The sequence below is a fragment of the Kocuria sp. GQ42 genome (genome assembly GCF_059758435.1).
Genome location: NZ_JCAXEN010000003.1, coordinates 1 through 56,965, shown reverse-complemented (window position 1 = coordinate 56,965; position 56,965 = coordinate 1). Strand labels below are relative to the sequence as shown.

The 56,965-nt window shown below is 70.9% G+C and carries 47 protein-coding genes (1 of these 47 cut by a window edge); 31 read left to right on the top strand and 16 right to left on the bottom strand.

Annotated features, from left to right (window positions below; translation table 11 throughout):
• The 9 genes from AC6CH6_RS08160 to AC6CH6_RS08120 form a co-directional block, all read left to right on the top strand.
• Window positions 1-4,113, top strand: partial view of a DEAD/DEAH box helicase gene (locus AC6CH6_RS08160; RefSeq protein WP_498254756.1) — the 3' portion only. It extends 2,268 nt beyond the left edge of the window; only the last 4,113 of its 6,381 coding nucleotides appear in the window; its start codon lies beyond the left edge, outside the window; it ends in the stop codon at window positions 4,111-4,113.
• Window positions 4,113-6,353: a 3'-5' exonuclease gene (locus AC6CH6_RS08155; RefSeq protein ID WP_498254755.1), complete on the top strand. Its 2,241-nt coding sequence runs from the start codon at window positions 4,113-4,115 to the stop codon at window positions 6,351-6,353. The genes AC6CH6_RS08160 and AC6CH6_RS08155 overlap by 1 nt, the downstream gene beginning before the upstream one ends.
• Window positions 6,354-6,607: 254 nt before the next feature.
• A complete protein-coding gene (locus tag AC6CH6_RS08150; protein ID WP_498254754.1) occupies window positions 6,608-7,459 on the top strand; it encodes a hypothetical protein in 852 nt (283 codons plus the stop codon).
• 414 nt (window positions 7,460-7,873) lie between these two features.
• On the top strand, window positions 7,874-9,085 hold the full coding sequence (locus AC6CH6_RS08145; RefSeq protein WP_498254753.1) for a DUF6361 family protein: 1,212 nt from the start codon (window positions 7,874-7,876) through the stop codon (window positions 9,083-9,085).
• Window positions 9,082-10,950 (top strand): phospholipase D family protein, encoded by a 1,869-nt coding sequence (locus AC6CH6_RS08140; protein ID WP_498254752.1) that lies wholly within the window; start codon window positions 9,082-9,084, stop codon window positions 10,948-10,950. The genes AC6CH6_RS08145 and AC6CH6_RS08140 overlap by 4 nt, the downstream gene beginning before the upstream one ends.
• Window positions 10,947-14,162: a C-terminal helicase domain-containing protein gene (locus tag AC6CH6_RS08135; RefSeq protein WP_498254751.1), complete on the top strand. Its 3,216-nt coding sequence runs from the start codon at window positions 10,947-10,949 to the stop codon at window positions 14,160-14,162. Before AC6CH6_RS08140 ends, AC6CH6_RS08135 begins: the two co-directional genes overlap by 4 nt.
• A 131-nt stretch (window positions 14,163-14,293) precedes the next feature.
• Complete coding sequence (locus AC6CH6_RS08130) at window positions 14,294-14,929, top strand: hypothetical protein (protein ID WP_126346677.1); 636 nt, start codon at window positions 14,294-14,296, stop codon at window positions 14,927-14,929.
• Window positions 14,930-15,117: 188 nt separating this feature from the next.
• Entirely contained in the window at window positions 15,118-15,747 is a 630-nt protein-coding gene (locus tag AC6CH6_RS08125) for a hypothetical protein (RefSeq protein ID WP_498254750.1), read from the top strand.
• A gap of 107 nt (window positions 15,748-15,854) precedes the next feature.
• Window positions 15,855-16,340, top strand: coding sequence for a DUF6650 family protein (locus AC6CH6_RS08120; protein ID WP_498254749.1), 486 nt, complete (start codon window positions 15,855-15,857; stop codon window positions 16,338-16,340).
• Between the two features lie 184 nt (window positions 16,341-16,524).
• Here AC6CH6_RS08120 and AC6CH6_RS08115 read toward each other — a convergent pair whose 3' ends face one another.
• Window positions 16,525-16,704 (bottom strand): hypothetical protein, encoded by a 180-nt coding sequence (locus AC6CH6_RS08115; RefSeq protein ID WP_498254748.1) that lies wholly within the window; start codon window positions 16,702-16,704, stop codon window positions 16,525-16,527.
• A gap of 677 nt (window positions 16,705-17,381) precedes the next feature.
• Here AC6CH6_RS08115 and AC6CH6_RS08110 point away from each other — a divergent pair.
• The 6 genes from AC6CH6_RS08110 (at window position 17,382) to AC6CH6_RS08085 (ending at window position 24,552) form a co-directional block, all read left to right on the top strand.
• Window positions 17,382-18,368 (top strand): phosphate/phosphite/phosphonate ABC transporter substrate-binding protein, encoded by a 987-nt coding sequence (locus AC6CH6_RS08110; RefSeq protein ID WP_498254747.1) that lies wholly within the window; start codon window positions 17,382-17,384, stop codon window positions 18,366-18,368.
• A 40-nt stretch (window positions 18,369-18,408) separates the two neighbouring features.
• Complete coding sequence (phnC, locus tag AC6CH6_RS08105) at window positions 18,409-19,218, top strand: phosphonate ABC transporter ATP-binding protein (RefSeq protein WP_498254746.1); 810 nt, start codon at window positions 18,409-18,411, stop codon at window positions 19,216-19,218.
• Window positions 19,211-20,854 (top strand): phosphonate ABC transporter, permease protein PhnE, encoded by a 1,644-nt coding sequence (phnE, locus tag AC6CH6_RS08100; RefSeq protein WP_498254745.1) that lies wholly within the window; start codon window positions 19,211-19,213, stop codon window positions 20,852-20,854. The genes phnC and phnE overlap by 8 nt, the downstream gene beginning before the upstream one ends.
• A 29-nt stretch (window positions 20,855-20,883) precedes the next feature.
• Complete coding sequence (locus AC6CH6_RS08095) at window positions 20,884-22,143, top strand: cytochrome P450 (protein WP_498254744.1); 1,260 nt, start codon at window positions 20,884-20,886, stop codon at window positions 22,141-22,143.
• Window positions 22,140-23,051 (top strand): PaaX family transcriptional regulator, encoded by a 912-nt coding sequence (locus AC6CH6_RS08090; RefSeq protein WP_498254743.1) that lies wholly within the window; start codon window positions 22,140-22,142, stop codon window positions 23,049-23,051. The genes AC6CH6_RS08095 and AC6CH6_RS08090 overlap by 4 nt, the downstream gene beginning before the upstream one ends.
• A gap of 130 nt (window positions 23,052-23,181) precedes the next feature.
• On the top strand, window positions 23,182-24,552 hold the full coding sequence (locus tag AC6CH6_RS08085; protein WP_498254742.1) for an alpha/beta fold hydrolase: 1,371 nt from the start codon (window positions 23,182-23,184) through the stop codon (window positions 24,550-24,552).
• A gap of 90 nt (window positions 24,553-24,642) precedes the next feature.
• On the opposite strand, the gene AC6CH6_RS08080 is transcribed toward AC6CH6_RS08085, so the two are convergent.
• Together AC6CH6_RS08080 and AC6CH6_RS08075 are read right to left on the bottom strand one after the other, a co-directional pair.
• A complete protein-coding gene (locus tag AC6CH6_RS08080; RefSeq protein WP_498254741.1) occupies window positions 24,643-25,479 on the bottom strand; it encodes a hypothetical protein in 837 nt (278 codons plus the stop codon).
• A 251-nt stretch (window positions 25,480-25,730) separates the two neighbouring features.
• Window positions 25,731-27,080, bottom strand: coding sequence for an alkaline phosphatase PhoX (locus tag AC6CH6_RS08075; protein ID WP_498254740.1), 1,350 nt, complete (start codon window positions 27,078-27,080; stop codon window positions 25,731-25,733).
• Between the two features lie 268 nt (window positions 27,081-27,348).
• On the opposite strand from AC6CH6_RS08075, the gene AC6CH6_RS08070 reads away from it, so the two are divergent.
• Both AC6CH6_RS08070 and AC6CH6_RS08065 read left to right on the top strand, forming a co-directional pair.
• Window positions 27,349-28,020: a DNA alkylation repair protein gene (locus AC6CH6_RS08070; RefSeq protein ID WP_498254739.1), complete on the top strand. Its 672-nt coding sequence runs from the start codon at window positions 27,349-27,351 to the stop codon at window positions 28,018-28,020.
• A gap of 174 nt (window positions 28,021-28,194) precedes the next feature.
• Complete coding sequence (locus AC6CH6_RS08065; protein ID WP_498254738.1) at window positions 28,195-29,412, top strand: MFS transporter; 1,218 nt, start codon at window positions 28,195-28,197, stop codon at window positions 29,410-29,412.
• On the opposite strand, the gene AC6CH6_RS08060 is transcribed toward AC6CH6_RS08065, so the two are convergent.
• On the bottom strand, window positions 29,407-29,955 hold the full coding sequence (locus tag AC6CH6_RS08060; protein WP_498254737.1) for a hypothetical protein: 549 nt from the start codon (window positions 29,953-29,955) through the stop codon (window positions 29,407-29,409). The genes AC6CH6_RS08065 and AC6CH6_RS08060 overlap by 6 nt on opposite strands.
• 139 nt (window positions 29,956-30,094) lie before the next feature.
• On the bottom strand, window positions 30,095-31,000 hold the full coding sequence (locus AC6CH6_RS08055; protein ID WP_498254736.1) for a CPBP family intramembrane glutamic endopeptidase: 906 nt from the start codon (window positions 30,998-31,000) through the stop codon (window positions 30,095-30,097).
• 294 nt (window positions 31,001-31,294) lie between these two features.
• Here AC6CH6_RS08055 and AC6CH6_RS08050 point away from each other — a divergent pair, with 294 nt between their 5' ends.
• Window positions 31,295-31,864 (top strand): dihydrofolate reductase family protein, encoded by a 570-nt coding sequence (locus tag AC6CH6_RS08050; RefSeq protein WP_498254735.1) that lies wholly within the window; start codon window positions 31,295-31,297, stop codon window positions 31,862-31,864.
• A 13-nt stretch (window positions 31,865-31,877) separates the two neighbouring features.
• Here AC6CH6_RS08050 and AC6CH6_RS08045 read toward each other — a convergent pair whose 3' ends face one another.
• Window positions 31,878-34,514, bottom strand: a complete 2,637-nt coding sequence (locus tag AC6CH6_RS08045) for an AAA family ATPase (RefSeq protein ID WP_498254734.1) — start codon at window positions 34,512-34,514, stop codon at window positions 31,878-31,880.
• Entirely contained in the window at window positions 34,511-35,650 is a 1,140-nt protein-coding gene (locus tag AC6CH6_RS08040; protein WP_498254733.1) for a metallophosphoesterase family protein, read from the bottom strand. Before AC6CH6_RS08040 ends, AC6CH6_RS08045 begins: the two co-directional genes overlap by 4 nt.
• Window positions 35,651-35,757: 107 nt before the next feature.
• On the opposite strand from AC6CH6_RS08040, the gene AC6CH6_RS08035 reads away from it, so the two are divergent.
• The 3 genes from AC6CH6_RS08035 (at window position 35,758) to AC6CH6_RS08025 (ending at window position 37,674) form a co-directional block, all read left to right on the top strand.
• Window positions 35,758-36,411, top strand: coding sequence for a maleylpyruvate isomerase family mycothiol-dependent enzyme (locus tag AC6CH6_RS08035; RefSeq protein WP_498254732.1), 654 nt, complete (start codon window positions 35,758-35,760; stop codon window positions 36,409-36,411).
• Between the two features lie 81 nt (window positions 36,412-36,492).
• Window positions 36,493-37,131: an HD domain-containing protein gene (locus tag AC6CH6_RS08030; protein WP_109244153.1), complete on the top strand. Its 639-nt coding sequence runs from the start codon at window positions 36,493-36,495 to the stop codon at window positions 37,129-37,131.
• Window positions 37,132-37,263: 132 nt separating this feature from the next.
• Window positions 37,264-37,674: a VOC family protein gene (locus tag AC6CH6_RS08025; protein WP_498254731.1), complete on the top strand. Its 411-nt coding sequence runs from the start codon at window positions 37,264-37,266 to the stop codon at window positions 37,672-37,674.
• A gap of 180 nt (window positions 37,675-37,854) precedes the next feature.
• Here the strand turns inward: AC6CH6_RS08025 and AC6CH6_RS08020 are convergent, their stop codons facing one another.
• Window positions 37,855-38,886 (bottom strand): GAF domain-containing protein, encoded by a 1,032-nt coding sequence (locus AC6CH6_RS08020; RefSeq protein WP_498254730.1) that lies wholly within the window; start codon window positions 38,884-38,886, stop codon window positions 37,855-37,857.
• A gap of 261 nt (window positions 38,887-39,147) precedes the next feature.
• Here AC6CH6_RS08020 and AC6CH6_RS08015 point away from each other — a divergent pair, with 261 nt between their 5' ends.
• Window positions 39,148-40,956 carry an NAD(P)-binding domain-containing protein gene (locus AC6CH6_RS08015; protein WP_498254729.1) on the top strand — a complete coding sequence of 603 codons (1,809 nt, stop codon included), beginning with the start codon at window positions 39,148-39,150 and terminating at the stop codon, window positions 40,954-40,956.
• Between the two features lie 66 nt (window positions 40,957-41,022).
• On the opposite strand, the gene AC6CH6_RS08010 is transcribed toward AC6CH6_RS08015, so the two are convergent.
• Both AC6CH6_RS08010 and AC6CH6_RS08005 read right to left on the bottom strand, forming a co-directional pair.
• Window positions 41,023-41,853 carry a hypothetical protein gene (locus AC6CH6_RS08010; RefSeq protein WP_498254728.1) on the bottom strand — a complete coding sequence of 277 codons (831 nt, stop codon included), beginning with the start codon at window positions 41,851-41,853 and terminating at the stop codon, window positions 41,023-41,025.
• A 71-nt stretch (window positions 41,854-41,924) separates the two neighbouring features.
• Window positions 41,925-42,488, bottom strand: a complete 564-nt coding sequence (locus tag AC6CH6_RS08005) for a GIY-YIG nuclease family protein (protein WP_498254727.1) — start codon at window positions 42,486-42,488, stop codon at window positions 41,925-41,927.
• Between the two features lie 170 nt (window positions 42,489-42,658).
• On the opposite strand from AC6CH6_RS08005, the gene AC6CH6_RS08000 reads away from it, so the two are divergent.
• Window positions 42,659-43,021 (top strand): PadR family transcriptional regulator, encoded by a 363-nt coding sequence (locus AC6CH6_RS08000; protein WP_498254726.1) that lies wholly within the window; start codon window positions 42,659-42,661, stop codon window positions 43,019-43,021.
• Window positions 43,021-44,370 (top strand): permease prefix domain 1-containing protein, encoded by a 1,350-nt coding sequence (locus AC6CH6_RS07995; protein WP_498254961.1) that lies wholly within the window; start codon window positions 43,021-43,023, stop codon window positions 44,368-44,370. The genes AC6CH6_RS08000 and AC6CH6_RS07995 overlap by 1 nt, the downstream gene beginning before the upstream one ends.
• A 363-nt stretch (window positions 44,371-44,733) precedes the next feature.
• Here the strand turns inward: AC6CH6_RS07995 and AC6CH6_RS07990 are convergent, their stop codons facing one another.
• Entirely contained in the window at window positions 44,734-45,735 is a 1,002-nt protein-coding gene (locus AC6CH6_RS07990; protein ID WP_498254725.1) for a LacI family DNA-binding transcriptional regulator, read from the bottom strand.
• A gap of 185 nt (window positions 45,736-45,920) precedes the next feature.
• Between AC6CH6_RS07990 and AC6CH6_RS07985 the strand changes: the two genes are divergently transcribed.
• The 7 genes from AC6CH6_RS07985 to AC6CH6_RS07955 are packed head-to-tail and all read left to right on the top strand — an operon-like array spanning window position 45,921 to window position 52,268.
• On the top strand, window positions 45,921-46,889 hold the full coding sequence (locus tag AC6CH6_RS07985) for an asparaginase (RefSeq protein ID WP_498254724.1): 969 nt from the start codon (window positions 45,921-45,923) through the stop codon (window positions 46,887-46,889).
• A 28-nt stretch (window positions 46,890-46,917) separates the two neighbouring features.
• Window positions 46,918-47,805: a polysaccharide deacetylase family protein gene (locus tag AC6CH6_RS07980; RefSeq protein WP_017834877.1), complete on the top strand. Its 888-nt coding sequence runs from the start codon at window positions 46,918-46,920 to the stop codon at window positions 47,803-47,805.
• Between the two features lie 26 nt (window positions 47,806-47,831).
• Window positions 47,832-49,172, top strand: coding sequence for an MFS transporter (locus AC6CH6_RS07975; RefSeq protein WP_498254723.1), 1,341 nt, complete (start codon window positions 47,832-47,834; stop codon window positions 49,170-49,172).
• On the top strand, window positions 49,169-49,948 hold the full coding sequence (locus AC6CH6_RS07970; RefSeq protein ID WP_109221468.1) for an SDR family NAD(P)-dependent oxidoreductase: 780 nt from the start codon (window positions 49,169-49,171) through the stop codon (window positions 49,946-49,948). The genes AC6CH6_RS07975 and AC6CH6_RS07970 overlap by 4 nt, the downstream gene beginning before the upstream one ends.
• 20 nt (window positions 49,949-49,968) lie before the next feature.
• Window positions 49,969-50,721 carry an SDR family NAD(P)-dependent oxidoreductase gene (locus tag AC6CH6_RS07965; protein WP_498254722.1) on the top strand — a complete coding sequence of 251 codons (753 nt, stop codon included), beginning with the start codon at window positions 49,969-49,971 and terminating at the stop codon, window positions 50,719-50,721.
• A 23-nt stretch (window positions 50,722-50,744) separates the two neighbouring features.
• On the top strand, window positions 50,745-51,107 hold the full coding sequence (locus tag AC6CH6_RS07960; RefSeq protein ID WP_498254721.1) for a hypothetical protein: 363 nt from the start codon (window positions 50,745-50,747) through the stop codon (window positions 51,105-51,107).
• A gap of 60 nt (window positions 51,108-51,167) precedes the next feature.
• Window positions 51,168-52,268, top strand: a complete 1,101-nt coding sequence (locus tag AC6CH6_RS07955; RefSeq protein ID WP_498254720.1) for an oxidoreductase — start codon at window positions 51,168-51,170, stop codon at window positions 52,266-52,268.
• A gap of 66 nt (window positions 52,269-52,334) precedes the next feature.
• On the opposite strand, the gene AC6CH6_RS07950 is transcribed toward AC6CH6_RS07955, so the two are convergent.
• The 5 genes from AC6CH6_RS07950 to AC6CH6_RS07930 all read right to left on the bottom strand — a co-directional run bounded on the left by AC6CH6_RS07950 (window position 52,335) and on the right by AC6CH6_RS07930 (window position 56,720).
• The gene (locus AC6CH6_RS07950; RefSeq protein WP_498254719.1) at window positions 52,335-53,300 is read right to left on the bottom strand and encodes a 5-oxoprolinase subunit C family protein; all 966 of its coding nucleotides are present in this window, start codon (window positions 53,298-53,300) and stop codon (window positions 52,335-52,337) included.
• Entirely contained in the window at window positions 53,284-54,192 is a 909-nt protein-coding gene (locus AC6CH6_RS07945) for a carboxyltransferase domain-containing protein (protein ID WP_419967387.1), read from the bottom strand. The genes AC6CH6_RS07950 and AC6CH6_RS07945 overlap by 17 nt, the downstream gene beginning before the upstream one ends.
• A complete protein-coding gene (locus AC6CH6_RS07940) occupies window positions 54,189-55,613 on the bottom strand; it encodes an acetyl-CoA carboxylase biotin carboxylase subunit (RefSeq protein WP_498254718.1) in 1,425 nt (474 codons plus the stop codon). The genes AC6CH6_RS07945 and AC6CH6_RS07940 overlap by 4 nt, the downstream gene beginning before the upstream one ends.
• 3 nt (window positions 55,614-55,616) lie before the next feature.
• On the bottom strand, window positions 55,617-55,856 hold the full coding sequence (locus tag AC6CH6_RS07935; RefSeq protein WP_017834473.1) for an acetyl-CoA carboxylase: 240 nt from the start codon (window positions 55,854-55,856) through the stop codon (window positions 55,617-55,619).
• A 108-nt stretch (window positions 55,857-55,964) separates the two neighbouring features.
• Complete coding sequence (locus AC6CH6_RS07930; protein ID WP_181372611.1) at window positions 55,965-56,720, bottom strand: 5-oxoprolinase subunit PxpA; 756 nt, start codon at window positions 56,718-56,720, stop codon at window positions 55,965-55,967.
• Window positions 56,721-56,965 lie beyond the last annotated feature (245 nt).

Here is a 56,965-nt window from a genome sequence, read left to right as displayed (position 1 = left end):
AGACCGACGGTCGGCTCCCGGAACTTCGTGGCGGACAGGCTGCTCTTCGACGCCGCGCTGGAGTTCGGTCTGCAGGCCCGCGTCGGTCGCACTCTCGAGCTGACCGGAGCGGTGAGCGCCGAGGTCTACGCCGGGGACAGTCCGGAGACTCTGCTGGCCGCCGCGCGCCGGGCGTACAAGGAAACGGCCGTGCAACAGGTCCTCACCGCCCAGGAAGCCACGGACGACGCCCTACTGCAGTGGGCCCGGGGCACGCTGGAACGCATCCGCACGCAAGGCGGCATCTACCACTCGTGGCTGGACAAGTACATCCAGGAGGACGGCAACCGCTGGTCCCTGTGGGGCGGTCGTGACCGCCGGGTCGGCATGCCGGCGTTCCCCGCGGGGCGACCGGCGCCGTCCTTCCCCCGCGTGGGCCGGACACAGGGCAAGGACCATGCGTTCGACGCCGTGGCGACGGCCCGCTCCTGGTACGCGCGCTGGGCCGCCCGCACCCTGGACGTGCCGACGGCCGACGGCGCGTACCTCGCCAAAAAGCTGCTCGAGGAGCTCGCCAAGGTGTCGGTGGTGCAGTCCTCGACCACCAAAAACGAAGCCACCGTCTACTCCATCCCGCCCAAGCAGATCCTGGTGTGCAGCGCGGACGTGCCCCGCCACCTGGTGTGCACCCTCTGCCGCGTCCAGACACCCGGCACGGACACGGTGGTGGACCAGCTCAACGGTGCTCCTTGCCTGCAGAACACCTGCCCCGGCAGGCTGGAGTCCCGGGAGATCGAGGCGAACTACTACCGCAACCTCTACCGCTCCTCCGACTTGCGCCGCGTCGTCGCCCGCGAGCACACGTCCCTGCTCAAGGACGAGAAGCGGCTTGCCTACGAGGACCGGTTCAGGAACTCCGCCGACCATCCCGACGCCCCCAATGTCCTGGTCGCCACCCCCACGCTGGAGATGGGCATCGACATCGGCGACCTGTCCTGCGTGATGCTGGCCTCCCTACCGACCTCCGTGTCGTCCTACGTCCAGCGGGTGGGCCGCGCCGGCCGTCTCACGGGGAACGCGCTGATCCTCGCGTTCGTGCGCGGACGTGGGCAGCACCTGCCCAAGCTGAACGATCCCCTGTCGGTGATCAACGGGGACGTGCGGCCGCCGGCCACCTACCTCAACGCCGAGGAGATCCTCCGGCGGCAGTACCTGGCCCGCCTCGTCGACCTCATGGCCCTGGACTCGAAGGCACCGCACCCGGCCACGCCCAAGGACGTCTTCGCCGAGGGGGAGTCGAGCTTCCTGGCGCAGCTCGGCGCGCTCGCGGACGATGGCTCGGCCGAGCTGCTTCCGGAGTTCCTGGCGGCGTTCGATCCCTTGCTCCACGAGGAGGCCGTCGGCGGTCTGCGGGCCTGGACCGAGCCGGAGGAAAACGGCCTCAGCCCGCTGCGCCGGCGGCTGTACGACGCCCAGGTCGCCTGGACCCGAGACCGGGACGAGCTGCGCCAGCGCAAGCAGACGATCGAGGGTTCCCTCGACGAGCTGCGGGAGGTCGCGGGCAGGCCAACGGCCACGGAGGAGGACGTCCGGGCGCTGCGTTCCGCCGAGGCGGCCCTGCGCCTGGTGCGGGCCCAGCTCAGTGAGCAGGAGATCACGGACTACTGGATCTCTGCCATGGAGCGCTACGGGCTCCTGCCCAACTACACGCTCGTGGACGACTCCGTGAGCCTGGACGTCGGGGTCTCCTGGCGCGACCCGGACAACCTGGAGTTCCAGAGCGACCGCTACGAGTACCGGCGTGGAGCGTCCTCGGCGCTGACCGAGCTGGCTCCTGGATCGACCTTCTACGCCCAGGGCCTCGAGGTGCTCATCGACGCTTTGGACCTCGGCCCGGAGCAATCCCGTGTCCTGCGCTGGCAGATCTGTCCCGCGTGCGGATGGGTCAACGAGCGCGTGGGCGAAGGCGTGCGCGTCACCACCTGCGGCGGGTGCGGCACCCCGGACATCGCCGACACGAGCCAGGACCTCGACGTCGTGCCGATGGCGAAGGTCTCCGCAGAGGTGCGGCGGGACGAAGCCACGATCAACGACACCGTCGACCAGCGCCGCACGGCCGTCTACAGCATCGCCGCGCTCGCCGACGTGGTCGAGGAGAACGTGGCCGGCCGCTGGTTCGTGGAGCAGAACGGCTTCGGCGTGGAGAGCCTGCGCTCCGTGGAGTTGCGCTGGCTCAACATGGGTCGCGGTGACAAGAACGGGCTCGAGCGGCACGTCGCTGGCCGGCCGTTCCGGGCCCCGCTGTTCCGGGTCTGTGAGTACTGCGGCAAGCTCGACAACGCCACCCGGCGCAACTCCCGCTCCGAGCACCGGCCGTGGTGCCTCCACGCCACCGCCGCGGAGGAGAAGACACTCACGGTGGCGCTCGCCCGGCAGCTGACCACGCAGGGCGTGATGCTGTTCCTGCCCGACTACATCACCGCCGCGGACAACACCTCCCTGCCCAGTCTTACTTCGGCCCTGCTCATGGGCATCCGCACCGTGCTGGGCGGTGCACCGGATCACCTCGACATCGTCCCCGTGAGCGTCGGCACCAGCGACGGGCCGCGGGACGGGCTGCTGCTGCACGACACCGTCCCCGGCGGGACCGGCTACCTGGCCGGCTTCTCCTCCCAGGAGAAGGTGTGGGAACTACTCGAGACCGCATGGGCCACCGTGCGGGACTGCCCGTGCCGTCTCGAGAACCGCCTGGCCTGCCACCGCTGCCTGCTGCCGTTCGCCCGGCCGTGGGAGGTCGACAAGACCTCCCGTGCCACCGCCGAGCGCCAGCTGCTGCAGCTGCTGGCCGCCACGGACCGGGTCAGCAATCTCTCCGGGGCGCCCCGGCTGGAGGACTGGTCCGTCCAGCGCATCCGGCTCAAGACCCCGGAGACCGAGTCCCACCTGGAGGTCCGATTCCGCGAGGCCCTCGCCAAGCGGCTGACCACGATGGGCGTGTCCGTCCAGCGGACGCCGGGGATGTACGGGGACATGCTCACGTTCACTCTGCCCGGCAGCCCCCACACCTGGACGCTGGAGGCGCAGAAGCTCCTGCCCCAGGGCGGGACCCGGCCCGACTTCGTGCTCTCGACCGCGGACTTCAACGTACCCGACGTCGCCGTCTACACCGACGGCTACGCCTTCCACGCCACGGCGGCGCACAACCGCGTGGCCGACGACGCCGGCAAGCGTCGGCAGCTGCGGGAGCACGGGATCATCCCGTGGGCGGTGACCGACCGGGACCTCAACCGGTTCGAGGACGACACCGCCGAGGACCCCGAGCCGGAGTGGTTCAAAGCCAAGCTCACACCGGCTCTGATGTCGAAGTACAACCTCGTGCCGGACGTGGCCCGGGCAGCCCCCCGGAACGCTGTGGACCGGCTCCTCACCTGGATCCAGCACCCCGTGCGCCAGGACTGGCAGAAGCTGGCCGATGTCGTGGGCCTGTACCTGCTGTCGAAACCTGTGCAGCTCGACCCGGAACGGAGACTGACCTGGGCCCGGAACCTCCTGGTGGATCCGTCCGCTCAGGCGCCGGAGGGGGGCGCCGCTGCCTGGTCCTGGGCGCACGGAGCGGTGGCAGCGGTGTTCACCGGGTCGCCGACGAACCCGACCGGCATCACCGCCGATCTCGTCCTCGACGACACCGCCACCGGCCTGGCCCGGCCTTCGCAGCACGAGGACTGGCAGATGTGGCTGCACCTGTCCACCCTGCTGGCCTTCAAGACCTCCGGCCTCACCGTGACCACGGCGTCGAAGGTGGTCGAGCAGACACCGATGGCCCCGTCGTCCTCGCTCCCCGGGACAGCGCTCGCCCCGGAGTGGCAGGCGGTGCTGGAGGACGCCCAGGAGGACGAGCGGGAGCTGATCCAAGCGCTCGCTGCCGTGGAGGCGCTCGCCGCCCCCGAGCTCGGCCACGAGGTCTCCGGCGAACCGGTCGACATCGCCTGGCCCGACCTCAAGATCGGTGTCCTCCTCGCCGCCGACGCGGACGTCGTGGCCGCCCTGGAGGCCGAGGGTTGGACCCTCGTCGACCCCACCGTGGAGAGCGTGACCGCCGCCGTGGCCCCCCACCTTGTGAAGGACAACGCCTGATGCCCACCATCACAATGATGAAGAGCAAGCAGAAGATCGACGGCTCGCTCAAGAAGAAGGTCTTCGACATGCTGACGAAGATCACCGAGGACGACACCACCGCAGGTCTGCACGTGGAGCCTGTCCAGAACGCGGTCGACCCCCGCATCCGCACCGCGCGCGTGGACATCAACCACCGGGCCATCCTGTTCAAGGAGACCGTCGAGGACGACACCCACTACATCTACGTGGGCACCTGGCCGCACGACGACGCCTACGTGGAGGCGGCCCGCAAACGGCTGCAGGTGAACCCCATCAACGGCGTGCTGGAGGTGCTGAACGAGACACCGCTGCCCTCCGGGCCGCCCGCCCCCCAGCCAACCCCTCCAGCCGCTTCTTCCCCCGAGGACTCGCCGGCTCCGCCCTTCACGAACCCTCTGCTGAGGGACGGCCACACCGCGGACTCGCTCTACGAGGAGCTCGGCCTGGACTGCCGGGTGTCCGAGGCGGCGCTCGCGGCGACGTCGGACGCCGAGCTGGATGCCGCCGCCGCGGAAGCACCGGCGTGGCAGCAGGACGCCCTGCTGGGACTGCGCGCGGGGATGTCTGTCAGCGAGGTGAAGGAGGAGCTCCGCCTGGGAGAGGTCCCCCCGGAGGAACAGGATCTTCCCGAGAGTGAGCGGTTGAAGAAGTCCTTCGAAAAGCCCGCCACCAAGATGCAGTTCACCTACGTCGGCACGGACGCGGAGGTGCTCAAGGACGTCATCGAGAACAGCTCCTTCGACGCCTGGCGCACGTTCCTGCACCCGAGCCAGCAGCGGTATGTGAACGGGCACTGGAACGGACCGTTCCGGCTCTCCGGCGGAGCCGGCACGGGCAAGACCGTGGTGGTGCTGCATCGGGCACGAGCCCTCGCCCTGACGAACCCCTCGGCGCGCGTCGTCGTCACCACCTACACGAAGGGTCTCGCGGCATCGCTGGACGACCAGCTCCGGCTCCTGGACCCGGACCTGCCCCGTGCCGAGTGGCTGGGAGAACCGGGCGTGTGGGTCACGGGCATCGACGCGCTCGGCGCGCAGGTCGTGAAGTCCGCCTCGCCGACCGAGCTCGCCTCTGCGGGGCTGGCGGTCCTGGACTCCTCGGACGTGAGACTGGAGGGCCGTACGGACGGTCGCCAGCAGTGGAACGAGGCGCTCTCCGTCACGCAGCACGCGTTGGACGCGGACATCGCCAACCCCACGTTCCTGGGGGAGGAGTACGAGGCGATCGTGCTGGCCAACTCCATCATCACGAAGGCCGACTACCTCCGCGTGTCCCGGGCCGGCCGAGGCACAGCCCTCAACCGGGCCCGCCGCCTGGACGTCTGGAACGTGGTGGAGGCGTTCCGGGCGATCTGCCGCCGGCAGGCCACAGCCACCTATGCCGAGGTTGAGGCCCTCGCCGCCGCGGTCCTCGGTTCCCGGATCGGGCCCGGTGTGGCGGACCACGTGGTGGTCGACGAGGCCCAGGACTTCAACGCCGGTCACTGGTTGTTGTTGCGTGCCGCGGCGCCCGTTGGTCCGGACGACCTGTTCATCGCCGAGGACTCCCATCAGCGGATCTACGGGCAGCGGGTCCCACTGTCACGCTTCGGGGTCAAGATCGTGGGCCGATCCCGTCGGCTGACGCTCAACTACCGGACGACCGCGGAGAACCTGCACTACGCCGTGGGCATCCTCTCCGGCGATGCCTACCGCGACATCGAGGACGGCGAGGAGTCGACCACCGTCTACCGCTCCCTCCGGTCGGGTCCGGTCCCGACCGTCAAGCAGGGCAAGTCGTTCGCCGACGAGCTGGACGCCGCGGCGGAGACCATCGCTCGCTGGCAGGGCGCCACTGAGAACGCGACCATCGGCATCCTGGCCCGCTCGAAGCACGACGCCTCCCGCATCGTCGAGGGCCTCAACGAGCGCGGCATCCTGTCCCGGACGGGCACCAGCACCGCAGCCAAGAACGCCAAAGACCATGGAATGCCGCTGGTGATGACCATGCACGGGGCGAAGGGCATGGAGTTCAGCCACGTGATCCTCATGGGCGTCGGTGCCAAGTCGATCCCGCAGGCGGCCGCGCTGACCTCCCTGGCCGAGGCCGAGCGCCAGGACGTGCTGCAGCGGGAGCGGTCATTGCTCTATGTTGCGGCGAGTCGAGCTCGCGATGAGTTGTTGGTGACGTATAGCGGGAATCCGTCAGAGTTTCTCGTGACTGACGCAGGAGCGGTATGAAAGAGCACTCCCGACTTGGAGCACCTCATGGGAGTGGCGGACACGCGGTCCGACGTGAGCGGACGGGCCCGCTCGAAGACCAACAAGACCCGAGGGTTCCAAAGGCCTCAGCAGGAGTCTCGCAATTCATCGCCAAGGTTTTGGAGCAACTAAGCCTAACTTCTTGGTTGCCGGCCGCAATGCTGGTTGGGGCCGGTTCACTTTTAGTTCAGATATACCAGCAAATGCGACAGCCCTCGTTCGAGGGGCCTTACGTGGATGTTCCTGCCGCCTTGAACAGTTTAGCCACTCTGCCGTTGGGCGCCATAGTCATTATGGTATTTTCTCTCGTGCTGGTCACTATGATAACTCAGGCATTTTCATTTCAAGCTATTCGTCTCCTTGAGGGATACTGGAGTCCTAAACCTCCTTTCAGCTTTGCTTTGGCGGCCTGTGTTCGATGGCAGCTGCATCGCCGAAATAAACTCGAGGAAAGGTGTAAGAAACTCAACGAGAAGGCATTCAAGTCCGCCAAAATGCGACTCGTGCAGTCCCAGAAGCAAGATTTTATTAACACGTGGGAGGCAGATCTTTACGGACTGTCCATGGATCAGCGCGCATGCACAGATTCCTCGATAATCAACATCGCCCGGTCTATCCCTTGGCGCGAAGAGGCTGATCCGGGGCTAGTCGCCGTGTGGGAAAGGTGTGAAAATCGGCTAGAAAGCTTCCCGGGCAGCAATCGACGACTCTTGCCGACCCGGTTGGGGAATACGTTGCGAGCCTCCGAGGACAAACTTGGCCGCCAAGGACGCGCACTGGAGGGCTTCGTAATGCAAAATTATCAGAATATACCCGCACGCCTTATGGTCCAGCATGATCAGTTCAGAGATCGATTGGATATGTACTCAAGCCTCGTGTTTGTGTTCACAATACTGGCGCTGGGGGCACCTTTCTTGCTTTCGGGAAATCTGGCGGAAGGTTCCTGGGTTAATCCGGTGGGCGGATCATTGGTTTTTCTCGGCCTAGCCTACTCCAGCTATAGGGCGGCAATTTCCTCTGCGGAAGGATATGGTTCCATATTGCTCGCAATTTCCACTTACTTGCCCAGTCCGGAAGACGCTTAGGGTCGAAAATGCGCTCAGGATGAGGGGGTGGTCTTCGGGATCATTAGGATGTAATGGTCTTTACATTTTAGCGGCCGTGCCCCGTAATATTCCTGATGACAGTCGTCGATGGGGCAACGCCACTCGATGTCGTCGTACTGCCCTACTCCCGGAACCCGATCATCGCCCATACATACATCCTGGGCGTGACGCAGATAGGATGCAACGAAACCTGCTAAGTTTCTTTAGGCGCACATTGGCGGAAGGGGCCTCGCCGGGGCAAGAAGAGTTGCTTCCGTCGTCGTCCGCTGTGGAGCTTGCTGGTCCACCTAGGGTGAGTATGCGCCTCGCAACTCCGTCGATTAGTTGTGGCTCGGGTGCTTTTCAGTGTGAAGGCCACTTGATGTGGTGGGTCTGGACCGGTATGGGAGCGACTTGACGTCAACCATTTCGTGGCTCGACACCGACTCCCGCCAGCGCGACCAGGCCATGGCCGTCCTCGACGCGTTCCGGGACAGGACCACCGTGGACGAGCTCGGCGTCAGCAGCATCCGCGACGCGATTACCCACCAGCTGTTCCCCGGTTCCTCGGTCCTGCAGACCCGGGCCCGGTACCTGCTGTTCATTCCGTGGCTCGTCGCCGACGCCATGACGGCCAGGGACGCCGACGCGGCCGTCGCCGACTTGCGGCGGGGCGAGGTCCGGCTCATCGACGTGCTGGCCGACAGCGGCGATCGGCAGGGGCTGATCGGCGGGCAGGCCCGGGCCGACCTGCGGCGCATGCCGTCGGCCATGTATTGGGCGGCGCTGCGCAGCTACGGCATCACCACCAGCCGCGCCTCGATCGCCGGCCTGCTCCGGGACGGGGTCGCCCACACCGCCGAGACCCGCCGGGCGCCACGCGAGGCCGATGACGAGCACGGGCCTGCGCTGCTCCGTCCCGGCATCGATCCCCACGCGCTCCTCCTCCGTCCGCGCGACTGGCCGCAGGAAACGAGCTTCGCCCTCACCCCCTCCGAGGCGGATTACCTGCGCGGGCGGATCATGACCTCGCACCCGGAGAGTCTCTACGCCTGGTTCCTGCGCGAGGAGGTCGAGGTCGGGACCGCCAAGGACTTCGTCTGGGAGCACCCGCGGGCCGGCGAGTTCCCGGCCGCGATGGCCGAGTGGAGCGAGCACGGCCGGGCGTTCTCCGTTCTCAACCGCGGAGCCGCGCTGCTCTACAACCTCCAGCTTGCCGAGGCCTCTGAGGACACGGAGCGCACCGAGCGGTACCGCGCGGATCTCGTCGAGTGGCGCGCCACCGTCGACGGCCCGGACGGTCTGCGGAACTGGAGCCTCGATGCCTTCTGGCGACTGCTCTCCGGAGCAGGTGCCCGCATCAGCCGCCCCACGCGAACGTTCGTGGACCGGTGGCACGAGCTCGTCATCTCCGGGCCGGGGACCGTCGACGACGACGGCGCCCGCGAACTCATCGCCCACCGCGAGCGCTCGCTCAAGGGCCCGCGCGCCCGGCTCGTGAACCCGAGCGCGCTCAACGCCTGGAGCGGCGCTTCGGCGCTGGCACAGCTGCAGTACAACTGGCCGACCGCCCGGCGGGTCCTCGGCGACATCCAGGCCGGCGCCCGCGTGGAGGTCTCCGCATGAGTCTGGGACCCGAGGACCGCAAGCTCCTCACCGACGCGCTCGAGCCGCCGCCGGGGATGGAGCTGGACCGTGCCGTCACCACGACCTACTCCCTGGACCTCGTGGCCCTGCTGCTCGTACCACTTACCTTCGCGGCGATCGACCAGCGGGGGAGTGAGGAGGAGCCCGGGGACCCGGACCAGGGCGTCGATCCCGTGGCGCTGCTGGAATCGGTGCGCCGCTACGCGGACCGGCTGACCGTGCTCGTGCAGGCGGGCGGCATCGCGGTGCCGGCCAAGTACCGGCCGATGCTGACCTACCTGGAGGACTCCCTCGTTCAGGTGGCCGTGCCCGAGACCGGGGGCGTGTTCCATCCCAAGGTCTGGGTGCTGCGCTTCCGCGACGCCGAGGAGAACTGTGTCCACCGGGTGCTCGTGCTCAGCCGCAACCTGACCTTCGACAACTCCTGGGACACCATCCTCGTCCTCGACGAGTCCGACGACCCACGAGCGAACCTGCTGCCCGGCGGAGATCTCGCGAACTACCTGGAAACGGTCTCCTCCTGGGCTCTGGCCCCCGGGCTGAGCACCGATCGGACGGCAGAGCTGATCGATCTGAACGTCTCGCTGCGCGGGGTGTCCTTCGCGGCCCCGGTCGGGTTCAAGGACGCCGCCTGGGTCGCCCGCACGGGCGAGAGCAGGGTGCATTCCCGGTCCCTGTGGGACGACGTGACCGGCGGCGTCCACGCCCAGGACCGCGCCACTCGTGCCTTGGTGATCTCTCCCTTCCTCGACACCTCGCTCGCCGACCTCGTCGATCGGTGCGGGAAGGTCCGGCTGCTCTCTCGCGCCGAGAGCCTCGACGCCCTCGGCGATCTGGGAGACCGGGTCGAGACCTTCGTCTTGGACCCCTCGGCGGATCTGGACGCCACCGAGGAGGAGGCCAGCGAACGCAGCGCGGGACCGATGGCGGCCGGCCGGCTGGCCGGACTGCACGCCAAGATCTACTTCGTGGAACGGGGCCACAGCACCACCCTGTACGTCGGCTCGGCCAACGCCACCCGCGGCGGCTTCGGCCGCAACGCCGAGTTCGGCGTCCGGTTGACCGGCCGCAGGGGGCTCATCGACGAGATCTGGTCCGGCGCCCACGGCAATCTCGGCCTGTCCGCGGTCTGCCAGCCGTACGACCCGAAGCTGCCGGACGAGGCCGCGATCGCCCGGCAACGGGCCGAGCGGGAACTCGAGCGCTTCCACGCCGCACTCGCCGGTGCCGGGCTGCGCCTCGACGCCGCCGAGGACGCCGAGGGCACGTACACGCTCGACGCCTCCCTCAGCGGCGCGGTTGATGAACCGGAGGGCGTCACGACGACCGTCCGCCTGCTCTCGCTGCCCACCCAGGAGCGGACGCTGCGCGAGAAGCTGACGTGGACACGAGTCGACGCCTCGCGGATCACGCCCCTGCTGTGCGTGCGCAGTCGCATCGCGGTGGGGGACGTCGTCGTCGAGCGCTCTGCGGTGCTGGTCGCGGACCTGCACGGCGCACCGGAGGACCGGTCCGCGCGCGTGCTCGCCGAGCTGCTGAAGACTCCGGAGGACGTGCTGCGCTACCTGGCGTTCCTGCTCGGTGACGTCACCCTCTCCCTGGCCCTGCGCTTCGGCGCCACCACGGGCGCGGCGGCCTTCTTCGGGGCCGGTGGCACCGGGCACAGCGCCGAAGTGGTCCTGTTCGAGCCCCTCATGAGGGCCGCCGTGCAGGGTGACGCCGACGCCCTCGGGCGCATCGACCGGCTCGTCGGGGAGCTCAGGACCGTGGAGGCCCTGCATCTGTTGCCGGACGGGCTGGAGGAGCTTGTCACTGTGGTCCGCGAGGCGGTGACCACTTCGTGAGCGCAGTACCGCACCGTCCCGACGTGGAACGGGAACTGAACGGGCTCAAGGACTTCCAGCGCCGCACCGTCGAGTACGCCCACCGCCGGCTGTGGGAGGACGAGGACTCCAGCCGCCGCTTCCTGGTGGCCGACGAGGTCGGCCTCGGCAAGACGCTCGTCGCACGGGGTCTCATCGCCAAGACCATCGACCACCTCTGGGAGTCGCAGGACGTCGACCGGATCGACATCGTCTACATCTGCTCCAGCCAGCAGATCGCCGCTCAGAACATCCGCACGCTGGATGTCGCTGACTACGGCATCTCCAAGGTGGATCGGTTGACGATGTTGCCCACGCAGGTGCGCAACCTCGCGGCGAACAAGGTCAACCTGCTCAGCCTCACCCCGGGCACGTCCTTCAACATCAGCCAGTCCGGCGGGCGCAGCGAGGAGCGCGTGCTGGTCCAGCACATGCTCGCCCAGGTCCTCGGCGAGCACGTGGTGGAGCGGCCGGAGTGGCTGGCCTTTTTCTGCGGGACCAAGCGGCCGCAGAACTACGCGGCCGAGGTGGCAGGCTTCGACCCCGGCACTATCGACGCCGAGATTCTCGAGCGCTTCCGGCTCGCTGTTCGCCGGGACCCAGGACTGGGCCACCGGCTCGAGGAAACCGCCGCCGAGTTCTCTTCGGTGACCGGCAATCCGGACTGGCCGCTCTCGCACCGTCGCTACCGCCTGATCGGGAAGCTGCGGAGTCTGGTCGCCCAGGCCTCCGTCGACGCCCTGGAGCCGGACCTCGTGATCCTCGACGAGTTCCAGCGCTTCAAAAGCCTGTTGCACGAGGACACCGAGATGTCCGAGCTCGCCGACGCCGTGTTCAACCACGAGAGTGCCCGTGTGGTCCTGCTCTCGGCCACGCCCTACAGCATGTACTCGGTCCCGGAGGAGGGGGTGGGCGACGATCACTACGGCGACTTCCTCAAGACCTACCGCTTCCTCACCGGAGCATCGCGGGACGCGCTCGCGGAGGAGCGAGCCGAGGAGGGGCTCGCCGACGTCGGCTCGGTCACCGCTCTGCAGACCGACCTCCGCAGGATGCGGGACGCGGCCCTGGATGACGACGTGGAGGACGGCACCGCTGCCGCTGCACACGTCACCGAGCTGCTGCGCGCCGTGATGTGCCGTACCGAGCGCCTGGCGGCGACCCCGGACCGGGACGGCATGCTCGTCGAGAAGCCGCTGCCGCCGGCCCGGCCCACGGCCGACGACGTGCGGGCCCTGCGCCGGCTGCATGAGGTCGCCCACGAGGTTGGCAGTCATCGCGACGTCCTGGAGTACTGGCGGGTGGCGCCCTATGTCCTGCAGTTCATGGACGGGTACGACCTCAAGGAGAAGGCGCTCCTGCACATCGAGACGGACGCAACCGGTTTCGCGGAGCGGGCGCTCGCCGGCGCGCAGCGACTGCGGGGCGAGGAGATCGAGCGGTACGAACCGGTCGACGCCGCCAACGGCCGGCTCCGGTGGTTGCTGTCCGACCTGGACGCCTACGGCTTCGCGGACGTCCCGTGGATCCCGGCGTCCCTTCCGTACTACACCGTGCCGGTGACCAGTCCCTTTTCCCGGGCGACGACGACGGGGCTCACGAAGCGGCTGATCTTTTCCGCCTGGAACGTCGCCCCCAAGTCCATCGCGGCGATGACCAGCTATCACGTGGAGCGGAAGCACCACCGGCCCGAGGACGCCCACGCCTACTCCGACCGGCACAGCTACCTGCTGCGCTGGCGGAAGTCCCCGGACGGCCGCCTCGCCAGCATGCCGCTGCTGCCGCTCGTCCTGCCGCTCACCGTGCTCGGCGCCGCAGGCGATCCCGTGGCCGCCGCCCGGGAGCTCGGCACGGCGCAGGGGCCACTGGGCGACGTGCGCGCGGTGGTGCGGGCCAAGGTCGAAAACCTGCTGGCTGAGCTGCCCCCAGGACACGCCGAGGGCCGAGGGAGCGAGCAGTGGTACTGGGCGGCGCCGCTGTTCCTCGAGAAGACCCGGGCCCCGAAGCACTTCTCGTGGGGCTGGAAGTCCCTTGACTACAACAGCCGCGGCGGCGAGGAGCACGACGGCAAGGAATCCGCTCTCGCCCTGCACATCGCGCGAGCCAAGGAGGTCGACGAGGAGTTCCTCACCGGCCTCGGACCTCGCCCCGACGATCTGGCCGACGTACTGACCGACCTCGCGCTCGCCGCTCCCGCCACAGCGGCCTACCGCGCCCTCTACAAGACCGTGCCCGAGGGCAAGTTCCCGGACGTGGTGTGGGACTCCGTTCTCGTCGGAATGGCCATGCGGACCCTGCTGGATGGGCGCAGCGTGGCACCCATGGTCCGCGGCTGGGCCGGCGCATCCGCGCCGCAGTGGCGCAACGTGCTGGCGGCCTGCGTGGAGGGCAACCTGCAGGCCGTGCTGGACGAGTACTTCCACGTCATGGACGAGTCCTCGCGCATAGGGAACGCCGAGGTCCGTAGGCGCCTGGAGCGTCTGACCGCCGCCTTGTGGGATGCCGCGCAAACGGGCGGTTCCATCTCCTTCGACGAGATCGTCGCTGACGGAGATTCGCACGTGGTGGAGCGCCGACGCCTGCGGGCCGATGCCGCTGCCCGCTTCGGCCGCGTGGAGAGCGACCAGGGCGTCCGCGCGGACACCAGCCTCCGGGACGGCTTCAACTCGCCCTTCTGGCCGTTCGTGCTGGCCTCCACGAGCATCGGCCAGGAGGGCCTGGACTTCCACCGGTACTGCCACGCCGTCGTCCACTGGAACCTGCCCAACAACCCGGTGGACATGGAGCAGCGGGAGGGACGCGTGCACCGGTACAAGGGGCATGCCGTGCGCAAGAACGTGGCGAAGGAGTTCGCTGCCGCAGTGCTCGACGACAAGGCCGAGGCCAGTCCGTGGGACGCTCTTTTCGCGGCGGGAGAGCGGGCACGCCCGGACGGTGAGAGCGAGATCTACCCGTACTGGGTCTGCCAGACCGAAGGCGGAGCGAAGATCGAGCGCTACGTCCCGCAGGCGCCACTGAGCACGGAACGGATCAAGCACAAGAACCTGCTCCGTGCCCTCGGCGCCTATCGTATGGCCCTCGGGCAACCTCGCCAGCAGGAGTTGCTGCAGTTCCTCGGAGAAGGCGCGTCCTCACGAGACTTGGACTGGATGCGTCTGGACCTTGGCCCGGTCGACACTTCAAATGATTTCTGAGGTGCAAGGACGGCATGTAGTCGGTTTCCACAAGCAAATAGTTTTAGGGTGGCATCACACTAGAAGGGCGGTGATGTGCCTTGTCTGATTCGAAGGAAAAGACTCGCGCGGAAGACACTGGCGGAGCGCTGATGAAGGCTCTCGACACGGCACTGGGACAGGCCGAAAAGCTTGTATCCATGCGGATTGAGCGCCTTCGCCGGCAGTATCCGGACGTCGATGATGCTGTCTTGTTGAAGAAGCTGGAACGCACTTTCCTTTCTTCCGTGACCAGTAGTGGCGCGGCAATCGGTGCCACGGCAACCGTTCCGGGTGTCGGTACTGCGGCTTCCGTGGCAGCCGCGGCGGGCGACGCAAGCTTCTTCCTCACAGCTGCTGCCACCCATGTGCTGTCGGTGGCTCGGTTGCGCGGCCTGGACATCGACAATTTCGAGCATCAAAAGGCGCTCGTCATGATGGTGCTCCTGGGCGGAAGCTCGTCGTCCATCGTGACCAAGGTGGCCGAACGCACGGGGTTGCACTGGGGGAAGCTGGCGGCCGATGCCGTGCCGCTTCCCGCCATTCGTTCGGCCAATAAGATCCTCGGGCCCTACTTCGTGACGCGGTACGGGACGCAACGCGGCATTCTCGTTCTGGGGCGAGCCGCTCCCATGGGCTTCGGGGCCGCAATTGGCGGCGGTGGGAACTTCCTGCTCGCCAAGTCGATTACCAAGGCGACGATCACTACGATCGACGGGTCCTTGGCAGAAGGTCGACCAGGTCAATAGCTTGGGCGAAAATCGAGCGCTATGTCCCGCAGGCCTCGCTGAGCACGGTGCGGCTCGATCGGGAGTCACTGCAAGCACGCGCAACGCCAACGTGAGCAAATTGTTACTGGGGAGTTCGGAGTGCATTGCTGCACGCAAACTGTCTCATGTCACGATGCTAGTGGTCCCCCAACAAAAGGTCTCCCCTGATGAAGCGCTCTGCTATTGCCCTCCTGGCACTCTTTTCCCTCGTACTGACCGGTTGTTCCGGCGCTGAAGCAGAGCCGGAACCCACCGCGCCGAATGTCGAAGCACCTGCAGGCGGAAGCTCAGAAGAGCCGGACGAGAACCTGTCCTCTCGGGGTAACCGGGTCTTGGAGCCGGGCGACGTCGCAGTTGTGACGGGTTTTGAAAGCGAAGAGCATGAAGTGGCAAAGTTTGTCATTAAGGGTATTGAAGTGGATCCAACCTGCACGGGTCAGTTCCCTCAGGAGTCGGAAAACGGGCATCATGTCGCCGTTGAAGTGGAGGTCGAGACAGGCCCCGAGCCAGGGTTCTCGGAAGGCACGTATGGCGGAAACTTTTCCATGGGTCCCGAAGTGTTCCGGGTGGTTGACAAGAACGGAACAACTCTCAACTCGGCGACTTCCGTGTCCTCCATGATGTGCTTCGATCAGTCCGAGCAGATTCCCTCCAATTTGGGTGCGGGCGAGCGTGCCACGGGGAAAATGGTTCTCGACGTCCCCAGTACTGAAGGGGTCCTGATTTACGACAACTTCACTTCTCCCGACCGCCCGAGTTTTGAGTGGAACTTCCCATCCGCCACGGTCGGCGCCTGACCTTCCGAAGGGCATCGATCCCCTTCTTGCTAACACTCCGAATCTTCTACCAGCCTCTCCTGTTGAAGTGACCTGCCTAGTTCCTCTGTTGATGAAATGATGACCGGATGTGGAACACGTTCTGGCCGGACTTCTGGGTGGCAATCATCGGGGCCGTGGTGGGATCTGTCTTGACCGTGGTGATCGCGCTGATTACCTATCGGCTGCAACGACGGAGCAATGAGAAGCACTCTCTACGGCTGCTGGTGGACGAGATCCACCGTCGGAGGGCGTTCGCTGTCATCGCCAACGTCAGAGTCGTTCCCGGCGCGCAAGAACTGGACGACTTTCACAACGTGAATGCCAGCGTCCTCGACCTCCGCGACCGCATTCGCCAGGCGCGCGAGCAGACTCGCCTGGAGTCCGGTGCTCAGAAACCCCTGTCCGACATGACGAGAGCCTGCAATCGGTACCTGCACGCCACAGCTCGTCAGCCGGATAGGTACCTGCACGACCTCGTGACTCTCCGGAGCAACCTGTGGAAGAGCATCCGGGAGATAGCGGGGGAGGTCCGAGGCGTTCGCGCCCTGGAGCCTGCAGGCGGGGCTTACTGATTTGTCTGTGACGTCGCGTCACCGGTGCATTTGAACATTCCGACGGAGCTCCTTCACCATGTCGTCACGATGGGGAGGTGCGAGTTGGTCTGCCAGTCGCCGCCCGTGTAGATGGACCAAAGACCCTGCCGCCGTCGACTGCCCTTCCTTGCCTCAAAGCCGCCGACGCGGCCCCGCCTCAGCCTCAGACATACTCATACGCCATCGCCTGCCGCATCGTCGGTTGGCGGTGCACCGGGACCAGCTCCCGCACGCGCCCGCCGGCGATCTGCTCCAGCTGGCCGGCGTAGAGGGATAACTGCTGCTGGTAGGCCTCCGGGCTCACCTGGGAGAGCGCCATGTCCGTCTTGTAGCCCGCGATCACGTAGTCCCCTTCCGATCCGCGGGAACGCACAGCTCCATGAGCCGGTGCAGGGCTGTGCCGAACTATGGACCCTGAAGCAGCGCGCCGCGGAGTTCTGCGGTGGCCAGCCCTCGTCTTGGGGAACATCTCCATGCCCCGTCCTCGGCGAAGAGCACGTGTTGAGTGCCCTGCCGCAGCGGGGACACTGTCCCAGCCAGGATCAGCACGGGGTATTCAAGGACCTTGGTCGTATGGGCGGTAGTGATCTGCGCGGCCTTCGCAACGGTCTCGGGGGCCACGGTCTCTTTCGCCCGGGCGACCTCCTCCCTCTGGGCCGCGGCTCAATGCCGGTAGTCGCGCAGGCTCCCATGGGTGGCGGTGCCCAGGCGCGGGGTTGGTCCGCGAAGAAGCGCAGACGCTGCCACGACTCCCGGTGCTGGGGCGAGTCGGGCGAGTTCGGCAGCGCCTGCAGAAAGGATGACGGTCATGAGGGCACTGGCCTTGCACTGCGTGCGGAAGAAGGAGGTGATTTCGGCGGAGAAAATCGTTGACCTCCTCAATGGTCTGTGCCAGCATGTGAGTCACACCACACGCACCGGCTGGTTCGACTCACTCGCAATAGGCCACACATTTGCTGTTGAGCGTCCGTAGATATGCGGTCTGGATGTGGCGTGCCGAACGAGATGAAGGGTCTTGCGATGAAGAGAACGCTGTTGCCACTGTCGATCTCCCTGCTGGCTGCCGTCCTGGTGGCCGGATGTGGGGAGAGCCCCAACGCCCGAGGTGCCGAGAGCGGGGACGGGGAGGTGACGGAGCTGGTCTTCGCCGCCGTGCCCACGGAGCAGAGCGACGAGCTGGAGGCCTCGTTCGCCCCCGTCATCGCCGCGCTGGAGCAGGAACTGGACATCCCGGTGTCCTTCGAAGCGGTGAGCAGCAACGCCGGGGTCATCGAGGCCCAGGTGGCCGAGCGCGTGGACGTCGCCGTCTACGGCGCCTTCAGCTACCACCTCGCCCGTGAGCAGGCAGACGTCACCCCGGTGGCCGTGGACATCCTGGCCCCGGATGCCGAACCGGCCATCCACTCGTACGGCATGGTGCGCAGCGACACGACCGACGTCGAGTCCTTGGCCGACACGGCGGGGAGGGACATCTGCTTCACCGATCCCGCCTCGACCACCGGATACCTGGCGCCGGCCGCGGGAATGATCGAGGCAGGGGTCAACCCTGACTCCGACGCGACCAAGGTGTTCGCCGGCGGGCACGACACGGCCGTGTCCTCACTGCTGGCCGGCGACTGCGACGTCGCCTTCGCGGCCGCGACCTTCATCGACGAGCTGCTTCCCGCCCGCGGACAGCTGCAGCCCGACCAGGTCGAGAAGGTCTGGACCTCCCCGGCGATCCCGGGCCCGCCGTTCGTGGTGGGCAACTGGCTGCCCGAGGACATGCGGACGAAGATCACCGACACCCTGACCAAATTCGACGCCGTCTCGGCCGCCGAGGCCGGTTTCTGCGAGGGCGCCGAGCAGCCGGCCCCGGAGGCGTGGGGCGAGCAGGCGGGGGAGCCGTCCTGCAAGTGGGGCGGCACCGGCGCCTTCGCGTTCGTCCCGACGGACGACGAGGCCTACGCCACCATCCGAGAGATCTGCGAGACCACCCAGGCCGAGGTGTGCACCGCCGGTGAGTGATCACCCGAACTTCTCGACCACCCGCGACCCAGGGGGAGCCATGCTGCAGTCCGTCCACCACCCGCCCGCGGAGAGCGTCGACCCGTCCACCGCATCGACGGGTGGGATCAGTCTTCTCGAGGTGTCGAAGTCCTACGGCGGCACGCCGGTGCTGTCCCAGGTCAGCGTCGTAGCTCGACCGGGGGAGTTCGTGGCCCTGGTGGGGCCTTCAGGGGCCGGCAAGTCCACCCTGCTGCGGATGGTCAACGGGATGAATCTCCCCGACTCCGGGACGGTGGAGGTCCTCGGGAGCGATCCCGGCGCGTGCTCGCACCGCCGGCTGCGGGAGCTGCGCAGCCGCGTCGGCTTCATCTTCCAGCACTTCGGCCTGGTCGGCCGGCTGAGCGCCCTGGAGAACGTCCTGATGGGCTCGCTGGCGCAGCTGAAGCTGCCCCGCTACGGAGTGATGACCTATCCCTCCGGCCTGCGGGCCCGGGCGGTGGAGAACCTGGAGCGGGTCGGTCTGGTCGACCACCGCTTCCAGCGGTGCGACACCCTCTCCGGCGGACAGCAGCAGCGGGTGGCCATCGCCCGCACCCTCATGCAGGACGCGAAGGTGATCCTGGCCGACGAGCCGGTGGCCTCCCTGGACCCGGCGGCCAGCACCTCGGTGCTGGCAGTGCTCAAGCGCATCAGTGCGGAGGACGGGCTCACGGTGATGTGCACCCTGCACCAGGTGGACCTGGCCATGCAGGTCTCCGACCGGATCGTGGCCCTGCGCGACGGCCGCAAGATCCTGGACCGCCCGACCGCGGAGGTCGACGAGGCCACGCTGCGCTCGGTGTACGCACGGGAGGGACACCGTGACTAGCACGACCACTGCGCCGCCGGCTCCCGCCCCGCCCGGCGCCGAGGACCGGAGCCGCCCCGGGCGCCGGCCCCTGCTGGCCGGTGTGCTGCCGGTCGTCTATCTCGCGACGGCCGTGTTCGGGTGCTGGTGGATCGACGTCTCGCTGTCCTCGGTGCTGGCCGGCTGGCAGGACACCTGGCGGCTGCTGCAGCGGATGACCCCGCCGACCTTCGGGCCGGTCGGTGAACTGGCGTCCCTGGTGATCCAGACGCTGCTGATCGCCGTGGCCGGCACGGGGCTGGCCACGATCGCCTCCGTGCCGCTGGCCGCCGCGGCGGCCTCCACCTACACGGGCTCCCGCGCGGTGCAGGCTCTCGCCCGTGCGCTGATCATCGTGACCCGGGCGATCCCGAGCCTGGTCTTCGCCATCATCTTCGTGCGGGTCTTCGGCCTCGGACCGATGGCGGGAGGCCTGGCGATCGCCGTCCACTCGGTGGGCATGATCGCCAAGCTCTACGCCGACGCCCTCGAGGAGCAGGACGGCGCCCCGGTCGAGGCGATCACGGCAACAGGAGCCACCCGGCTGCAGACCTTCCTGTCCACCGTGTGGTCCCGATCGGTCCCGACCCTGGCCGGCATCGTGCTCTACCGCCTCGACATCAATATCCGCGCGTCGGCGGTGCTCGGCCTGGTCGGCGCCGGCGGCATCGGCGTAGCCCTGCAGACCGCGATGGGCAGCCTCAACTATCCGCGGGCGGCAGGGATCGTGCTGGTGATCGTGGGGCTGATCCTGCTGCTGGAGCTCCTGTCGGTGACGGTCCGGCGCCGCCTTTCCACCCACCGCCGGGCGAACACGGCCTCCCAGCTGTTCTCCGCCGGTCGCGAGCCGTTCACGCTCGGCTGGGACGGACCCCGCGTGCGGCGACTGCTCCTCGGGCTCGGAACGGCAGTCCTGTTCGGCTACTCCCTGTGGGCTCTGAACGCCGACCTGGGCCGCGTGCGGGACTCGCTGCCCAACCTGTGGACGCTGCTGTCAGGCATGGTCCCGCCGGCCTTCAGCGTCGAGATCCTCGTGGCGGTCATGGAGAGCCTGCTCATGGCCATGACGGCCACCACCGTGGGAGTGGTGCTCGGACTCGTCCTGGCCCTGCTCGCCACCGACCTGCTGGTGCGCAACAGCGTGATCTCCGGGGCGGTGCGGCTGCTGGTGGTGCTGATGCGGGGCGTCCCCGACATCATCTTCGCCCTGCTGTTCGTCGCAGCCCTGGGACTGGGACCCTTCGCCGGGTTCCTCGCCCTGTCCATCTCCTGCACGGCCCTGGCGGCGAAGTTCTTCACCGACTCCCTGGAAAACCTCGATCCGGCTCCCCGCGAGGCCCTCGAAGCCACCGGCGCCTCCCGGTTGCAGGTGCTGGTCAGCGGGGTGTGGCCGCAGTTCGTGCCGGCCTTCCTCGGCAACAGCCTCTTCACCTCCGACCTGGCGCTGCGCGAGTCCGCGGTGCTGGGCATCGTCGGGGCCGGCGGCGTCGGCTTCCTGCTCCACGAATCCACCGCCACCCTGCACTACGAAACGACCAGTGCGATCCTCATCCTCCTCATCGTCGTGGTCTTCGCCATCGAGTCCGCCGCGCGCTGGGTGCGCCGCCAGGTCTTCTAGAGATCTCGTCGAGAAAGGCTTGACCCACCATGGACCACCCCACCCCCGCCGACGGCCGGTGTCCTTTCCGAGCCTCGGAATGGGATCCCACGGAGCCCGAGACCTTCGGCAGCGCCCACACCGTCTACGCCGCCCTACGCCAGGAGACCCCCCTGCCGTGGAGCAACGACTACGGCGGGTTCTGGGCGGCGACCACCTACGACGACGTCGTGGCCATCACCCGCGACTCGGCCACCTTCAGCACCGTGACCCAGAACGTCGTTCCGCACGTGCCGCGCAGCTCCCGCCGCCCGCCGCTGCACTTCGACCCGCCCGAGCACGACGTCTACCGGAAGGTGATCGACCCCAGCCTCCGCCGGGCCGCGGTGCAGCGGTTGGAGGGCCGCTTCCGCGACGCCGCGCAGGAGACACTGGCGCCGCTCCTGGAGCAGGGCGGAGGGGACTACAGCAAGGATTTCGCGATGCCCTTCGTCGCCCGGTCCTTCGCCGAGTACCTCGGGGTGCCCTACGCCACGGCCGTGCGGGTGCGGGACATCGGGGTGCGCTACTCCTACGCAATTCAGGACATGGACAAGGACGCCATCATGGCGGCCAGCGACGAGCTCTACGCCATCGCCGAGACCATCTACGCCCAGCACGCGGATGCCGCCGAGGACGGGACGCAGGACCTGGTGAACGGACTGCGCCGAGCGGCGAAGGACCCGGACAACGCCATCACGCACAAGACGGCCGTGGCGACCATCCGGCAGATGATCGTGGCCGGCATGGGCGCTCCCCAGGCCGTGCTCGGCAGCGCCGCCGCTCATCTGGCCCAGCACCCGGAGCTGCAGCAGCGCCTGCGGGAGGACCCGACGCTGCTGCCCGCGGCGGTCGAAGAGCTGCTGCGGCTCTACGCCCCCTACCGGGTGTTCGCCCGCACGGCCACCCGCGACGTTGAGCTCCACGGCCGGCTCGTGCGGGAGGGCGAGCCCATCGCCCTCATCTTCCCGTCGGCCAACCGGGACGAGGAGCACTTCGACGACGTCGACGCCTTCGACCTGGAGCGCAAGCCGAACCGGCACCTGGCCTTCGGCCGTGGCGCCCACCGGTGCCCGGCCGCCGCCATGGGCCGTTCCGAGCTGCTGATCGCTCTGGAGGTCCTGCTCTCCAGCACCAGCTCCTTCACCCTGGACGGCGAGGTGGAGATGATGAACTGGCTCGAGTTCGGCCCCCGCTCGGTGCCCCTGCGACTCGAGCGAGCCTCCACGTCCTCGGCGCAGGGCGCGGGGCAGGAGAAAATGGCCGGATGAGTCCCGACACCGTGCCCCGTCTGCCCCGGCGCCAGCAGGGTCCCCAGCCGCAGCGGCTGCTGACGACGCTCTTCGGCGACTACTGGTTCGGCCGCCCCGAGCCGCTTCCCTCTGCCGCTCTCGTGCGGCTGCTGGCTGAGTTCGACATCTCGCCCACCAGTGCCCGGGCCGCCATCCAGCGGCTGGCGGCCCGCCGCTTCCTGGTCGGCTCCCGGCAGGGGCGTGAGACCTCCTACGGCGTGCCGCCCCAGAGCCGGGAGGTCCTCGACATGCACGTCCGCAAGGTCTTCGGCGATCCCACCCCCAAGTCCTGGGACGGTGCCTGGACCGTGGTGGCGTTCTCCATCCCGGAGGAGGACCGCGCCGCCCGCCGGCTGGTGCGCGAGAACCTGAAGGCTCTGCACTTCGGCAAGCTGTACGACGCGCTGTGGATCTCTCCGTGGGAACCGATTCCCGAACTGAACGAACTGGCCTCCCACGTGGCGCCGGACCAGCTCACCGTCTTCCGTGGGCCCCATCTGCCCCTGGCGAAGGACCGCAGCATCGTGGCCGAGGCCTTCGACCTGACACCCCTGGCCGAGCGGTACCGTGCCTTCGCGCAGACCTGCCGCTCGACTTTGGAGGAGGTGGAGCGCGACGGGATCGCCCCGGACCAGGCCCTGCGTGCCCGGACGGAGACCATGACCGCTTGGCGCCGCATCTCCTCCACCGACCCCAGGCTGCCCCGGGAGCTGCTCGGGCCCGACTGGCCCGGAGACGCCGCCGTGGCCGCCTGCGCCCAGCTCTACGACCGCCTCGGACCGGCGGCCGAGAGCCGGTTCCGCTCCATCGTCGCCGGCCACGCCCCTGACCTCGCCGAGCTCGTGCGCCACCACACCTTCCACAGCACCCGCCAGCTCCAACCCTGACCCGGCGGAACAGAGCGCAAACCCCCGCCACCCACACCTCCCGCGCCGCACCAAGAAGTACGACATAAATCCGTGCGACAGCACATCAAAGTACTGCCCATATCGTCGATCTTTTCCCAGGAGGCACACCATGCGACATGTCCGAGCCACTGCTCTCGCCCTGGCAACCGTGCTCGTCGGCGCGAGCGCCGCGGTCACCGCCGCAGGCGCCACCGCACCCCAGACGCACCGCGGTGACCTGCCCAGCGGCGCACGCTTCGTCGTCGAGACCCCTGCCGACTGGAACGGCACCCTGCTCGTCTGGAGCCCCGGCTACATCGGCGGAGCGGCCGGCGGTGAGGCGGCAAGCGGGCCCTCTACCACCACGCGAGCCTGGCTGCTCGAGCACGGCTACGCCCTGGCCGGTTCCAAGCCGACGACGAACGGCTGGGCCGTGGAGGAGCTGCTGGGCGACCAGGACGACGTCGTCGACGTGGCCTCGGACCTCCTCGGTGACCCGGAGTCGACCATCGCCTGGGGCAGCTCCATGGGCGGGCTCACGTCCGCGGCCCTGCTCGAGCGCTACCCGGAGGACTTCGACGGCGCCTTGCCCCTGTGCGCCTCCGTCGCAGGGGGAGTCGGCATGCTCAACCAGTCCCTGGACGCCGCCTTCACCTTCAAGACGCTGCTGGCTCCGGAGGACGACCGGATCGAGATCGTGGACGTCGACGATGAGCAGGTGAGCCGCGCCGCCGCCCAGCAGGTCCTCGACACCGCCCAGACCAGTCCGGAGGGCCGGGCCCGGATCGCCCTGGCCGCGGCCTTCGCCCAGCTGCCGGGCTGGACCCAGCCCGGCACCGACCGCCCGGGCGCGCACGACTGGGCTGCGCAGCAGGAGCAGCAATACGGGGTCTTCATGTTCTCCGTGTTCTCCCCGCGCCAGCCCCTGGAAGCACGGGCCGGCGGCAACTTCTCCTGGAACACCGGGGTGGACTACCGCCGGCAGCTGGCCGCCTCCGGCAACGCCCAGCAGGTGCGCGCTCTCTACCGCGAGGCAGGACTTGACCTCGACGCCGACCTCGGCCGTCTCGAGGCCGCCCCCCGCATCGCGGCCGACCCGGACGCCGTGCAGTACATGCTCGACAACGCCGCTCCCACCGGCCAGATCGAGGGCCCGGTCCTGACCCTGCACGAGACCGGTGACACCGCCCCGACCGTCACCCAGGCCCGCGCCTATGCCGACGCCGTCTCCGCGGCCGGCAACAGGAAGCTCCTCCGCCAGGCCTTCGTCGACCGTCCCGGCCACTGCGACTACACCCCCGCCGAGCAGCTGGCCGCCCTCACCACCCTCGAGGAGCGCATCGACACCGGCCGCTGGAGCAACGCGGCCACCGGCGCCTCCCTCAACGCACGAGCCCAGGAGCTCGACGAGCAGTCCCCGCTCGATCTCGGGACCGCCGGCTTCGTCGACCTGCGCCCCCACCAGTTCGCTCGGCCCTCCTACCCCCTGAACGGGCTCTGACCACGAGCACGGACAGGCACGACGGGCGCTCGCCGCGGTACTGAGCAGGATCCTGGCCGATGACCCGGCCACCGTCACGAGGTTGTCCGCCTACCTCCCGAGCTCGGCCAGCCGCTCCGCGACGATGGCGGGGATGTCGTAGTCGGTGTGCGCCCCGGCGGTCGTGATCCGCCGGACCCGGTCGTAGCCGGCCTCCCGGAACTCCGTCTCTGCCTGGGCGGCGGCGTCCAGGGCGGACCAGGCCCCGGAGCCGGAGGCGTAGGCACCGTCCCGGTGGCCCACCACCCAGGTCAGGCCGAGGTCGTCGGTGGCCGGGGTGGCCTCGGCGATGGGCTGGCCGTAGGTGCCGCCGCCGCCGATGAAGGCCGCCCCGGAGCCGGCCGGCAACCAGTCCATGCCCTCGCGCAGCAGGCTCCGGGAGAGGAACTCCGCGCCGCCGGAGTAGCCCGACATCAGCACCCCGGCGTCGGTGGTGGGCGTGATGTTGGTGGTGGCGAACTGGCGCACCGCCGCGGCGGTGGCCGCGGTGTCCCCGGCGCGCCAGCTGCGGGTGCCGTTCGGGGCCTCGACGAAGACGAAGGCCCGGTTGGTCTCGGCGGCGACCTCGGCCATGCGGGTCGCGAAGGGGCCGTTGGGCTGCTCGGTGCGGGTCGTGCCGTCGCCATCGAAGTAGAAGACCGCCCCGGCTGGGCGGTCCCAGTCCACGCCGTCGACGTAGTAGTGGTAGTTCAGCGCGATGCCGTTGTCCGCGCGGAACACCCGGTCGGTGCCGCTGACGGGGTGCCAGCCGCTCGAGCTGGTGGGCACGGCCTGGGCCGGGGTGGCGCCCAGCAGCAGGACGGTGGCTGCGAGCAGGCCGGCGCCGACGCGGATCCTCGGCGTGCGGGTGCGGCGGGCAGGGGCGGGAACGGGCTGGGGGGACGCCATGGTGCTCTCTCTCGGTCTCGCGCAGGAGCGCTGGGGCAGGGGCTCGCCCGGTGCGCACGGGCAAGGAGCACCGGAGACCGTGAGGGGGGCTGTCCCGGGCGCCCGGGACAGCCTAGGGGGAACGGCCGTCGCGATGGCGAACGTCGTGCCTGGTGGGAGGCGTGTCGCGGGCTGAGGCGGACGCGCACTGAGGCGCCGCCCGGAGGTCTCCGGGCGGCGCCTGCGCACGTGGCTCGAGGGCTGCGGCGGGACTACAGCGCGCCGTTCTCCCACGGGCCGGTGACGGCGTAGGTGATGCCGGGGCTCTGCACGTTGAAGAACAGGATCCGGCCGTCCGGGCTGAATGTGGCGCCGGCCAGCTCGCTGGTGTTGGGGGAGTTCAGCTCCGCTACGTCGAAGATCCGGCCCTCGGTGGTGACCCCGCGCAGCAGGTCCTTGCCGCCGCCGTCCTCGCACAGCACCAGGCCGCCGGTGTTCGGGGACACGCAGAGGTTGTCCGGGGCCTGCAGCACCTCCGGGTCGGTCGACTCGTAGACCAGCACAAGCTGGCCGCCGGAGTTGCCGCGGGGGCGGTACTCCCACACCTGGCCGAGTCCGGCGTCGCCGCCGCTGGTGGAGTTGATGTAGATCGAGCCGTCGCCGTACCAGGCGCCCTCGAGCCGGGCGAAGACCGCGCCGCCCTGCTGGTGGCCCTGCTTGAACACGGCCAGGGTGTCGGTGCTGTCCGGGTCCGGGTCCGCGATGTCGACCCACTCGACCGGCAGCGGCTTGCCGACGCGCTGGCTGTAGCGGGTGTCGTACTGCGGCTGGTCCTTCACGGCCAGCATCTGCAGCCGCCCGCCGGCGGCCAGCCGGTCGCGGTCGTTCGGGAGGAACCGGTAGAACCCCGAGGTGCCGCGGTCCTCCGTCTCGTAGACGATGCCGGTCTTCGGGTCGATCGCGACGGCCTCGTGGGTGAACCGGCCCATCGCCTTCAGCGGCACCGGGTCCACCGGCGCGGTCGCGTCCGCGGGGACCTCGAACACGTAGCCGTGCGGGTGCGCCACGTCCAGGCCGGTGAAGGTCTCCTCGCAGGTCAGCCACGTCCCGGCCGGGGTGGGGCCGCCGGCGCAGTTGCGGATGGTGCCGGTCAGGGACGGGTAGGTGCTGACCAGCGCCATGGTGGCGGGGTCGAAGACCAGGTTGGTGGTGCCGCCGGCGGCGTTCGGGTTGTAGCTGCGGGCGCCGAAGGCCGGTCCCTCGGCCTGCTCGTGGTTGCGCACCAGGTTGATCATGCCGTTCTCGCCCTCGAAGGCGGCCATGCCGTCGTGCTTGCCGGGCGTCGGAGTGCCGTCGCTCATGGGCGTGCCGGTGTGGCCGAAGGCCACGTAGGAGAAGCCGGCCGGCAGCAGCAGCTCGCCGCCCGGTGCCGGCCGCAACGGCCCGTAGCCGCCGTTGTCCGGCGCCTGCATCGTGTCGTCACCGCGCGCACGCCCCTGGGCGGCGTGCGCGGTGTTGCCCATCAGCGCGGACAGGGCGGCGGCGGCGCTCATCGCCCCGCCGGCCTTGAGGAGCCCGCGGCGTCCTACCGGGGTCATGGCCTGGGTCTGTGCTGTCGTCATCTCGGTGCTGTCCTCACGGGTCGGTCGGCTGCTTCCGGAGACCGACTCCAGCAGGGGAAGTCGAACAGCGGACCAGCACGCCGTGAATGGCCCGCGTCGAGCACATGGCGGCTTTGTTCACGATCGAGAACGGAGATGGTCGGGGTCCGCCGGGTTCCCTGCCCGCAGGCTCCGAGCCACGCCGCAGGCGGCGGACGACGTCGGATCCGCTCGCCGGTCTCGCTCTCCTCGTAGGCTGGATCGCATCCGAGACGGGCAGGAGGCCGAGGTGGCCGAGACAACGGTGGACGACGTGCTGGCCGAGCTGGCCGCGCTCGAGGACCCCAGGGTGCGCGCGGTGAACGAGCGGCACGGCGACGACCACGGGGTGAACCTGACTAGGCTGCGGGCGGTCGCGAAGCGCCTCAAGACGCAGCAGGACCTCGCGCGTCAGCTCTGGGAGACCGGGGACACCGCGGCGAGACTGCTGGCACTTCTACTCTGCCGGCCGAAAGCTTTCGAGCGGGACGAGCTGGACACCATGGTGCGCGAGGCGCGCACCCCCAAGGTCCAGGACTGGCTCGTGAACTACGTGGTGAAGAAGAGCCCGCACGCCGAGGAGCTGCGCGTGGCGTGGTTCGCCGATCGGGATCCCGCGGTCGCGAGCGCCGGCTGGGCGCTGACCACCGAGCGCGTGGCGAAGAAGCCCGAGGGCCTCGACCTGTCCGGACTGCTCGACGTCATCGAGGCGCAGATGCAGGACGCCCCGGACCGCCTGCAGTGGGCGATGAACTCCTGCCTGGCGCAGATCGGGATTGAACACCCCGAGCACCGGGCCCGTGCCCTTGAGATCGGGGAGCGCCTGGAGGTGCTCAAGGACTACCCGACGCCACCGAACTGCACCTCGCCGTTCGCGCCCGCCTGGATCGCCGAGATGGTGCGCCGGCAGGACACTCCGTAGCAGCACCGCGCTCGAGGGCGTGCCGTGGTCTCCGGCGGTCGTCCGGGGCCGCACGGGGCGGTGCCTGGACGGCATCCCGACGACGACGAGGCGCAGCACCGGCCCCGAGGTGGGGCTAGCGTGAGGAGAGCGCGGTCACGCCGCGCTCTCCAGCCCCGCCGTGAAAGGCCCCGCATGTTCCTCCGCTCCGGTGCCGCGCCCCGCCGTCGTCCCGTGCTGTCCGCGAAGGCGGCGTTCTGGGTGCAGGCGTCCGTGCTGGTGGTGGTCATGGCCGCCTCCAGCGCGCCCAGTCCGCTGTACCCGCTGTACCAGGACCTGTGGGGCTTCCCGCCGGTCGTGCTGACCGTCATCTTTGCCGCCTACGTGGTGTCCCTGCTCGCCGCCCTGCTTACGGTGGGGGCGCTGTCCGACCACCTGGGACGCCGGCCGGTGCTGCTGGCCGCCCTGGCCCTGGAGATCGCCGCGATGGCCGTGTTCGTGCTGGCGGACAGCGAGGCGACCCTGGTGGTGGCACGCCTCGTCCAGGGCGTGGCGACCGGCACGGCGACCGGCGCGCTGGGCGCCTACGTCATCGAGCTCGAACCGGAGGAGCGCCGGGGGCTGGGGACCGTGATCACCGGGGCGGGGCCGGTGCTCGGCCTGGCCGGGGGAGCGGTGGCCTCGAGCCTCATCGTCGCGGCCGCCCCGCAGATGATCGACCTCATCTTCCTCGTGCTGCTGGGGCTGCTGGCGCTGCAGGCCGTGGGCACGGCGCTCGGCCCCGAGACCGTGGAGCGCGCTCCCGGGGCGCTGGCCTCGCTGCGTCCGCGCGTCTCCTTCCCGCCGCAGGTGCGGCGCTCGGCGGTGTGGGTGCTGCCCGCCACGGCCGCGTGCTGGTCCCTGGGCGGTCTGATCATCTCCCTGGGGCCCAACCTGGTCCGCTCGCTGACCGGGGCGGACTCCGTGGTCCTCACGGGCCTCGTGGTCGCGGCGCTGACGGGCACCGGCGGGATCGCGATCCTGCTGTTCGGTGCTGCGGCGCCGGAACGGGTGCTCGCCGTGGGAATGAGCGTCCTGGTGGTGGGCATGGCCGCCACGATCGCCGCGCTCGTCGTCGGGTCCGTGGGACTGTACTTCGCCGCGACGGTGGTGGCCGGGGTCGGCTTCGGCGCCGGCTTCCTCGGGGTGCTGCGCACGCTCCTGCCCCAGGCGGCACCGCACGAGCGGGCGGGGCTGCTCTCGGCGATCTACGTGGTCAGCTATCTCTCCCACAGCATCCCGGCGGTGGCGGCCGGTGCCGTCGCGGGCGAGGTCGGTCTGGTGCCCACGGCGATCGGCTACGCCGGCATGGTCATGGTGCTGGCCGTGGTCGTGCTCCTCGGCCTCCTGCGGAACCGCACGCGCCGTTCATGACCTCCGGCGGTGGTGCAGGACGAGCAGTCGCGCGTAGCCGTCCGTGAGGTGGTCGATGAGGTCGACCTTCAGGTACTCGTGCTCCGAGATTCGGCGCACGGTGTGCAGGGAGGTCCCGTCGTACTGCACGGGGTGGGGCAGCTCGCCCCGCCCGCCGGGTGGCTCCACGTCCAGCCGCCACGCGTCCAGGTCCTTCTGCGGCGTGGGGTCGTGCAGCGGCGTGCGGGTCCACAGCCGGCCGTCCGTGCCAATGACCAGGCCGCGGATGACGTGCCACCCGTAGCCGCACGCGACCCGGGAGAACGCGTGGCCGACCAGCGGGTAGGACCGGGCGCCGCGGGGGACGTGCACGAGCTTGGCCGGCTTCAGGCCCTCTCTGCGCAGCAGCTCGCTCGCCTCGACCCCGACCTTGCGCACCTCGTCCAGGACCCGCTCCAGGCCGGCCTCGCGTGCACCGCGGCCGTGCGGGGTGCGGCGGCGCGGCTGCGGCTCGTGCGGTGCCCGGGCGGCAGCGCGGGTGCGCCGTTCGTCCTCGATGCTCATGCCAGCCCCTTGCCTCAGTGGCCTCGATTCTATGTGGGCCACGTCACTCAGGAGGTATTTCTGACGGGGCGGTGCGCGTGGTCCTCCGCCGGATCTCGCGTCGGTCGTTGCCGGCGACGAGGACGGAGGCCCGGTCCGGTCACCCCGGGCCGTCGACCGAGGTTCCCTGGCCGCGGCTGCGCGGTGCTGTCCACTCGGCGGCCGCGCGGCGTTCGGCGTCCCGGCCGAGGGGCCGCGTGCCCCGGCCTCGGACGCGGCGCTCCAGCGCCACCAGGAGCGTGAGCAGGACGACCGCCACCAGCACCTGCCACTCGCCCTCCACCGCCCCGAGGCTGCCCGAGGCGTTCCAGGAGGCGTGCTGGATGCCGATGGCCAGCACGCTGCCGCCCGTGTCCAGCAGGTGCATGCCCAGCAGGTACCGATAGACGGGAACGAGCAGGAAGAGCAGCGCGAGGTTCCCGGCGGTCTCCGAACTCCAGCCCTCGGCCAGGTACAGCGGCAGGTGGATCGCGGCGAAGGGCAGGCCGGTGAGCAGCGCGGCGATCAGCAGTCCGTGCCGGGCGATCAGCCGGGACTGGAGGAACCCGCCCCAGGCGGTCTCCTCCCACAGGTTGAGCACCAGCGCCCCGTAGACGAGGGTGGCGAACAGGTACCACCCCGCTTCGGCCGCCCAGCCGGCCGGAGGACTGCGCAGGGACCCGGTGGCCGCGGCCAGGACCAGGGTGAGCACCGGCATGCCCAGCAGGACCACGGTCCAGCGGGCTGCGCCGAAGCGCCAGGCGAAGGCCCGCCCCAGCATCCGGCGGACCGCGCCCGGCCCGTCCGCCAGGCGGGTCACCAGCAGGGCCGAGCCCAGCAGCGCAACGAAGTTCACGAACAACAGGAACGGCTCCATCGGGGCACCGGTGAGCGCGGGAACCGTCAGCGCCGCCCAGCCCAGGCCCAGGGCCAGGACGAGGAACACCGTCAGGGGCCGGCGCCGGGCCGGCGAGCGACTCCGGGGACGGTGGCCGGTGTCCCGAGGGTCCGGGGCGGACGTGGTCATGGTGTTTCTCCCGACCGGTGCATGCCGTCCGCACCCGGGGACGGGAGATCCCACCACCGCGTGCGCGGGCGGTGCTGATCGTCGTCGTGGCGCGCTCTGGTGCGTGACTCTCACAGTGCGCGCGGGAAAGGACGGGAGCAAGGGGGAGCGGCCGGGGAGCACTTGTGTGTCGCCGCCAGCCGACGATGATGGAGTAGGCACGGCCACGCGCGGTCCGTCCGCAGCCGGACCGGGATCGTCTCCCGAGCCCGGAGATCCGATCGAGTGGTTGCCACGACGCACAGGAGGTCTCCGATGACCCGCACTGTCTTCTACACCGCCACCACCCTGGACGGTTATCTCGCCGACGAGCAGGACTCCCTGGAGTGGCTGTTCCGGCAGGACTCCGACCCCGAGGGCCCGTTCCGCTACGACGAGTTCATCGCCGGGGTCGGGGCGGTCGTGATGGGCCGCACCACCTACGAGTGGGTCCGCGCGCACCTCCAGGCCTCCGGAGAGGACTGGCCCTACAACATGCCCACCTGGGTGGTCACCCACGCCGAGCTGCCGGGAATCGCCGGGGCCGACCTCCGCTTCGCCCAGGGGGAGGTGGCGCCGATCCACGCCGCCCTCGCGGAGGCCGCCGGCGGGAAGGACATCTGGGTCGTCGGCGGTGGCGACCTGGCCGCCCAGTTCGCCGAGGCCGGACTGCTGGACCGGCTGATGGTCTCCATCGCGCCGGTCACGCTCGGGGCGGGCCGCCCCCTGTTCCCTCGCCGCTTCGACCTGGAGCTGGAGGACGTGGCCCGGAACCGCGCGTTCGTCTGCGCGATCTACCGCGTGGTGGGCCCGATGGCGCCCTCGGGCGGTGGGCCGGCCGCCTGAACCCGGGCCCGGCTCAGATCTCGATCCGGTGCGCCTCCCGCAGGTTCACGAAGCGCTCGGGGTTCGAGGTCAGCACGATTACCTGGGTCCGCTCCCCGGCGGTGGTGATGGCCGAGGCCAGTCGGCGGAGCCGCTGCGGGTCGGAGTGGCCCAGTGCGTCGTCGAGCAGCACCGGCACCCCGTCCTCCGGGTCCACGAGCAGGGCGGTGGCGAGGCGGATGAGGATCACCAGTTGCTCCTTGGCCCCGGTGGAGAGGGCGGAGAAGGGCAGCCAGTCGCCGTCGAGCTTGCGCTGCTCCACCTCCAGGGACCCGCTCACCTGGACTTCGAAGTCCGGGCCGTAGACCGACCGGCCGAGGTGCTCCACCTCGGTGCGGAACGGCTGGACGTACTGGGCGTGGGCGCGCTCGCGGTGCTCCAGCAGCGTCCGCTCCAGGAGCAGGGCGGCCTCGGCGCGCCGCTCGAACCCGGCGAGGTGGCGCCGGGCGGCCTCGAGCCGTGTCTCGGCCTGGTCATGGGCGAACTGCACCCGGTCCCGGCCCATGCCCTCGAGCCGGCCCGCCAGGGACTGGTGGCGGCCCCGCCGCTCGCCCAGCAGCGTCTCGAGCCCCGTGATCTCGTCCGTGACGTGCTGCTGGTCGGCGAGCACCCGGTCGGCGTCGAGACCGGCGAGGGCCGCCTCGTGCCCGTCGATCTCCGCCTGGACCGTGGCCAGCGCCTCGGCTGCCGCAGCGGCGGCACGGTCGAGGTCCTCGTCCGGGGCCTCGCGGCGGGCGTCCTCGAGCCGGGTCCGCGAGCCGGCGAGGGCGCGCTCCTGCTCGAGCGCGGCGCCCTGGAGGGAGTGCAGCGTCGTCTGGGCGGACTGCAGGGCGGACCGGGCCGCCTCGGCAGCGGCCTCGGCATGAAGCGCGGCGTCCTCGGCGTCGTTGAGGGCGGCCTCGGCGGCCTCGACCGTCTCCTGGGCAGCGCCGGCGGTCTCCGGCAGCGGAGCGACGTCGTCCCGCCGGTCGCCGTACTGCTCGATCGCGGCGGCAAGGCGGTCCCGGTCGTCGCGCAAGCGGCTCTCGTCCTCGCCGTCGAGCAGACGGTCGCGCTGGGCCTCGGTCTCGCGCACCTGCTGCGCCAGATCCTGGGCGGCGCGCCACTCGGCGCGGGCCGCGGCGACCGAGTCGACCCCGTGGCGGGCCAACAGCGTGGTGAACCGCTCTCGGGCCGTGCGGGCGGCGTCCCGGCGGGCCGCGATGCCCTGCTCCGGGAAGACCCGCAGCCGCCACTCGCCGGGGATCTCGACCTCGACCTCGTCCGTCACCGGGACGGACCACGGCTCCTCGGGGACGATCTCCTCGGTGCTGCCGCCGCGGGTGATCGGGCGCGCACGGCCCAGGGCGGTGAGCTCCACCCGGGCGCTGCCGGCCGCCAGCTCCGCCTCGGCCTTCTCCGCGGCCCGCTCGGCCCGCTCCAGCTCGTCCAGGACGTCCTCGTCGATCTCCGTGCCGGGCCGGGACCGCAGCTCGGCCAGCTGCGCCCGGACCGTCTCGAGCGAGTCCAGGATCTCGAGCACGCGGCGGTGGCGCTCGACGTCGTCGAGGTGCCTCCGGTCCTCCCGGGCGGAGCGGTGGGCCGCCCGGGCCTCCTGCACGGCGGCCTGGGCCGCGGTCCGGCGCTCCTCGGCCTCCTCGGCGTGCTCGCGCACCGGGGCGAGCTCCTGCTCGCAGGACCGCAGTTCCTCGGCGAGTGCTGCGCTGCGCTCCTCGTCGGCGGTCAGCGCGGCCACGAGCTCCGCGCGGCGGGCCGAGCGCTCCCGGGCGCGGTCGAGCTCGCCCTGGGCCGCGTCCCGGCGGCGCTGAGCCTCCTGCCGCTGCCGCTGGACGGCCTCGATCTCCCCGGCGGCACGGTCCAAATCCGCCTTCTCCACGCGGGCCGTCCCGAGCTTCCGGCCGGTGGCCGCGATCTCCTCGGTGAGCTCGGCGAGCTCCTCCTCGACCACCGCGATGCCCCGCAGCTCCTCGGCGGCCTCCGCGGCCGCGGTCCCGGCCGCACGGCAGTCGGTCTCGGCCTGGAGGTACTTGGCGTTCTTCTTCCGCGTCGAGGTCCAGTACTTGTCGCACTCCGCGCTCACGAGCTCCAGGAGGGAGGCGACCTCGCGGTCGTCGCCCTGGGCCTGGCCGGCGTGGCACTCCAGGGCCCGGCGCAGCGCCGCGCTGTCGGTGAGGGCATTCTGGGTCAGCCCGCCGGCCTGCATGAAGCGCAGGGCCTTCCACAGCGCGGTGTCGGCCCCGCCCCACAGCTGCTCGGCGGCGTCGTGGGCCTCGCGGCTAGTGAGCTTGTGGCCGCTCCGGGGGCCCGAGATGTACTCCAGGGTCGTGGACGGCCGTTTCAGCCACTGCTTGGTGTAGATCACGCGGGTGGTCCCGATCGAGAATTCCGCCTCCACGAGGACGGGCACGTCCCGGCCGGCGGGCTTCGCCCCGGTGATCTTCTTGTGCTTGCTGTTGTCCGGGAGCTCGATCAGCGCGTCCAGGGCGTCGATCATCGAGGTCTTGCCGATCTCGTTGCGGCCGGTCAGCACCACCACCCCGGCGTCGGGGAACTCGACCTCGCGGGCGGTCACGCCGCGGAAGTTCTCCAGCTTGAGACGGTGCAGCTTCATCGGGTCGCTCCTCCCACGAGGCGGTACAGGAGCCGGAGTGCGTCCCCGGCGGCGGGCGCGTCCTCGGACTCCGAGGCCGCCAGTTCGCGCAGATCGGTCACGGCGTCGGCGGCGTACCCGCCGACGTCGAGGTTCTCGAACTCGTGCTCGTCCGGGACGACCGCCAGGTCGGTGTGCCGCTCCCAGGCGTTGAGGCTCGCGAAGATCTCCGCCTGCTCCTCGAGCAGACCGTCCAGCTGCGCGGACTCGGAGAGGTTCAAGGTGCCGGTGAAGACGGTCTTGAGGATGATCCGCTCCTTTGGGGTGAGGGCGGCGAGCTCGGCCCGAAGCGTCCCGACGTCGTCGGCGCCGTCGAGCTGCCGCTGGAGGACGCGGTGCTCCCACTGGCCCACCTCGTGGGAGGTCACGTCCACGGTGCTCCCGTCCAGCGCCACCTCGAGGACGTGGCCGCGGCCGTGCTCGCGGAAGCCCGTGGACTCGTGGGTGCCGGAGTAGTGGATGGCGCCGCGGTCGTCCTCGGGCCAGCGGATGTGCCGGTCGCCCAGCGCCACGTAGTGGATCGCCCCGCGGGCCAGGGCCTCTTCCAGGGGCGCGCGGCGCACGGTGACCTGGGAATTGCGGTCCGGGTCCAGCTCGTCGAGCATCCCGTGGCCGACGACGACGCGCAGCGTCCCGTCCGGCTCCAACCCCTCCAGGGCCGGGGCGACCGGGTCCGCGTCGGGCCGCTTGCTGCGCCAGGGCGCGGCCACGAGCTCGACGCCCGCGATCACGGGCCACGGGCCCACCCCGTCCAGGAGGACGACGTTGTCCGGCCTCGCGCCGAGGAACGCGTCCTGGGCGTAGATCGATCCCGGGCCGAGCGGGTCGTGGTTGCCGGGCAGCAGGTACACCGGCAGCCCCACCGAGCCCATGGCGTCCAGGGCGCGCCCGACGTCCCGGCGGCTGAGGTTGGCGTGCTCGAAGACGTCGCCGGCCACCACCACGAACGCGCACCCCCGGGCGCGGGCCAGCTCCCCGATGCGGCGGATCGTCTCGACCCGGTCGCCGGTGTAGCGGGACTGGGCCTCGCCCTCGAGGTAGTGCCGGGTCATGCCGAGCTGCCAGTCGCTCGTGTGGAGGAATCGGATGCTCGTCATCGAGGCTCCTCGTGCGGTCGGGGGGTGCGCTCCCAGGGGGTGGGTCCAGTGCCACGCTATCGGGATCGGCGGACACCGAAGGCCCCGGCACCCCGGCGTGTGCTTCGATGGGGCTCATGGAGCCGAGCAACCGGAGCGACCTGTGGGCGGCCGTCCACGCCGAGCGCGCGCGCCTGGCCGAGGACCTGGCCGGACTGGACGAGACGCAGTGGGCGGCGCCGTCCCTGTGCGGGCGGTGGACCGTGGAGGACGTCGTCGCGCACCTGACCGCGGCCGCGAGCATCGGCCGGCTCCGCTGGCTCCGGAGCGTGCTGGGCGCCCGCTTCGACTTCGACCTGCACAACCAGCGGCGGCTCGAGGAGCACCGGGGCGCCACCCCGGCCGAGGCGCTCCAGCGGTTCCGGGCCGTGGCCGGCAGCACCGTGGCGCCCTCCAAGGACACCGCGGCGTGGCTGGGGGAGGTCGTGGTCCACGGCCAGGACATCCGCCGGCCGCTGGGTCTGCCGCGCACGCCGCCGGTCGAGACCGTGACCGCGGTGGCACAGTTCTACGTGGGCAAGGACTTCGCGGTGCCCAGCCGCAGCGCCGCCCAGGGCCTCCACCTGGTGGCCACCGACGGTCCGTTCGAGTCCGGTGCCGGGCCCCTGGTCAGCGGGCCCACCCTGGCGATCGTCATGGCGCTGGCCGGCCGAGCGGCGTACTGCGACGACCTGACCGGCGAGGGCATCTCGATCCTGCGGTCCCGCTGCTCGCCCGCCTGAGCGAGCTACCTGAGAGAGTGGGGAAGGACCGGCCGCGCGCCGGTCCCGCACGACACCACGCACCCGAGCAGAGGAGACACCTTGGCCGAGACCATCGCCGGCATCACCGTTCCGGACTCCGCCCTCGTCCGCGAGACCACCGAGCTGGTCCGGCGGGCCGCCGACGAGAGCCTGTTCAACCACTCCCGCCGCGTTTTCCTCTTCGGCATGCTCAAGTCCGCCGCGCGCGGGCTCGAGGTGGACCCGGAGCTCGCCTACGTGGGGGCGATGTTCCACGACCTCGGCCTCACCGACGAGTACCGCACCCAGGACCAGCGCTTCGAGATCGACGGCGCCGCGGCGGCGCAGGCGTTCCTGCGCGACCACGGCCGCTCCGCGGAGGAGGCGCGCAACGTGTGGCTGGCGATCGCCCTGCACACCACGCCGGCCATTCCGCTGCACCTGGAGCCCGAGGTCGCCGTGGTCACCCTCGGCGTCGAGACCGACGTGCTGGGCCTGGACCTGGACCAGATCTCCGAGGAGCACCGCGCCGAGGTCGTTGCCGCGCACCCCCGGCCGGACTTCAAGAACAAGATCCTCCGCGCGTTCTACGACGGCATGGCCGACCGCCCCGAGACCACCTTCGGCACCATGAACGACGACGTGCTCGCCCACTTCGACCCCGACTTCCACCGGGAGGACTTCGTGCGCATCATCCGGGAGAACGCCTGGCCCGAGTGAGCACCGCGGGGTCTCCGCAGCCCGGCGGGGACCCCGGGGCCTGCGGGCCCGCAACGGGGCGGTCACACTTTGTGCCGTCCGCGGGCCGGGAGGAGCATGGAGTCCCGGCCCGCCGACGCTCCAGGAGTTCCCGTGGCGTACAAGTTCTTCCCCCACATCCCCGTCGTCGACCTCGAGCGCTCGCGGTCCTTCTACCAGGCCCTGGGCTGGCGGACGGCCCCCGGCATGGCCGAGGGGCACAGCCTGATCCTGGATCTCGGGGAGGACTTCGGGGTCACGCTCGTCGAGCGGCGGTTCATGCAGCAGGCCATCGGCGAGGACCAGGAGCTCGCCGACCCCCGCCGGACGGTGAGCGGCAGCTTCGCCCTGCTCGTCGACATCCCCGAGGAGGTCGACGCCCTGGTCGAGCGGGCGGTCGCCGCCGGCGCCACCGCGGGGCAGCGGAATGACGACAGCTACACGAGCCACCGGGTGTTCGCGGACCCGGACGGCCACCGGTGGAACATCGTGTGGGCGGACCCGATCGTGACGACCCGGGAGTGAGACCCGATCCGGACGACGAGCCCGCACGCACCGCGGCCGGAGGGCTGGGGCCGGAGCCCCGCCTGGAGCGAGATTCACCGGATTCACCGGATTCACCGACGTTCACAGAGGTCGTGAACGGTGCGGAGGAGCGCCGGCATCCGGCCGGTCCGCCCGGCGCCGTCGTGCCCCCGGCCCGGCTCATCCGCGCCGGTAGGCGTGGCCCATCTCGGTGTGGGACCAGCGGGTCTCGATCCGGGCGTCGCCGCTGCGCCGCACGGCCTCGGCGGTCTCCCGGTCCAGCTCGGAGCGCCACTCCTCGATGGTGAGCAGGTCCGAGGACCGCAGCAGCGGCTGCCGGTAGATGTTCAGGGCCCGGGTCACCTCGCCCTGCTCGAGAGCGGTCCGCAGCTGCAGGACGTCGCTGGTGACGGCGGCCGGATCGGCGAAGCGGTAGGGGCCGGTGGTGATCACCGCCCCGAGCCGGCGGCGGACCCGGTGGATCTCCGTGCGGACCGTGCCGGGGGTGCCGTGCTCGCCGTAGAGCTCGTAGGCCATCTCCTCGGCGCTCCACCCGCGCTCGCGCAGGCTGAGCAGCGCGAGGATCTCCGCCGAGCGCGTCGGCAGGGGGAACCAGTCCCCGCCGCCCACCCGGGCCGCGGCCGGCTCGGCGAGCAGGCGCAGCTCCAGGGACGGCGTGCCGGTCGTGCCGGCGGGGTGGTGCGAGTCCGTCCGGGCGGCGAGCAGCGTCTCGACGACGCGTGCGGCCGAGCGGACCAGGGCCCTGGTGTCCGGGGTGGCGGTGCCCCGCGGCCCGGACAGGTCGATGACGCCGAGCACCTCCCCGCTGCCCGGGTGGCGCACCGGGGCGGACGTGCAGTCCCAGGCGCTGTGGGACCGGGCGAAGTGCTCCGTGCCCCGCAGCTCCTCCGCGGTCCCGCTGCGCAGCGCCTGGGCGATCGCGTTGGTGCCCACGCCGTGCTCGTCCCAGCCGGCGCCCTCGACGAAGCCGAGCCCGTCGGCGCGTCCCAGCGGCGAGCGTCCCCCGCGCCGCCACAGCACGGTGCCGTCGGGGCCCGTGAGGACGGCGACCCGGTCCTCGGCGGCGTCACGGACGACGCCCAGGAGGTCGGCGACGACGTCGACGTGCGTCCCCAGCGGGGAGAGTGCGCGCAGCTGCTCGACCTCGTGGTCCGGGAGCACCTCCCGCGGGCCGTCCAGGTCGCGGGACATGCCCCGGGCGGCGCACCGCTCCCACGCCGAACGCACCCGTTCCGGTGTCCTCGCCGATCCGCAGCTGTCCACAGCGCGCTCCTCCGTCCTCTGCGCCCGTCCCGATGTCACGGGGGCCGTGCTGATGCCACGGGGTCCGCCCCGCCGTCACGGCGTCCGTCCTGATGCAACGCCGGGGAAACCCCCTCGGCCCCACAGTGGTGACACGCATCACACCGGACCCTATGCCACTGGGCGTCCGGCGTACACCGAGGAGGAACCATGACCACGATCGACACCGGCGTGGGAGCCGGCACGGACACCGCCCGCTCCTGGCTGGCCGCCCTGGAGGACGCCCTCACGGCCGGCAACGCGGACGCGGCGGCGGACTTGTTCGCGGAGGAGAGCTTCTGGCGCGACTTCCTGGCGTTCACCTGGAACCTGAAGACGCTGGAGGGCCGCGAGCAGATCTGCCGGATGCTCGCGCAGACCCTGCCGCACGTCCGGCCCTCCGGGTGGGAGGTGGAGGGCGAGCCCACCGAGGCGGACGGGGTGACGGAGTGCTGGGTGCGCTTCGAGACCTCCGCCGGATCCGGGTGGGGCTACCTGCGGCTGCGCGGCGGGAAGGCGTGGACCCTGCTGACCACGCTGCAGGACCTGCGCGGGTTCGAGGAGCAGAAGGGGCCGCGCCGGGACCGCGGGGTGGTCCACGAGATCACCCGCGAGCGCACCACCTGGCTGGAGCGGCGCCGGGCGCGGGAGGAGGCCCTCGGCCGGACGGAGCAGCCGTACTGCCTCGTCGTCGGCGGCGGCCAGGGCGGGATCGGCCTGGCCGCACGGCTGCAGCGCCTCGGCATCCCCACGATCGTGGTGGACAAGCACGAGAAGGCCGGGGACGCCTGGCGCAACCGCTACAAGTCCCTGCACCTGCACGACCCCGTCTGGTACGACCACATGCCCTACCTGCCGTTCCCGGACGACTGGCCGGTGTTCCCCGCCAAGGACAAGGTCGCCGACTGGCTGATGCACTACGCCGACATCATGGAGCTCAACTACTGGGCGAGGACCGAGTGCCGGTCGGCCGAGTGGGACGAGCAGACCGGGACCTGGACCGTCGCAGTCGACCGCGACGGCGAGGAGGTCGTGCTGCACCCCACGCAGCTCGTCTTCGCGCTGGGCGTCTCCGGGTACCCGAGAATCCCTGACTTCCCGGGCGCCGACGTCTTCCGGGGCGCGCAGCACCACTCCTCCGCGCACGCCGGCGGCGACGACTGGGCGGGCAAGCGGGCCGTGGTGATCGGCTCCAACAACTCCGCCCACGACATCTGCGCGGACCTCTGGGAGCACGGGGCCGAGGTCACCATGGTCCAGCGCTCCTCGACCCACATCTCCCGCAGCGAGTCGCTCATGGACCTGGTCCTGAAGCCGCTCTACTCCGAGGAGGCGCTGGAGGCCGGCATCACCACGGAGAAGGCGGACATGCTGTTCGCGTCCTGGCCGTACCGGGTCCTGCCGGACGTCCAGCGGCCCGCGTTCGAGGCGATGGCCGAGCGGGACCGGGAGTTCTACGACGCGCTCGAGGCGGCCGGCTTCGACCTCGACTTCGGGGAGGACGGCTCCGGGCTGTTCCTGAAGTACCTGCGCCGCGGCTCCGGGTACTACATCGACGTGGGCGCCTCGCAGCTGATCATCGACGGGCGGGTCCAGCTGGCCACCGGCCAGGTCGACCGGCTCACAGAGGACGCGGTGGTGCTCGACGACGGGACCGAGCTGCCGGCCGACCTCGTCGTCCACGCCACCGGCTACGGGTCCATGAACGAGTGGCTCGCGGACCTGATCTCCCCGGAGGTCGCCGACCGGGTGGGCAAGTGCTGGGGCTACGGCTCCGACACCACCCGGGACCCCGGGCCCTGGGAGGGCGAGCTGCGGAACATGTGGAAGCCCACCAACGTGGAGAATCTCTGGATCCACGGCGGGAACCTGCACCAGAGCAGGCACTACTCCAAGTACCTCGCCCTGCAGCTCAAGGCCCGGATGGAGGGCCTGCCCACCCCGGTGTTCGAGCTCGAGGTGTCCCACCACCCCCGGTGATGCCGGAGGTGGGCGCGACGGCGGGGCGCCGGAACGGATCGACCGTTCCGGCGCCCCGCCGGCCGCTTACTCCTCGAGCTTCCGGGCCTGTTCGTCCCAGGCGGTGCGGGCGTCCCGGCCCGCGGTGGGGTGGTGGGTCTCCCGCAGGGCGCGCAGCGCGGCGGTGCGCTGCTGGGCCAGGGCCTCCGCGGCGGCCCTCGTGGCGGCGTCCTCGCGGGCCTGGGCCCGGGCGGCGGTCACGGCGTCCATGATGAGGTCCACGCCCAGGGCGCCGCCCTCCAGGTAGGCGGTGCGGACCTGCCGGTCCGGGTGGTACAGGTACTGGTCGTTGACCTGGCCGAGGGCGGTGTCGAACTCGGCGTCCGTCAGGTCGGAGATCATGGCGACCACCCGGTCCAGGCGGGCGTCCAGCTGGTCGAGCAGGTCGTGCCGCCGGGCGCTGCGGCGCAGGGACCACAGCGCGCGGCCGTGGGTGCGGAGCCGGTCCACGTCCCAGTCCGCCTGCGGCACCACGGACAGCGTGCCCGTGAGGAGCCGGGGATCCCGGGAGTCCTCCGGCGGGGGCAGGGATCTGAGGTGCCACGAGATCCAGGCCGTGCGCATGTTGGACGCTCCGGCCGCCCGGGCCTCCTCCACAGCCTCCTCCGCGGAGGCCTGCCCGGGCCACCCGCCGGGCGGCGGCTGTTCGTCGTCGTCCTCGGGCGCATCCTGCCCGGCGGCGCGGGTCCGGCTCGTGATGACGCCGGCGCTGAGCCAGATCAGCAGGCCGACCAGGACCAGGACGAGGAGGGCCACCCCGCCGAGGAGCACGAAGCGGAACAGGCCGAAGGCGACCACCACGGCGACCAGGGCCACCACCCAGACGGCGGCTCCGCTGCTGCTCCCGGTGTTGTTCATGACGGCCCCCGAACGACCACGTGCGTGCTGGGCACCCATTCTACCGCCGCGGCCGCAGCGGCCCCGGAGGCTCAGGACCGCTGGGGCAGGCCCTCGCGGAAGACCCGCTTGAGCTCGGTCAGCTCCGGACCGTGCCCGGTGCCCTCGGTGTTGAGCGCCGGCTGGTGCGCGGCGACCCAGTGCTGCTCGAGGGCGTCGACGTCGTCCTTCGTCCCGCACTCCGCCCAGCCGAGGAGCAGGTGCTCCTGCATCCACGACGTGAGCCGCTGCTCGTGCGCCTCGTCGAGGACCACGCGGCCCCGCCCGTCCACGGCGGCGCCGTCCCGCCAGGACGGGTCCCCGGCCAGGAGGGCGGCGAGCAGCGTGCGCCGCAGCGCGGAGGAGCGGGTGCGCCGCAGGTGCTGGCCGGTGATCCGCCGGTGGAGGTCGCGCCGGGCGCGGCCCACGTAGAGCAGCTCGGCCGTCCCCGAGGAGTGGCGGATCCGCGGCACCGCGGGCAGGTGCAGCCCGGCCGCCTCCGGGGTGGGGGAGCGGGCGGTGTCCAGCCACCAGGCGTAGACGCCGCGGGAGCGGCGGACCTCCGCCTCCAGCGGCGTGCTGAGCGGGAGCGCGGCGAGGCCGGGCTGCGTGCTCATGGATCACCACCTCCCGGGGCGTTCTCTTCTGCAACTGTGCTTCGACTGTAGGCGCAGGACGCGGCGGTGCCCAGCCCGCCCGGCCCGCGCCGCAATGTCCGGTGCCGCACTTGCCATACCTAGTACTGCTAGGGTTCAATGCGTAGCACACCTAGGTATCAGGAGGCGCAGTGCGCATCGACAAGGACCTGGTCGCCGCCTCGGCCACCCCGCTCGTGCTGGGGATCCTGGCGGACGGCGACCTGTACGGCTACGCGATCCTCAAGCGCGTCAGCGAGCTCTCCGGCGGCTCCATGCAGTGGACCGACGGCATGCTCTACCCCCTGCTGCACCGGCTCGAGCGGCTCGGCTACGTGTCCTCCTCGTGGGGCACGTCCGAGGCCGGGCGCCGGCGCAAGCACTACGCGATCACGGCCTCGGGACGTGCCGCGCTCGCCGACCGGCAGGAGCAGTGGACGGTCGTGGCCGACGCGCTGCGGCAGGTGTGGCAGGCCGCGCAGCAGCCGCCCGCCACGACCGAGCGGTGGGCGTGATGGAGCTGCACGCGGAGCAGGAGGCCCAGATCGGGCGGTGGCGCGGCTGGGTCCAGCGCCGCCAGGCGATCTCCCCGGCCGACGTCGACGAGCTCGAGGACCACCTGCGCGAACAGGTCTCGGACCTGAGGGCCACCGGGCTCGACGACGACGAGGCCTTCCTCGTCGCGATCAAGCGCATGGGCAATCTCGACGCCGTCTCGCACGAGTTCGCCCGCGAGCACTCCGAGCGGCTGTGGAAGCAGCTCGTGCTCCTCCCGGAGGACGCCGCGGAGACCGGCGCACCGCCGTGGCGGGAGCTGGGCGTCGTCCTGGCGCTCGCGGTCGGGGCCGGGCTGGCGGTCAAGGCCGGCACCGCCTGGCTCGGCGACGAGGCGGTGCCGGCGCGCAATCTCGGCCTGCTCGTCCTGCCCTTCGTCGCCGGCTATTTCGTGTGGAAGCGCCGGCTCACCGCGCGCGTGGTGGCGGGGCTGCTCGTCCCGTTCGCGCTGCTGGCGGTGGTGCTCAACGTCTATCCGTTCGTCCCCGGCGGGTCCACCGAGCTGCTCGCCGTCCTGCACGCGCCGGTGGTCCTGTGGCTGCTGGCCGGGATCGCCTACACGGGCGGGAGGTGGCGCTCCGACAGCCGGCGGATGGACTTCGTCCGCTTCACCGGCGAGCTCCTGATCTACTACACGCTCCTGGCCCTGGGCGGGGCGGTGCTGGTCGGACTCACGTTCGGCGCCCTCCAGGTCGTCGGGATCGACCTGGAGCCGGTGCTGGAGGACTGGATCCTGCCGTTCGCCGTGCCCGGCGCCCTCGTGGTGGCCGCGTGGCTGGTCGAGGCCAAGCAGAACGTCGTCGAGAACATCGCCCCGGTCCTCACCCGGGTGTTCACGCCCCTGACCATCCTGATGCTGCTGGCCCTCCTGGTGGTGCTCACGGCGGCCGGCGGGCTCGTCGACGTCGACCGCGGGCTGCTGATCCTGATGGACGCGATCCTCGTGCTGGTCCTGGCGCTGCTGCTCTACTCGATCTCCGCCCGGGACCCGCTCGAGCCGCCCGGTCTCTTCGACGGCCTGCAGCTGGTGCTCGTCGTCGCGGCGCTGGCGGTGGACGCGCTCATGCTGACCGCGATGCTGACCAGGATCGCCGAGTTCGGCTCCAGCCCCAACAAGATCGCCGCGCTCGGGCTGAACCTGCTGCTGCTGGTGCACCTGCTCCGGGCGGGGTGGCTGAGCGCTAGGTGCCTGCGGGGACGCCGGCCGTTCGCGGAGCTCGAGCGCTGGCAGACGCGCTACCTGCCGGTCTACGGCGTGTGGGCCGCGATCGTGGTGGTGGTCTTCCCGCTGGTCTTCGCCTTCGCCTGACCGGCGGGCTGCGCGCTCGCGCCGTGGAGCGGCTGCCGCGGGCGGAGGGGGGCCTGCGCGTCCCGGTGGCAGGGGAGTCGCCCCCCGACGACTGACCAGTTGGTCCGAGGCCCGCTGCCACCAGGACGGCGGCATCATGATCGTCGTCGTGCCGGCGGCCTTGCGGCCGGTCGTTCCGACGCGATCCTCACGCGGCGGCTCAGCCCCCCGGCTGATCACCTGCGTGATGCATCAACACTAACACTGGCTTATTACCTGATCGATTCGCATTCTGTCCACAGTTGCGCCGACTTGCCTCGGAGCCCTGCCCCGCACCCGACGGCGTGCTGGCCCCTGCGGTCCTGCGGTGGGGGCGACCGGTGCTCAGGCGCTCGTGCGCACGACGAGCTCCGGGGGGAGCCGGACGCTCTCCACGTCCCGGCCGTCGAGAACGTCCATCAGCATCTCGAAGCCCTGCCGGCCGATGCTGTGCATGGGAGAGCGCACGGTGGTGAGCCCCACGCTGCCGGCCAGCGGCGTGTCGTTGAACCCGACGAGGGCCAGGTCCTCCGGGACCGTGATCCCCTCCCGGGCGAAGACGCCGAGCGCGCCGATCGCCGCGAAGTCGTTGACCGCGAACACCGCCTCGGGCAGCGGCCCGGCGGCCAGGATCCGGGCGGCGGCCGCGCTGCCGGCCGGGGCGTCGAAGCCGCCGGGGACCACCCGCGCCGGGTCCACCCCGAGGCCGTGCCCGGCGAGCGCGTCCAGGAAGCCGGCGCAGCGGTCGATCGAGGTCGAGGCCCGCGGATTGCCCGCGATGAGACCGAAGGTCCTCCGGCCGGACGCGACGAGGTGCTCCGCGACCATGCGTCCCCCGGCGTAGTCGTCGCAGGTCACGGACCGGTGCCCCGGGGACCGCCGGCTCACCAGCGTGAAGGCCACGCCGCGGTCGGCGAGCTCGTCCAGGAAGGGGTCCTCGAACAGGGCGTCGCCGAAGATCAGGCCGTCGGCACGGCGGTCCAGCAGCTTCTCCGCCTTGGCGCGGTGGGCCGCGGGGTCGTCCAGGGAGTTGGAGACCACGGTGAAGTAGCCGTGCTCGGAGGCGGCCTCGTCGATGCCCTCGTACATCGTGGCCAGGACGTAGTCCTGCAGGCGGGGCACGACGACCCCGATCATGTGCGACTTGGCCGTGCGCAGCGACGCGGCGTAGGGGTTCTTGCGGTAGCCGCGCTCCTCCGCGAGCGCGAAGATCCGCTCCGTGGTGTCCGGCGCGGCCCACTTGGAGCCGAGGCCCTTGGGGTCGTTGAGCACCCGGGAGACCGTGGAGGGGTTGAGGCCCAGCTCGGCCGCCAGGGCCTTCAGCGTGACCGCCGGTCGTGCGCCCATGTCCACCTCCTCGCGGCTGTTTCCACACAGTAACCGATGTTAAATCTGCGTGAATGTGTTGCCAATCACTCCGGAACCGCTCTAGGGTCAGTTCCAACATCGTACGCAATCGATTGCGGCATTCGTTTGCATAGACCGTTGGCGCTCCGGAGGAGCGGGACGACTCCACGGAAGGGAGGCGGCACGTGACACACATCCAGCTGCTCGGCACGGGGGGCACCATCGCGTCCCGTGGGGGCGGGTCCACGGGCTCCGTGGCCACGGACACGGCGGCCGACCTGTCCCGGAACGAGTACGGCGAGCTCACCGTCTCCACCCGGGACGTCCTCACCACGGGCAGCTACCGGCTCACCCTCGGGGAGCTGCGGGCGATCGCCGAGGCGGCCCGGGACGCGCTGGCCGATCCGGCCAACGACGGTGTGGTGGTCACCCACGGGACCGACACCCTGGAGGAGACGGCGTTCCTGCTGGACCTGGTGCACGGCTCCCCGAAGAGCGTGGTGCTCACCGGCGCCCAGCAGCCGGCCGACAGCCCGGCCCCGGACGGCCCCCGCAATGTCGAGGAGGCGGTGCTGGCCGCCGCCTCGCCCGAGCTGCGGGGCAGCGGCGCGCTGATCTCCTTCGACGGGACGGTCCGCTCCGCCCGCGGCGCCCGGAAGGCGCACACCACCGCGAGCAGCCCCTTCCAGGGCGGCGCCGAGGTGGCGCACATGGCCGGGGCCGGGCTCGTCGTCACGGCCAGGCCGGTCCGCCGGGAGCCGCTGCCGCTGCCGCCGGCGGCCTTCGACAGCACCAGGGTCGAGATCATCACGGCCCACACCGGCGCCACCCCGGACCTCTTCGACCACGCCGTGCGCTCCGGTGCGCAGGCCGTGGTCCTCGCCGGATCGGGCGTCGGCAACGCGGGCCCCGGCTTCGCGGAGTCGGTGGCCCGTGCGGTCGGGGCCGGCTGCGCCGTGGTGCTCAGCACCCGTGCCCCGTGGGGACCCGTCGTCCCGCTCTACGGCAACGGCGGGGGCACCGACCTCGTGGCGGCCGGCGCCGTCCCCTCCGGGGACCTCAACCCGCTCCAGGCGCGCATCCTCGCCGCCCTCCTGCTCTCCCTGGGGACCTCGGCCACCGAGTTCCCCAGGGCCTTCACCGCCCACCTCTAGAACACCACCCACCACCAGAGGAGACATCATGTCCAAGAAGATCTACGTGTCCGTCGGCATCGACGTCGACGCCGTCGGCGGCTGGCTCGGCTCCTACGGCGGCGAGGACTCCCCGGGCGACATCTCCCGCGGCCTCTTCGCCGGCGAGGTCGGCGTGCCACGGCTGCTCCAGCTCGCCCAGCGCCGCGAGATGCCCGTGACCTGGTTCTGGCCCGGGCACTCCGTCGAGACGTTCCCGAAGGAGTTCGACGCGGTCGTCGCCGCCGGTCACGAGATCGGCGTCCACGGCTACAGCCACGAGAACCCCATCGCGATGACCCGCGAGCAGGAGACCGAGATCCTCGACTACTGCACCGACCTCATCGAGCGGCGCTCCGGGAAGAAGCCCGTCGGCTACGTGGCGCCCTGGTGGGAGTTCTCCGGGGTGACCAACGAGATCCTGCTCGATCGCGGCTTCCTCTACGACCACTCGCTCATGCACGACGACCACACCCCGTACTACGTGCGCGTCGGGGACACCTGGACCAAGATCGACTACGACGCGGCCTCGGCCAAGGAGTGGATGAAGCCGCTGGTGCGCGGCGAGGAGACCGACCTTATCGAGATCCCCGCCTCGTGGTACCTGGACGACCTCCCGCCGATGATGTTCATCAAGTCCAGCCCGAACAGCCACGGCTTCGTGTCCCCGCGGGACATCGAGCAGCTGTGGAAGGACCAGTTCGACTGGGTCTACCGGGAGATGGACTACGCCGTCTTCCCCCTCACGATCCACCCCGACGTCTGCGGCCGCCCGCAGAACCTGCTGATGCTCGAGCGCCTCTTCGACCACATCCAGGGTCACGACGGCGTGGAGTTCGCGTTCATGGAGGACGTCGCCCGCGACTTCGCCGCCCGCAGTCCCCGCACCTCCGCCTGATCCCACCGGCACGAAGGAACATCGCCATGTCCGCTCTGCGCTCGAACCCGACGCCCTCCGGCGTCGAGCCCTGGAACGTGCCCATCACCCCGAAGGTGGTCAAGCAGGTCTCGATCGTCTGCTTCATCGCCTGGGTGGCCTCCGTCTACGACTTCACCCTCTTCGGCACGCTGCTCCCCGTGATCGCCGAGGACTTCGGCTGGTCGGTGGCCGAGTCCACCGCGATCAACACCTACGCCACGATCGGCGTGTTCATCGTGGCCCTGGCCGTGGGCACGATCATCGACAAGATGGGCCGCAAGAAGGCGCTCATCGTGCTCATGCTCGGCGGCGCCGTGGCGTCCGGTCTCACCGGCGCCGCCATCGGCGCCGCGAGCCTGGTCATCATCCGCTCCTTCTCCGGCTTCTCCATGTCCGAGGAGGTCGTCAACGCGGTCTACCTCAACGAGATCTACAAGGAGGCCAAGAGCCGCGGCCTCATGTACTCGCTCGTCCAGGGCGGCTGGCCGGTCGGCGCACTGGTCTCCGCGGGGCTGTCGGCCCTGACGCTCCCGCTCATCGGCTGGCGCTGGAGCTTCGTGGTCGCCGCGGTGCTGTCCCTGATCGTCGTCGGCCTGGCCCTGCGCCTGCCGGAGTCCCCGACCTTCGCCGCGATGAAGGAGGTCCGGCGGCGCCGGGCCGCCGGTGACACCGCCGGTGCCCACGAGCTGGCCGACGAGCACGACCTCGAGGAGGCGGCCCACCACGCCACCGGTGTGAAGGACGTCTTCACCCCGGAGCTGCGCCGGCACACGACCTGCCTGTCCCTGGCGTGGTTCTTCAACTGGTTCGGCATCCAGGTGTTCTCCGTCCTGGGCACCACCATCCTGGTCGAGGCCAAGGGCGTCTCCTTCGACAACGCCCTCATCATCCTGGTGCTCTCCAACGCGGTGGGCTTCGTGGGCTACGTGTTCCACGGCTGGCTGGGCGACAAGATCGGCCGCAAGCCGACCGTGGTCCTCGGCTGGGTCGCCGGCGGCGTGGTGAGCCTGGTGATGCTGCTGGGCCCGGGCACCTCCGGCTACATCATCCCGCTGTACGCCATGACGCTGTTCTTCCTCACCGGCCCCTACGCGGCGCTGCTGTTCTACATGGGCGAGTCCTTCCCGCCCCAGGTGCGCGGCATGGGGGCGAACGTGGCCCACGTGATGGCGCCGCTCGGCGGCATCGCCGGCTCCGGGCTGCTCACCATCCTGCTGACCGCCGGGGTGGACACGGCCACGGCGGCGATCATCACCGGCTCTGGCGGGCTGATCCTCTCGGCGCTGTGCATGGCCGGGACCCGCACCCTGAAGGACGCCCACCTGAGGACCACGGTGATCGCATGATCCGCGACGACGGACTCGAGGGAAAGGTCGCCGTCATCTCCGGCGGCGGCAGCGGGATCGGCCGGGCGCTGGCGGTGGCCTACGCCCGGGCCGGTGCCCACAGCGTCATCGGCTACCTCCCCTCGGACCCCCACGACGCGACGGACACCGTCCGCGCCGTGGAGGCCGCGGGCGGGCGCTGCACGGCCGTCCCGATGGACGTGCGCAGCTTCGAGGACACCGAGAAGCTCGCCCAGGCCGCGCTCGACGAGTTCGGCCGGCTGGACATCTCGGTGGCCGCGGCCGGCATCCTGCGCCGTGCCGCGCTCGCGGACATGACCGACCAGGCGTGGGACGACATGATGGCCGTCGACCTCTCCGGGGTGATGCGCGTCTTCCGCTCCTGCAGCACGCGGATGACCCACGGCGGGGCGATGGTGGCGACGTCGTCGATCGCCGGCGGCGTCTACGGGTGGGAGGAGCACAGCCACTACGCGGCGGCGAAGTCCGGGCTCATCGGCCTGTGCCGCTCGCTGGCCGTGGAGCTCGCACCCCGCAAGATCCGGGTCAACGCCGTCATCCCGGGGCTGATCGAGAGCCCCCAGTCCCTGGACCCGGTGAACTCGCTGGGTCGGGAGGGCCTCGATGCCGCGGGCTCGATCATCCCGTGGGGCCGCGTGGGCAACGTCGACGAGGCCGCGCGCACCATCCGCTTCCTCACCGGCGACGACTCGGCCTACGTCACGGGGCAGCAGCTGATCGTCGACGGCGGGCTCACCGTCCGCTGGCCGAGCTGAGCCCACCAGGAAAGGCAGACATGGAACAGCAACTGACCGGAAAGGTCGCCGTCGTCACCGGCGGCGGCAGCGGCATCGGGGCGGCGATCGCCCTGCTCTTCGCCCGGGAGGGCGCGGACGTGGCCGTGCTGGACCGCGACGAGCAGCACGCGGCGGCCGTCGCGGAGGAGAGCGGCAGCTTCGGCGGGCGCACCACGGCGATCGCCGTGGACGTCACCGACGGCGAGGCGGTGCAGCAGGCGATGGCACAGGTCGTCGAGGAGCTCGGCGGGATCGACGTCCTCGTCAGCGCCGCCGGCATCCTCGACGAGACGCCGCTGCTGGAGATGACCGAGGCCACGTTCGACAAGGTCCTGGCCGTGGACCTCAAGGGCGTCTTCCTGGCCGCGCGCTGGGCCGCGCCCCACATGGTGGAGCGCGGCGGCGGGCGGATCATCAACATCGCCTCCCAGCTGGGCATCAAGGGCGGCACCGGCCTGACGCACTACGTGGCGGCCAAGGCCGGGGTGATCGGCATGACGAAGGCCATGGCGCTGGAGCTCGCCGAGCACCACATCCTCGTCAACTCGATCGCGCCCGGTCCTGTCGTGACGCCGCTGATCGAGGGACTGTCCGAGGAGTGGAAGGCCGCCAAGCAGGCGGAGCTGCCCATCGGGCGCTTCGGCCAGGCTCACGAGGTGGCGCCCACCGCGCTGCTACTGGCCTCCTCGCCCGGCGGCGACCTCTACACGGGCCAGACGCTGGGTCCCAACAGCGGCGACGTGATGCCGTAGCCGGCCCGGGAGGAGATGTCACGATGTGCGCAGGATGCCCCGGAGGGCGTGCGGTCTCGAAGGTGACCGCCTACATCAACCTCAACGGGATGAAGCAGGCCGTCCTCGCGGAGCTGCGGCGCAGCGTGGGGCGCCGCGCGAGGATCACCGTGCTCGGCGACCGGTGGGTGCTGGGCTCCCGGACGGGCGCCCAGCAGGTCTTCCCCGACGTCGAGACGCTGGCCGACGCCCTGGTCGACCAGCACCTGGTCGACCGGCGTCTGCTGCCGGACGACGGCGGCGCGGAGTTCGAGCGGATCCTCGCCGCCGGGACCCACCACAGCGCCCCGCCCATGGACGCGGGGCGGCTCGTGCGGGCGCTTCTCCTCAGCGCCGACACCGTGTGAGCCTTCTCAGAGGCACCCGCCGACCGAACAACCCCTGAACCACTGTCGAAGGAGATCCACATGCCGGAACTCGACCCCCTCTGGTCCCCCCTGCAGATCGGTCCCGCCGCCCTGGAGAACCGCGTGGCGCTGGCTCCGATGACCCGGATCAGCGCCACGGAGGAGGGCCACGCCACCGAGCGCATGGTCTCCTACTACGAGGCCTTCGCCCGCGGCGGCTTCGGGCTGCTGATCACCGAGGGGATCTACCCCGACGCCGCTCACGGGCAGGGCTACCTGTACCAGCCCGGGATCGCCACCGACGACCAGGCCCGGGCGTGGGCCGAGGTGGTCGGCGCCGTCCACGCCGCCGGCGCGAAGATCTTCGCCCAGCTCATGCACGCGGGGTCCCAGGCCCAGGGCAACCGGTTCGTCGACTCCACGATCGGCCCCTCCGCGGTGGCCCCCAAGGGCGAGCAGCTGGGCTTCTACCGCGGTGAGGGCCCGTACCCCGTGCCCGCGGAGATCACGGCGGAGCAGATGGCGGAGGTCCGGCAGGCGTTCGTGGACGCCGCGCTGCGCGCCCGCGACGCCGGGTTCGACGGCGTCGAGATCCACGGCGCCAACGGGTACCTGCTCGACCAGTTCCTCACCGACTACCTCAATCTCCGGACCGACGAGTACGGCGGATCGCCGGAGAACCGGGTGCGGTTCGCCGCCGAGGTCTGCCGGGCCGTGCGCGACGCCGTGGGGCCGGACCTGGCGGTGGGCATCCGGATCTCCCAGGCCAAGGTCAGCGATCACGACCACCGGTGGAGCGGCGGGCCCGACGAGGCGGAGGTGATCTTCTCGACCCTGGGCGCCACCGGGATCGACTTCGTCCACACCACCGAGTACCGGGCGACCGCCCCGGCGTTCGGCGACGAGGGGCCCTCGCTCGCGGCGCTGGCCAAGCAGCACTCGGGTCTGCCGGTGATCGCCAACGGGCACCTGGACGACCCGGAGACGGCCGTGTCCATGCTTGCGGACGGCACGGCCGACGTGGTCGCCCTGGGCAAGGCGGCGCTGGCCAACCGGGACTGGCCGCAGCGGGTGCGCAGCGGCCGGCCGCTCGCCGAGCTCGACGGCAGCCTGCTCGCGCCCCTGGCCGACGTCAAGGACTGGGAGCTGGAGCTCTCCTGAGCGGACGCACCGCGGCGGGTGGTGCCGGTGCGGCACCACCCGCCGCGGGCCGGGAGCCCCGGCTGCTCACAGCGCCCAGATCTCCTCCAGCCGCTCGGCCCGCTCGTGGCGCGCCAGCAGCGCCTCCTCCATGGACACCGCGCGGAACCGGGTGACCGTTCCCGGGGCGGCGCGAGCCAGCAGGTCCATGTCCGCGGAGATCACGGTGCCCACCATGGCGTAGCCCCCGCCCGAGACCGCGTCCCGGTGCAGCACGATCGGCTGGGTGCCGCCGGGGACCTGGATGGAGCCCACGGCGTAGCCGGCGTCCACGATGTTGGAGGGGTCCGAGCCCGCCCCGAACGGCTGCCGGCGCTGGATCCACTCCACGCCGGGGCCCTCGAAGCGCAGGCCCATCCGGTCCGCCACGGGGGTGAGCTTCCACTCCTCCTCGACCAGCCGCCGCCGGCCCTCGTCGGTGAGCAGGTGGTCGTAGAGGCTCCACATGATCCGCAGCTCCAGCGACCTCCCGAAGCCCGGTCGGAGGCGCTCCGGGATCTCATCGACCTCGGGCAGCAGGCCGGTGGGCTCGCCCACCGGCACCACGTCCCCGGCCTCCAGCTTCCGGCCGTCCAGTCCGCCCAGCCGCCCGATCGCGTAGGTGGAGCGCGAGCCGAGCACCTCCGGCACGGAGATGCCGCCGCGGACGGCCAGGTAGAACCGGGCGCCGCCGCGGAGCACGCCGAACTTCACGGCGTCTCCCGCCGCCAGCTCGATCCGTCGCCACGACGGGCGCTCCTCGCCGTTGACCAGCACGGGCAGGTCCGCGCCGGTCACGGCGATCGTCGTCGGGGCGTCCACGGTGAAGGCGGGGCCCGTGTAGGTGCACTCGAGCACGGCCTCCACGGCGGTGTTGCCGACCAGCTTGTTCGCCGCCTGCGCGGACTCCTGGTCCATGGCCCCGCCCTGCGGGATGCCCACGTGGTAGTACCCGATCCGTCCCTGGTCCTGGACGGTGGTCAGCAGTCCGGGCTGCTCAATCGTCAGCGCCATCGAGGGCCTCCAGAAGGGTGCGGTTGTAGCTGTCGGGATCGGCGAGCGCGGCTTCGACGTCGAGGGTCACGGGCGCCTGCTTGTACCGCCAGGTGCCGTCCTCGACCTGTTGCTGGATGGAGCGGTACTCGGCCTCGTCGACCGGCCGGAACTTCACGAGGTCCCCGGGCCGGAACAGGATGAGAAAGTCCCGGAAGTCGCGCAGGTGCTGCTCGGGGTCGTAGATGGGGGCGGCGGCGATGCCGAACATCTGGTAGCCGCCGGCGCCGCGCACCGAGTAGATGCACGCGAAGCACCCGCCGTGGCCCACGGTGAGCGGGGGAGTGTCGGTGCGGGGGCTGAGGTACTTGGGCACCTCGAGCTGCCGGTCCCTCGGCACGAGCTGGTACATGAACGGCAGCCCGGCCACGAAGCCCACCATGGACACCAGCCACGGGGACTCGTGGTGGCGGCGGATGAACTCGGCGGCGTCCGCGAGGCCGTTGACCTTCGCGGCGTAGTCGAGGTCGGTGCCGGAGGGGTCCTGGTGGTAGCCCTCGCGGAAGCGGGCCACGACCTCTGCGGTGTAGGGGTCCTGGTACCAGACCGGGACCTCGATGATCCGGGTCTCGGCGGTGTACTGCGTGGACTCGCGGGCCTGCCCCTCGAGCTCCTGGGTGCGGCGCTTGAGGTCCTCGGCCCTGATCACGTCCGGGTCGAAGCGCACCAGCAGGGACGCGTTGGCGGGGCAGACGTCCACCACGCCGGGCAGGTCCAGGGTGGAGAGGCCGTGCGCCACGGTGGTGGCCAGGTAGTTGGCGGTGAGGTTCATGGCCTCGTCGAACTCCACGAACAGGAACTCGTCACCGCCCCACGTGTACCGGGCGGTGGGCAGGTACAGGGTCTCGGTCATGGTGCGCTCCCCTCACTGGGAATGTCGCCGGACTTGTCGCCGGGCTCGTCGCTGGGTGTGCCGCCGGCCCGGCCGGTCAGCAGCTCGGTCTCGATCCAGGTGGTGTGGTGCGCCACGGCCGCGAACTCCGGGTCCAGCACGAGCCGCCGCAGCAGCGGCACCGTGGTCCTGATCCCCTCCACGTGCGTGGCGGCCAGGGCCGCGCCCATCCGCTGCACGGCCGTCTCCCGGTCCTCGGCGTGCACGATCAGCTTGGCCAGCAGCGAGTCGTAGTACGGGGCCACGGTGTCGCCGCTGCGCACGCCGGAGTCCACGCGGTACTCGGACCCCTCAGGCCAGTCGAGGCGGCTGATCGTGCCCGGGCTCGGCATGAACCCCTTCTCCGGGTCCTCGGCGTTGATCCGGCACTCCACGGAGTGCCCGTCGAAGGAGATGTCCTCCTGCCGCAGCTCCGTGCGCCCGGTCGAGGCGATCGTGAGCTGCTCGGCGACCAGGTCCACGCCCGTGACGAACTCCGTGACCGGGTGCTCCACCTGCAGGCGGGTGTTCATCTCGATGAACGCCGCCTCGTGCCGGACGGGGTCGTAGAGGTACTCGACCGTGCCCACCCCGGTGTAGGAGCACAGCCGGGCCAGGTTCACGGCGGAGTCCCGGATGCGCTCGCGGACCTCGTCCGGCAGGTCCGGGGCGGGGGCCTCCTCCACGATCTTCTGGGAGCGGCGCTGCAGCGAGCAGTCGCGGTCGCCCAGGTGCAGGAAGGTCTGCCCGTCGCCGAGGACCTGGACCTCCACGTGCCGGGCCCGCTCCACGAACCGCTCCAGGTACACCGTGGGGTCCCCGAAGCTCGCCCCGGCCTCGGACCGGGCGGTGTCGACGGTCCGCAGCAGGTCCTCCTCGGCGCGGACCAGGCGGATGCCGCGCCCGCCGCCGCCGGCCGAGGCCTTGATGACGAGCGGGTAGCCGACCTCCCGGGCCAGCGCCAGGACGGCGTCGTCGTCGCCCTCCAGGGGCCCGTTCGACCCGGCGAGGACGGGCACCCCGGCCGCGATCGCGGCCTCCAGCGCCCGGGTCTTGTGGCCCATGAGGTCGATGACGTCGGGGGCGGGGCCCACCCACGTCAGACCCGCCTCCTGGACGCGCCGGGCGAACGCGGCGTTCTCGGACAGGAAGCCGTAGCCGGGGTGCACGGCGTCGCACCCGTGCTCCAGGGCCGCGGCCACGAGCGCCTCCGCGTTCAGGTAGGACTTCTGAGCCGGGGCGGGGCCCACCACGGCCACGGCGTCGGCGAGCTCCGCCGCCATGGAGTCCTGGTCCACCTCGCTCACGGCCAGCACGGTGCGCAGGCCCATCTGCTGCGCTGAGCGCAGGATCCGGACCGCGATCTCGCCCCGGTTGGCCACCAGGAGCGTGGAGATGGGCACGGCTCAGCTCTCCGCGACGACGGCGATGACGTCCCCCGGGTTGACCATGTCGCCGTCCTCCACCTCGAAGGCCTGGATCGTGCCGGCGGCGTCCGACTGGACCTCCGAGAACTGCTTCATCACCTCGATGAGACCGATGACCTGACCGGCCTCGACCGGGTCGCCGTCCCGGACGAACGGGTCCTTGTCGGGGGAGGGGCGGCGGTAGAAGACACCGGGGAGCGGGGACTGGATCTCGGTCATGGTGCGGGTCCTTTCGGTCGGGTGGGGAGGTGTGGGGTCGGCGGGCACCGGGTCGGGGAGCTCCGGGTCCGGGCCGGAAGGCCGGGACCACGACGGCGGCCGGGCGGGTCAGGTGCCCGTCGCCGCGTGGGCGTCGATCGCCGCGCGGACGGCGCGGGCCACCGCCGGCGCCCCCGGGGCGTCGGAGTGCACGCAGACCGACTCGAAGCGCATCGGCAGCTCCGTGCCGTCCTCGGCCCGCACGACCCCCTCGGCCAGGGCCTGCGCCACCCGGTCGGCGGCGGCGCGCGGGTCGGTGGCGTGGGGCGTGCGCTGGATGATCAGCCCGCCCTCGGCGTTGTAGTCGAGGTCCACGTAGAGCTCGGCCACGAACGGCACGCCGCGCTCGGCGCACACGGACTCGTGGGCGGTGCCGGCCATGCCGAGCACGGGCACGCGGTAGTCGGCGGCCACCGCCGCCACCGCCTCCATGAGCGCCGGGTCCTTGGCGACCATCCCGTAGAGCGAGCCGTGCGGCTTGAGGTGGTGCAGGTCCGCCCCGTGCTGGAGCAGGAAGCCGGTGAGGGCGCCCACCTGGTAGCGGACCAGGGACTCGACCTCCTCCGGGGTGAGCACCATGGCGCGGCGGCCGAAGCCCCACTGGTCGGGCAGGGAGGGGTGGGCGCCGATCGCGACGTCGTGGGCCACGGCGGCGGCCACGGTGGCGGACATGATGTCCGGGTCCCCGGCGTGGAAGCCGCAGGCGACGTTGGCGAGGTCCACGACCTGCAGCAACTCCGGGTCGTTGCCGAAGCGGTGCAGGCCGATCCCCTCGCCCATGTCCGAGTTGACGGTGGGCCGGGTGCGGGTCTCAGGTGTGGCCATGGTCACAGCCTATGGACGCGACGCGCCCGTGGGAACGGCCTCGGGGCGATCCCCCGGCGATCTCGGGGTGTCCGCGGGGCAGTGGGGCCCGTCACTGTGCTTTTCCTCGAACACCTGTAGAGTCATCACCAGTTGTTGAAGTTTCGTTCTTGCAGTTCAAGCAGTTCGCCCGGACATCGGGCGCAGCAGTTTTTCTGAGAAGACGTTTTGGCAGGCATCGCAACGCCCGAGCACCCCGATCGCCG

What these genes read in the sequence shown, in the direction of transcription:
- AC6CH6_RS08155 (WP_498254755.1), top strand. Translation starts at nt 4,113, where the DNA reads ATGCCCACCATCACAATGATGAAGAGCAAGCAGAAGATCGACGGCTCG.
- AC6CH6_RS08140 (WP_498254752.1), top strand. Translation starts at nt 9,082, where the DNA reads ATGAGTCTGGGACCCGAGGACCGCAAGCTCCTCACCGACGCGCTCGAG.
- AC6CH6_RS08130 (WP_126346677.1), top strand. Translation starts at nt 14,294, where the DNA reads ATGAAGGCTCTCGACACGGCACTGGGACAGGCCGAAAAGCTTGTATCC.
- AC6CH6_RS08125 (WP_498254750.1), top strand. Translation starts at nt 15,118, where the DNA reads ATGAAGCGCTCTGCTATTGCCCTCCTGGCACTCTTTTCCCTCGTACTG.
- AC6CH6_RS08120 (WP_498254749.1), top strand. Translation starts at nt 15,855, where the DNA reads ATGTGGAACACGTTCTGGCCGGACTTCTGGGTGGCAATCATCGGGGCC.
- AC6CH6_RS08110 (WP_498254747.1), top strand. Translation starts at nt 17,382, where the DNA reads ATGAAGAGAACGCTGTTGCCACTGTCGATCTCCCTGCTGGCTGCCGTC.
- phnC (WP_498254746.1), top strand. Translation starts at nt 18,409, where the DNA reads ATGCTGCAGTCCGTCCACCACCCGCCCGCGGAGAGCGTCGACCCGTCC.
- AC6CH6_RS08095 (WP_498254744.1), top strand. Translation starts at nt 20,884, where the DNA reads ATGGACCACCCCACCCCCGCCGACGGCCGGTGTCCTTTCCGAGCCTCG.
- AC6CH6_RS08090 (WP_498254743.1), top strand. Translation starts at nt 22,140, where the DNA reads ATGAGTCCCGACACCGTGCCCCGTCTGCCCCGGCGCCAGCAGGGTCCC.
- AC6CH6_RS08085 (WP_498254742.1), top strand. Translation starts at nt 23,182, where the DNA reads ATGCGACATGTCCGAGCCACTGCTCTCGCCCTGGCAACCGTGCTCGTC.
- AC6CH6_RS08080 (WP_498254741.1), bottom strand. Translation starts at nt 25,479, where the DNA reads ATGGCGTCCCCCCAGCCCGTTCCCGCCCCTGCCCGCCGCACCCGCACG.
- AC6CH6_RS08075 (WP_498254740.1), bottom strand. Translation starts at nt 27,080, where the DNA reads ATGACGACAGCACAGACCCAGGCCATGACCCCGGTAGGACGCCGCGGG.
- AC6CH6_RS08065 (WP_498254738.1), top strand. Translation starts at nt 28,195, where the DNA reads ATGTTCCTCCGCTCCGGTGCCGCGCCCCGCCGTCGTCCCGTGCTGTCC.
- AC6CH6_RS08060 (WP_498254737.1), bottom strand. Translation starts at nt 29,955, where the DNA reads ATGAGCATCGAGGACGAACGGCGCACCCGCGCTGCCGCCCGGGCACCG.
- AC6CH6_RS08055 (WP_498254736.1), bottom strand. Translation starts at nt 31,000, where the DNA reads ATGACCACGTCCGCCCCGGACCCTCGGGACACCGGCCACCGTCCCCGG.
- AC6CH6_RS08050 (WP_498254735.1), top strand. Translation starts at nt 31,295, where the DNA reads ATGACCCGCACTGTCTTCTACACCGCCACCACCCTGGACGGTTATCTC.
- AC6CH6_RS08045 (WP_498254734.1), bottom strand. Translation starts at nt 34,514, where the DNA reads ATGAAGCTGCACCGTCTCAAGCTGGAGAACTTCCGCGGCGTGACCGCC.
- AC6CH6_RS08040 (WP_498254733.1), bottom strand. Translation starts at nt 35,650, where the DNA reads ATGACGAGCATCCGATTCCTCCACACGAGCGACTGGCAGCTCGGCATG.
- AC6CH6_RS08035 (WP_498254732.1), top strand. Translation starts at nt 35,758, where the DNA reads ATGGGGCTCATGGAGCCGAGCAACCGGAGCGACCTGTGGGCGGCCGTC.
- AC6CH6_RS08020 (WP_498254730.1), bottom strand. Translation starts at nt 38,886, where the DNA reads ATGTCCCGCGACCTGGACGGCCCGCGGGAGGTGCTCCCGGACCACGAG.
- AC6CH6_RS08015 (WP_498254729.1), top strand. Translation starts at nt 39,148, where the DNA reads ATGACCACGATCGACACCGGCGTGGGAGCCGGCACGGACACCGCCCGC.
- AC6CH6_RS08010 (WP_498254728.1), bottom strand. Translation starts at nt 41,853, where the DNA reads ATGAACAACACCGGGAGCAGCAGCGGAGCCGCCGTCTGGGTGGTGGCC.
- AC6CH6_RS08005 (WP_498254727.1), bottom strand. Translation starts at nt 42,488, where the DNA reads ATGAGCACGCAGCCCGGCCTCGCCGCGCTCCCGCTCAGCACGCCGCTG.
- AC6CH6_RS07995 (WP_498254961.1), top strand. Translation starts at nt 43,021, where the DNA reads ATGGAGCTGCACGCGGAGCAGGAGGCCCAGATCGGGCGGTGGCGCGGC.
- AC6CH6_RS07990 (WP_498254725.1), bottom strand. Translation starts at nt 45,735, where the DNA reads ATGGGCGCACGACCGGCGGTCACGCTGAAGGCCCTGGCGGCCGAGCTG.
- AC6CH6_RS07980 (WP_017834877.1), top strand. Translation starts at nt 46,918, where the DNA reads ATGTCCAAGAAGATCTACGTGTCCGTCGGCATCGACGTCGACGCCGTC.
- AC6CH6_RS07975 (WP_498254723.1), top strand. Translation starts at nt 47,832, where the DNA reads ATGTCCGCTCTGCGCTCGAACCCGACGCCCTCCGGCGTCGAGCCCTGG.
- AC6CH6_RS07970 (WP_109221468.1), top strand. Translation starts at nt 49,169, where the DNA reads ATGATCCGCGACGACGGACTCGAGGGAAAGGTCGCCGTCATCTCCGGC.
- AC6CH6_RS07965 (WP_498254722.1), top strand. Translation starts at nt 49,969, where the DNA reads ATGGAACAGCAACTGACCGGAAAGGTCGCCGTCGTCACCGGCGGCGGC.
- AC6CH6_RS07960 (WP_498254721.1), top strand. Translation starts at nt 50,745, where the DNA reads ATGTGCGCAGGATGCCCCGGAGGGCGTGCGGTCTCGAAGGTGACCGCC.
- AC6CH6_RS07955 (WP_498254720.1), top strand. Translation starts at nt 51,168, where the DNA reads ATGCCGGAACTCGACCCCCTCTGGTCCCCCCTGCAGATCGGTCCCGCC.
- AC6CH6_RS07950 (WP_498254719.1), bottom strand. Translation starts at nt 53,300, where the DNA reads ATGGCGCTGACGATTGAGCAGCCCGGACTGCTGACCACCGTCCAGGAC.
- AC6CH6_RS07945 (WP_419967387.1), bottom strand. Translation starts at nt 54,192, where the DNA reads ATGACCGAGACCCTGTACCTGCCCACCGCCCGGTACACGTGGGGCGGT.
- AC6CH6_RS07935 (WP_017834473.1), bottom strand. Translation starts at nt 55,856, where the DNA reads ATGACCGAGATCCAGTCCCCGCTCCCCGGTGTCTTCTACCGCCGCCCC.
- AC6CH6_RS07930 (WP_181372611.1), bottom strand. Translation starts at nt 56,720, where the DNA reads ATGGCCACACCTGAGACCCGCACCCGGCCCACCGTCAACTCGGACATG.